Origin of the sequence: Cryobacterium roopkundense (assembly GCF_014200405.1) — a bacterium.
Taxonomy (GTDB): domain Bacteria; phylum Actinomycetota; class Actinomycetes; order Actinomycetales; family Microbacteriaceae; genus Cryobacterium; species Cryobacterium roopkundense.
On sequence record NZ_JACHBQ010000001.1, the window covers coordinates 2,861,066 to 2,917,970 of the forward strand.

Annotated in this window: 54 protein-coding genes (2 of these 54 cut by a window edge); 25 read left to right on the forward strand and 29 right to left on the reverse strand. The window is 65.6% G+C overall.

Annotated elements, in window-relative coordinates:
• Positions 1-573 carry the 5' portion of a rhamnosyltransferase WsaF family glycosyltransferase gene (locus tag BJ997_RS13415; RefSeq protein WP_052542152.1) on the reverse strand. Its footprint begins 549 nt before the window's first position, so the window shows 573 of its 1,122 coding nt (coding positions 1-573); it begins with the start codon at positions 571-573; the stop codon falls past the left edge of the window.
• Positions 574-821: 248 nt separating this feature from the next.
• Here BJ997_RS13415 and BJ997_RS13420 point away from each other — a divergent pair, with 248 nt between their 5' ends.
• Positions 822-1,682: a glycosyltransferase family 2 protein gene (locus BJ997_RS13420; RefSeq protein ID WP_035836283.1), complete on the forward strand. Its 861-nt coding sequence runs from the start codon at positions 822-824 to the stop codon at positions 1,680-1,682.
• Between the two features lie 12 nt (positions 1,683-1,694).
• Here BJ997_RS13420 and rfbA read toward each other — a convergent pair whose 3' ends face one another.
• From rfbA to BJ997_RS13440, 4 genes are read right to left on the reverse strand one after another with little or no spacing between them, the layout of a single operon-like run.
• On the reverse strand, positions 1,695-2,558 hold the full coding sequence (gene rfbA / locus BJ997_RS13425; protein WP_035836282.1) for a glucose-1-phosphate thymidylyltransferase RfbA: 864 nt from the start codon (positions 2,556-2,558) through the stop codon (positions 1,695-1,697).
• Positions 2,559-2,561: 3 nt separating this feature from the next.
• Positions 2,562-3,173: a dTDP-4-dehydrorhamnose 3,5-epimerase family protein gene (locus BJ997_RS13430; protein WP_035836281.1), complete on the reverse strand. Its 612-nt coding sequence runs from the start codon at positions 3,171-3,173 to the stop codon at positions 2,562-2,564.
• A gap of 32 nt (positions 3,174-3,205) precedes the next feature.
• The gene (locus BJ997_RS21555) at positions 3,206-4,834 is read right to left on the reverse strand and encodes a glycosyltransferase family 2 protein (protein ID WP_152602141.1); all 1,629 of its coding nucleotides are present in this window, start codon (positions 4,832-4,834) and stop codon (positions 3,206-3,208) included.
• A complete protein-coding gene (locus BJ997_RS13440; RefSeq protein WP_152602140.1) occupies positions 4,750-5,004 on the reverse strand; it encodes a hypothetical protein in 255 nt (84 codons plus the stop codon). The genes BJ997_RS21555 and BJ997_RS13440 overlap by 85 nt, the downstream gene beginning before the upstream one ends.
• 148 nt (positions 5,005-5,152) lie before the next feature.
• On the opposite strand from BJ997_RS13440, the gene rfbB reads away from it, so the two are divergent.
• The 6 genes from rfbB (at position 5,153) to BJ997_RS13470 (ending at position 10,020) form a co-directional block, all read left to right on the forward strand.
• Positions 5,153-6,142, forward strand: a complete 990-nt coding sequence (rfbB, locus tag BJ997_RS13445) for a dTDP-glucose 4,6-dehydratase (RefSeq protein WP_035836278.1) — start codon at positions 5,153-5,155, stop codon at positions 6,140-6,142.
• 75 nt (positions 6,143-6,217) lie between these two features.
• Complete coding sequence (rfbD, locus tag BJ997_RS13450) at positions 6,218-7,069, forward strand: dTDP-4-dehydrorhamnose reductase (protein WP_035836277.1); 852 nt, start codon at positions 6,218-6,220, stop codon at positions 7,067-7,069.
• Positions 7,066-8,208, forward strand: coding sequence for a glycosyltransferase family 4 protein (locus BJ997_RS13455; protein WP_035836276.1), 1,143 nt, complete (start codon positions 7,066-7,068; stop codon positions 8,206-8,208). The genes rfbD and BJ997_RS13455 overlap by 4 nt, the downstream gene beginning before the upstream one ends.
• Positions 8,209-8,251: 43 nt before the next feature.
• Positions 8,252-8,701 (forward strand): GtrA family protein, encoded by a 450-nt coding sequence (locus BJ997_RS13460; RefSeq protein ID WP_035836275.1) that lies wholly within the window; start codon positions 8,252-8,254, stop codon positions 8,699-8,701.
• A gap of 80 nt (positions 8,702-8,781) precedes the next feature.
• On the forward strand, positions 8,782-9,678 hold the full coding sequence (locus tag BJ997_RS13465; RefSeq protein ID WP_084141162.1) for a glycerophosphodiester phosphodiesterase: 897 nt from the start codon (positions 8,782-8,784) through the stop codon (positions 9,676-9,678).
• 183 nt (positions 9,679-9,861) lie between these two features.
• Entirely contained in the window at positions 9,862-10,020 is a 159-nt protein-coding gene (locus BJ997_RS13470) for a hypothetical protein (RefSeq protein WP_160175859.1), read from the forward strand.
• A gap of 28 nt (positions 10,021-10,048) precedes the next feature.
• Here BJ997_RS13470 and BJ997_RS13475 read toward each other — a convergent pair whose 3' ends face one another.
• From BJ997_RS13475 to BJ997_RS13485, 3 genes are all read right to left on the reverse strand, one after another.
• Complete coding sequence (locus BJ997_RS13475) at positions 10,049-11,413, reverse strand: LCP family protein (protein ID WP_035836274.1); 1,365 nt, start codon at positions 11,411-11,413, stop codon at positions 10,049-10,051.
• Positions 11,410-11,877 carry a 5-(carboxyamino)imidazole ribonucleotide mutase gene (purE, locus tag BJ997_RS13480; protein WP_084141168.1) on the reverse strand — a complete coding sequence of 156 codons (468 nt, stop codon included), beginning with the start codon at positions 11,875-11,877 and terminating at the stop codon, positions 11,410-11,412. The genes BJ997_RS13475 and purE overlap by 4 nt, the downstream gene beginning before the upstream one ends.
• Positions 11,878-11,963: 86 nt before the next feature.
• Positions 11,964-13,100 (reverse strand): 5-(carboxyamino)imidazole ribonucleotide synthase, encoded by a 1,137-nt coding sequence (locus tag BJ997_RS13485; RefSeq protein WP_035836272.1) that lies wholly within the window; start codon positions 13,098-13,100, stop codon positions 11,964-11,966.
• A 128-nt stretch (positions 13,101-13,228) separates the two neighbouring features.
• On the opposite strand from BJ997_RS13485, the gene BJ997_RS13490 reads away from it, so the two are divergent.
• Entirely contained in the window at positions 13,229-13,801 is a 573-nt protein-coding gene (locus BJ997_RS13490; protein WP_084141161.1) for a GtrA family protein, read from the forward strand.
• 69 nt (positions 13,802-13,870) lie between these two features.
• Here BJ997_RS13490 and BJ997_RS13495 read toward each other — a convergent pair whose 3' ends face one another.
• Together BJ997_RS13495 and BJ997_RS13500 are read right to left on the reverse strand one after the other, a co-directional pair.
• Positions 13,871-14,461 (reverse strand): PH domain-containing protein, encoded by a 591-nt coding sequence (locus BJ997_RS13495; RefSeq protein WP_236628921.1) that lies wholly within the window; start codon positions 14,459-14,461, stop codon positions 13,871-13,873.
• A 23-nt stretch (positions 14,462-14,484) separates the two neighbouring features.
• The gene (locus tag BJ997_RS13500; RefSeq protein ID WP_035836271.1) at positions 14,485-15,333 is read right to left on the reverse strand and encodes a biotin--[acetyl-CoA-carboxylase] ligase; all 849 of its coding nucleotides are present in this window, start codon (positions 15,331-15,333) and stop codon (positions 14,485-14,487) included.
• A 204-nt stretch (positions 15,334-15,537) separates the two neighbouring features.
• On the opposite strand from BJ997_RS13500, the gene BJ997_RS13505 reads away from it, so the two are divergent.
• Together BJ997_RS13505 and BJ997_RS13510 are read left to right on the forward strand one after the other, a co-directional pair.
• Positions 15,538-17,142 (forward strand): acyl-CoA carboxylase subunit beta, encoded by a 1,605-nt coding sequence (locus BJ997_RS13505; protein ID WP_035836270.1) that lies wholly within the window; start codon positions 15,538-15,540, stop codon positions 17,140-17,142.
• Positions 17,143-17,148: 6 nt separating this feature from the next.
• A complete protein-coding gene (locus BJ997_RS13510; RefSeq protein WP_052542151.1) occupies positions 17,149-17,427 on the forward strand; it encodes a hypothetical protein in 279 nt (92 codons plus the stop codon).
• Positions 17,428-17,726: 299 nt separating this feature from the next.
• Here BJ997_RS13510 and BJ997_RS13515 read toward each other — a convergent pair whose 3' ends face one another.
• From BJ997_RS13515 to BJ997_RS13530, 4 genes are read right to left on the reverse strand one after another with little or no spacing between them, the layout of a single operon-like run.
• Entirely contained in the window at positions 17,727-18,764 is a 1,038-nt protein-coding gene (locus BJ997_RS13515) for a hypothetical protein (protein ID WP_183323527.1), read from the reverse strand.
• Positions 18,761-20,155 carry a sensor histidine kinase gene (locus BJ997_RS13520; protein ID WP_052542150.1) on the reverse strand — a complete coding sequence of 465 codons (1,395 nt, stop codon included), beginning with the start codon at positions 20,153-20,155 and terminating at the stop codon, positions 18,761-18,763. The genes BJ997_RS13515 and BJ997_RS13520 overlap by 4 nt, the downstream gene beginning before the upstream one ends.
• Positions 20,148-20,879, reverse strand: coding sequence for a response regulator transcription factor (locus BJ997_RS13525; protein WP_084141160.1), 732 nt, complete (start codon positions 20,877-20,879; stop codon positions 20,148-20,150). The genes BJ997_RS13520 and BJ997_RS13525 overlap by 8 nt, the downstream gene beginning before the upstream one ends.
• A gap of 9 nt (positions 20,880-20,888) precedes the next feature.
• Positions 20,889-22,217, reverse strand: a complete 1,329-nt coding sequence (locus BJ997_RS13530; RefSeq protein WP_152602139.1) for a class I SAM-dependent RNA methyltransferase — start codon at positions 22,215-22,217, stop codon at positions 20,889-20,891.
• Between the two features lie 63 nt (positions 22,218-22,280).
• Between BJ997_RS13530 and BJ997_RS13535 the strand changes: the two genes are divergently transcribed.
• Together BJ997_RS13535 and BJ997_RS13540 are read left to right on the forward strand one after the other, a co-directional pair.
• The gene (locus BJ997_RS13535) at positions 22,281-22,949 is read left to right on the forward strand and encodes a Maf family protein (RefSeq protein ID WP_035836269.1); all 669 of its coding nucleotides are present in this window, start codon (positions 22,281-22,283) and stop codon (positions 22,947-22,949) included.
• 120 nt (positions 22,950-23,069) lie between these two features.
• On the forward strand, positions 23,070-24,857 hold the full coding sequence (locus BJ997_RS13540) for an acetyl/propionyl/methylcrotonyl-CoA carboxylase subunit alpha (RefSeq protein WP_035836268.1): 1,788 nt from the start codon (positions 23,070-23,072) through the stop codon (positions 24,855-24,857).
• 191 nt (positions 24,858-25,048) lie between these two features.
• Here the strand turns inward: BJ997_RS13540 and BJ997_RS13545 are convergent, their stop codons facing one another.
• Positions 25,049-26,485 carry an NAD(P)H-quinone dehydrogenase gene (locus tag BJ997_RS13545; protein ID WP_035836267.1) on the reverse strand — a complete coding sequence of 479 codons (1,437 nt, stop codon included), beginning with the start codon at positions 26,483-26,485 and terminating at the stop codon, positions 25,049-25,051.
• A gap of 163 nt (positions 26,486-26,648) precedes the next feature.
• On the opposite strand from BJ997_RS13545, the gene BJ997_RS13550 reads away from it, so the two are divergent.
• Positions 26,649-27,482: a purine-nucleoside phosphorylase gene (locus BJ997_RS13550; RefSeq protein ID WP_035836266.1), complete on the forward strand. Its 834-nt coding sequence runs from the start codon at positions 26,649-26,651 to the stop codon at positions 27,480-27,482.
• A gap of 560 nt (positions 27,483-28,042) precedes the next feature.
• Positions 28,043-29,719: a phospho-sugar mutase gene (locus BJ997_RS13555; RefSeq protein WP_035836290.1), complete on the forward strand. Its 1,677-nt coding sequence runs from the start codon at positions 28,043-28,045 to the stop codon at positions 29,717-29,719.
• A gap of 152 nt (positions 29,720-29,871) precedes the next feature.
• Here the strand turns inward: BJ997_RS13555 and BJ997_RS13560 are convergent, their stop codons facing one another.
• The 3 genes from BJ997_RS13560 to BJ997_RS13570 are packed head-to-tail and all read right to left on the reverse strand — an operon-like array spanning position 29,872 to position 31,715.
• A complete protein-coding gene (locus BJ997_RS13560; RefSeq protein WP_035836265.1) occupies positions 29,872-30,147 on the reverse strand; it encodes a PTS sugar transporter subunit IIB in 276 nt (91 codons plus the stop codon).
• The gene (locus BJ997_RS13565) at positions 30,144-30,590 is read right to left on the reverse strand and encodes a PTS sugar transporter subunit IIA (RefSeq protein WP_035836264.1); all 447 of its coding nucleotides are present in this window, start codon (positions 30,588-30,590) and stop codon (positions 30,144-30,146) included. Before BJ997_RS13565 ends, BJ997_RS13560 begins: the two co-directional genes overlap by 4 nt.
• A 30-nt stretch (positions 30,591-30,620) precedes the next feature.
• Complete coding sequence (locus BJ997_RS13570; protein ID WP_183323807.1) at positions 30,621-31,715, reverse strand: adenosine deaminase; 1,095 nt, start codon at positions 31,713-31,715, stop codon at positions 30,621-30,623.
• A gap of 440 nt (positions 31,716-32,155) precedes the next feature.
• Here BJ997_RS13570 and BJ997_RS13575 point away from each other — a divergent pair, with 440 nt between their 5' ends.
• A complete protein-coding gene (locus tag BJ997_RS13575; protein WP_152602204.1) occupies positions 32,156-32,911 on the forward strand; it encodes a hypothetical protein in 756 nt (251 codons plus the stop codon).
• Positions 32,912-33,239: 328 nt separating this feature from the next.
• Here BJ997_RS13575 and BJ997_RS13580 read toward each other — a convergent pair whose 3' ends face one another.
• From BJ997_RS13580 to BJ997_RS13610, 7 genes are all read right to left on the reverse strand, one after another.
• Positions 33,240-34,544, reverse strand: a complete 1,305-nt coding sequence (locus tag BJ997_RS13580) for a thymidine phosphorylase (protein WP_035836927.1) — start codon at positions 34,542-34,544, stop codon at positions 33,240-33,242.
• Between the two features lie 2 nt (positions 34,545-34,546).
• Positions 34,547-34,963, reverse strand: a complete 417-nt coding sequence (locus tag BJ997_RS13585) for a cytidine deaminase (protein WP_035836928.1) — start codon at positions 34,961-34,963, stop codon at positions 34,547-34,549.
• Entirely contained in the window at positions 34,960-36,258 is a 1,299-nt protein-coding gene (locus tag BJ997_RS13590; protein ID WP_035836929.1) for an ABC transporter permease, read from the reverse strand. The genes BJ997_RS13585 and BJ997_RS13590 overlap by 4 nt, the downstream gene beginning before the upstream one ends.
• Positions 36,255-37,526 carry an ABC transporter permease gene (locus tag BJ997_RS13595; protein ID WP_035836930.1) on the reverse strand — a complete coding sequence of 424 codons (1,272 nt, stop codon included), beginning with the start codon at positions 37,524-37,526 and terminating at the stop codon, positions 36,255-36,257. The genes BJ997_RS13590 and BJ997_RS13595 overlap by 4 nt, the downstream gene beginning before the upstream one ends.
• Positions 37,523-39,064 (reverse strand): ABC transporter ATP-binding protein, encoded by a 1,542-nt coding sequence (locus BJ997_RS13600; protein WP_035836931.1) that lies wholly within the window; start codon positions 39,062-39,064, stop codon positions 37,523-37,525. Before BJ997_RS13600 ends, BJ997_RS13595 begins: the two co-directional genes overlap by 4 nt.
• Before the next feature lie 133 nt (positions 39,065-39,197).
• On the reverse strand, positions 39,198-40,298 hold the full coding sequence (locus tag BJ997_RS13605) for a BMP family lipoprotein (RefSeq protein ID WP_035836932.1): 1,101 nt from the start codon (positions 40,296-40,298) through the stop codon (positions 39,198-39,200).
• A 168-nt stretch (positions 40,299-40,466) separates the two neighbouring features.
• Positions 40,467-41,588: a mannose-1-phosphate guanylyltransferase gene (locus tag BJ997_RS13610; protein ID WP_035836933.1), complete on the reverse strand. Its 1,122-nt coding sequence runs from the start codon at positions 41,586-41,588 to the stop codon at positions 40,467-40,469.
• Between the two features lie 89 nt (positions 41,589-41,677).
• Between BJ997_RS13610 and BJ997_RS13615 the strand changes: the two genes are divergently transcribed.
• From BJ997_RS13615 to BJ997_RS13655, 9 genes are all read left to right on the forward strand, one after another.
• Positions 41,678-42,832 carry a glycosyltransferase family 4 protein gene (locus BJ997_RS13615; RefSeq protein WP_035836934.1) on the forward strand — a complete coding sequence of 385 codons (1,155 nt, stop codon included), beginning with the start codon at positions 41,678-41,680 and terminating at the stop codon, positions 42,830-42,832.
• 115 nt (positions 42,833-42,947) lie between these two features.
• Positions 42,948-43,367, forward strand: a complete 420-nt coding sequence (gene sdhC / locus BJ997_RS13620; RefSeq protein WP_084141241.1) for a succinate dehydrogenase, cytochrome b556 subunit — start codon at positions 42,948-42,950, stop codon at positions 43,365-43,367.
• Between the two features lie 5 nt (positions 43,368-43,372).
• Positions 43,373-43,831, forward strand: a complete 459-nt coding sequence (locus BJ997_RS13625; protein ID WP_084141242.1) for a succinate dehydrogenase hydrophobic membrane anchor subunit — start codon at positions 43,373-43,375, stop codon at positions 43,829-43,831.
• A gap of 17 nt (positions 43,832-43,848) precedes the next feature.
• Positions 43,849-45,666, forward strand: a complete 1,818-nt coding sequence (sdhA, locus tag BJ997_RS13630; RefSeq protein WP_035836936.1) for a succinate dehydrogenase flavoprotein subunit — start codon at positions 43,849-43,851, stop codon at positions 45,664-45,666.
• Entirely contained in the window at positions 45,666-46,424 is a 759-nt protein-coding gene (locus BJ997_RS13635; RefSeq protein WP_035836937.1) for a succinate dehydrogenase iron-sulfur subunit, read from the forward strand. Before sdhA ends, BJ997_RS13635 begins: the two co-directional genes overlap by 1 nt.
• Before the next feature lie 269 nt (positions 46,425-46,693).
• Complete coding sequence (locus BJ997_RS13640) at positions 46,694-47,755, forward strand: YihY/virulence factor BrkB family protein (protein ID WP_052542293.1); 1,062 nt, start codon at positions 46,694-46,696, stop codon at positions 47,753-47,755.
• A gap of 9 nt (positions 47,756-47,764) precedes the next feature.
• The gene (locus BJ997_RS13645; RefSeq protein WP_035836938.1) at positions 47,765-48,604 is read left to right on the forward strand and encodes an exodeoxyribonuclease III; all 840 of its coding nucleotides are present in this window, start codon (positions 47,765-47,767) and stop codon (positions 48,602-48,604) included.
• 23 nt (positions 48,605-48,627) lie between these two features.
• Positions 48,628-49,632: a tryptophan--tRNA ligase gene (gene trpS, locus BJ997_RS13650; RefSeq protein ID WP_084141243.1), complete on the forward strand. Its 1,005-nt coding sequence runs from the start codon at positions 48,628-48,630 to the stop codon at positions 49,630-49,632.
• 176 nt (positions 49,633-49,808) lie between these two features.
• On the forward strand, positions 49,809-50,543 hold the full coding sequence (locus BJ997_RS13655) for an HAD family hydrolase (RefSeq protein WP_035836940.1): 735 nt from the start codon (positions 49,809-49,811) through the stop codon (positions 50,541-50,543).
• Positions 50,544-50,643: 100 nt separating this feature from the next.
• On the opposite strand, the gene BJ997_RS13660 is transcribed toward BJ997_RS13655, so the two are convergent.
• The 4 genes from BJ997_RS13660 to BJ997_RS13675 form a co-directional block, all read right to left on the reverse strand.
• Positions 50,644-51,543: an endonuclease domain-containing protein gene (locus BJ997_RS13660; RefSeq protein ID WP_183323528.1), complete on the reverse strand. Its 900-nt coding sequence runs from the start codon at positions 51,541-51,543 to the stop codon at positions 50,644-50,646.
• Between the two features lie 355 nt (positions 51,544-51,898).
• Positions 51,899-53,413 carry a glycerol kinase GlpK gene (glpK, locus tag BJ997_RS13665; RefSeq protein ID WP_035836941.1) on the reverse strand — a complete coding sequence of 505 codons (1,515 nt, stop codon included), beginning with the start codon at positions 53,411-53,413 and terminating at the stop codon, positions 51,899-51,901.
• Positions 53,414-53,473: 60 nt separating this feature from the next.
• A complete protein-coding gene (locus BJ997_RS13670) occupies positions 53,474-54,235 on the reverse strand; it encodes an MIP/aquaporin family protein (RefSeq protein WP_084141244.1) in 762 nt (253 codons plus the stop codon).
• A gap of 181 nt (positions 54,236-54,416) precedes the next feature.
• Positions 54,417-56,138 carry a glycerol-3-phosphate dehydrogenase/oxidase gene (locus tag BJ997_RS13675; RefSeq protein WP_035836942.1) on the reverse strand — a complete coding sequence of 574 codons (1,722 nt, stop codon included), beginning with the start codon at positions 56,136-56,138 and terminating at the stop codon, positions 54,417-54,419.
• A 97-nt stretch (positions 56,139-56,235) separates the two neighbouring features.
• On the opposite strand from BJ997_RS13675, the gene BJ997_RS13680 reads away from it, so the two are divergent.
• Positions 56,236-56,905: the 5' portion of a sugar-binding transcriptional regulator gene (locus BJ997_RS13680; RefSeq protein WP_420827184.1), read on the forward strand. Its footprint extends 320 nt past the window's final position; 670 of the gene's 990 nt are visible here — the first part of the coding sequence; its start codon is at positions 56,236-56,238; its stop codon lies off the right edge, out of view.

The following is a 56,905-nucleotide window of genomic DNA, read 5'->3' on the forward strand; positions in this document are numbered from 1 at the left end:
ATCAAAGTGGTCGGTTTGCATGCCGTAGTCGGCGTGCAGCTTGTGAGACAGCCACCCGCCCGCTGTCATACCGTGGAAACCGAAGCGATATGTGTTTTCCGCCAGCATCGCTTCTGATCCTGCGGGATAGAAGCTCGGCTCGAAGTCCTGCACAAAATAGAATCGCCGGGCAGTTGACTTGTCCAGGAACACCGGATAAGCAGTCTCCCACCCCGTCGCGAAGATGGCTTGAGCAGAAGGGTCAACTCCCTTTGCACTGTCGTACATCGACATTTCAGCTTTAATATCGGGATATGCCGCAGATTTCCGCAGCATGGCACGCATGTCGCGGCTATTTACCACCACTGGAGTGTTCGTGTAGAAGTAAATAAGGCATCGATGCCCTGCCTTCTCAGCGAAGTCAATGAAGCGGAAAAGGTTTTGGTGGCCACCGCTGGTCGGGCTTGGCGGAGACATGATCCAAGCGATCGTCACCGGTCCGGAGTCGACGGAAATAGGTGTGGAGAGCTGCACCGGCGGGTCAGACCAGTCGGCCGCGAGAGCATCCTCGGTCTTGACAGGGAGCGTGATCATGTGCCCGGTTATACCTGCCTGGAGCCGCTTTTGAGTGCGAAACAGGAATGATCGTGGCCCTTCAATTCGAAGAATCCGAAGGCCGGTAAGCACTAATCTGACAAACTTCATTTATTTCCCAACAATCCGTCCGAGGCCGGCTCTGGCGGCGAAAGCTCAATCTTACCAAGCCGATCACAATCACGAACGCACGCCAGGTCGGCGGCGTAGTCCAGCCTCCAGCACGGCCCGACTATGCTGAACCTATAATGCCCAAATCAAGGCTGGACTCGACGGCAGTTGTCACCGTCACATACAACTCGGGCGCGTACCTGCGTCATTTTCTGCAGTCCGTTCGTGCCAGCGAACCCGAATCTGTGCACATTGTTGTCGCGGACAATGGCTCTACGGACGTTGACGAGGCGCGTCGGTACTGTGGCGAATTCCAGGCGACGTTTTTCGAACTCGGCAAGAATCTCGGTTACGGCGGGGCAATCAACGCGGCCGTCAATACCCTTCCCGAGAGCATCACCTCAGTACTGATCAGCAATCCTGACATTGAGCTCCGGCTTGGCTCGCTCTCCAGCATGGTGGATACCCTCAGTGCACGACCAGACGCGGGTTCGGTCGGGCCGTGCGTATTGAATTCCGACGGTTCCATTTACCCGTCAGCTCGGCGTCTTCCGTCATTGCGGACAGGAATTGGTCACGCCCTGTTTGCACATGTGTGGAAGAATAACCCTTGGACTACGCGATATCTCAGCGATGCGGTACAGCCGGAGACCACGCGCTCCGCAGGATGGCTGTCGGGGTCCTGCCTTCTCGTCCGCCGCAGCGCGTTCGATGCCCTGGGCGGCTTCGACAAGGCCTTCTTCATGTACTTCGAGGATGTGGATCTCGGCTATCGTTTGGGAAAATCCGGCTGGCTGAACCTCTACCTCCCCGCGGCCGTCGTGACCCACACAGGGGCACATTCGACAAGCACGGATTCAAGCAGAATGCTCCAGGTACATCACCAGAGCGCCTACCTCTACCTTGCGCGGAAATATCGCGGTTGGTATCTGGCCCCGGTTCGTGCAGGGCTGCGAGCAGCCCTGCACGTGCGGGCATGGTGGATGACCCGGCGCTAGCGAGACGCAGACTTACTGCGCCAGTAGCCCCTTGAGGTAACGGCCGTATCCGCTCTTCTCCAGCGGGCCGGCCAGTTTCTGAAGCTGTGCGTCATCGATCCACCCAGCTCGCCACGCGATCTCCTCGATGCAACCGATCTTGAAGCCCTGGCGATCTTCAATGACGCGGACATACTCGGAAGCCTGCATCATGGACTCGAAAGTCCCGGTGTCAAGCCATGCGACGCCTCGGTCGAGTACCTGAACCTGCAGTTGCCCAGCGTCGAGGTACCTCTCGTTGACGGTGCTGATTTCCAACTCGCCTCGTGCACTGGGCTCGATCGTCTTGGCGATCTCCACGACTGAGTTGTCGTAGAAATACAGCCCGGGAATGGCGTAGTTGCTCTTGGGCACCGCCGGCTTTTCTTCGATGGAAATCGCCCTCATCGCGTCGTCGAACTCGACAACGCCATAGGAAGTCGGGTTCGAGACGTGGTACGCAAAGATCAGCCCGCCGTCAATCTCGTCATGAGTGCGCAAAGACGTTCCGAGCCCCACGCCGTGGAAGATGTTGTCGCCCAATACGAGCGCGACGCTGTCGTCGCCAATAAACTCTTCGCCGATGATGAAGGCCTGAGCCAGGCCGTCTGGCGATGGCTGTATAGCGTACTCGAGTCGAATGCCCAGATCGGAACCGTCGCCCAGCAAGGATCTGAACTGGTCCTCATATTCCGGCGTCGTGATGATGAGAATCTCATTGATTCCGGCCATCATCAACGTGGAGAGAGGGTAGTAGATCATGGGCTTGTCATAGATCGGCATCAGCTGCTTGGAGATGCCGCGCGTGATGGGCCACAGGCGAGTTCCTGATCCGCCGGCCAGAATAATTCCGCGCATGATTTAAGCCTCAGTCCTGTTCAGGGAATCGTAGAACGCTCTGCAGTCGGCCCAGGTCGGGAGCAGTCCACCCGCTGCGGCCTCCCCCAGGCTAGGGGCGTCCGTGTCCTTCGACGAGAGTAGGGGCTCGCCGGCCTCGGGGGGGAACAACAGCCCGATCTCGGGGGAAAGCGGATCTATTCCGTGTTCCCGTGACGCGTTGTAGACATCGCTGACGAGATAGCTCACCGTGGCGTCATCGGTCAGCGCCACAAACGCATGACCGAGTCCTTCGGCCAGGTAGACGGCGCGCCGATCCACTGAATCGAGGAGCACCGAATCCCATTGCCCAAAGGTGGGCGACCCAACACGGATATCCACGATGAAGTCCAGCACTGCGCCGTGCATGGCCGTCACATACTTGGCCTGCCCCATCGGGATGTCCGCAAAGTGGATACCGCGAACGACGCCACGCTTCGAGACCGAGGTGTTCGCCTGGCGAAGGTTCAGTGGATGCCCGACGGCCTTGCTCAGGGCGTCAAAACGATACCACTCGAGGAAAACACCTCGATCATCACCAAATTGTCTAGGCGTGATTTCGTATGAGTCGGGAATGGAGAGTTCGCGAATTTGCACAGTAGAGAGCCTACCAAGTCACTCCCGGCCGACTAGCGCGGTGGTCGGCTCAATGCATACGGCCAATACCGGGTGTCGTTCATCCGAAAGCTCCAGCGCCCCCAAGCCACGTTTACCTCGAAGGTGTGGACCGAAGCGTCTCGAGTCTTCGACTCGAAGTGATACAGCTCAGCGTGTGGTGTCCAATAGATGTCGTGGCCAATCCAGGTCGTCTTCATACACAGATCGACGTCGTTGAAGTTTCCCGGCAAAAGGTTCGAAAGTCCGCCTACTTCGAAGTAAACGTCACGTGGCATCATCGCGCAGGCCGCGGTGACCCCGACGACCTCGCGCTCGACAAGATATCCGTCAAGAGGCCCACGATCGCCCCGCGGGACGTCTAGACCGATGTGGGACGCATCACCCTCGTGGTAGGCATGACCGGCATGTTGGATGGTTTCGTCGGCGTAGTACAACATGCCGCCAACCATGCCTGCTCCCGGAAGTTGCGCAAGGGAAAGAAGTGACTCGAGCCAGTCGGGGCTGATGACGTCAACATCGTCGTTCAGGAGGAGTACGAATTCCCCGTGCGAGTGCAGCACCCCCAGATTGACCTTGTCGGAAAAGTTGAAGGGTTTAGCCCACTCGACAAAACGAATTTGGTCACCGGCGAGGCGCTCAAGTTCGGTCACGACTTTCGGGTCGGCGACAGAATCGATGACAAGAACGAGTTCGAAGCTGCGATACGTGGATCGCTCCATCACGGATTTCACTGCATCGATCACAAAGCACCGGCGCTCTCCATCGACGACGGAATACATTCCCCGGGTCGGGATAACGATGGAGATCAACGGCTCGCCGACTACCAGCCGTCGCGTGTCGTGTACCCCGCGGGGGTCGACAGACTTGACGATCCCTCCGCCGGTCGCCTCCAGATGTTCGGTCAGGGCCGCTCGCGTTGAGGCCAGCGCTTCATCGTTCAGTAACGTGACCCCGCCAGGAACACGGTCGCGCAGAAACAGTTGTTCACCAATCAACTCGACCGCCTGTGACTTACGGGTTGAGCGCAGAGCCAGATCGTAGAGCAGCGCACCTGCCCGTGATGGGTTCAGCCCACCCGCCCGAAGAAACAGCTCCCGACGATAGAAGACGAGGTCACCAAAGTAGAACTGGCACCGCAGGCGCTCCGGCGAGAAGATCGGCTTATTCAGAGCCTCCATGTCGCTCCCGAGACCGGCAACTGCCTCGTTGGTGTAGATCAGTTCTGCCAGCGGGTGTTCCTCTACGAACGTGGCAAACACCTCGAGGGCCCCCGTCGTCGCGACTCCGGTCGGACGTAGGACGCTTATGAAGTCGCTCGTTGACGCTTCGACGGCAGCGTTCACGGCCTCCGCAAGTGATTCGTCTTCCTTGAGCAGTCGTACACTCGCGTTGCCTGCAACGAGATTCTGTGGAGCTTTCGAGGAAATAATGACGAAATCGACACTGCTCGACTCGCTCGCACCGACCGACCGAATGAATCGCTCGGTTTGGTCGCGAGCCTCGTCCGCGAGCAGGACGAACGTGACCGAGGGAGGTCTCGCCCCGGACGCGAGTATCACGCCTTCTTTCGATTCTTGATCTTGCGCAGGACCTTCCGAGCGAAGAGCATCGGGCTGACCGTGGCCAGCCCGGCCTTCCACGTTCGCGAGGCAAGGAGGGCTCGCAATTCCGCTTCCAGGGAATTTATCCGGTTGGGATAGATGACATTGAGGTTGGCCACCTCTGCCTGGAGACCGATCACGCGATCCACGAGGGCCAACTGCCGAGCGTCGCGGGCGAGGTCCGATTCTTCAGGTGTAGGTATAGTCATTTTTCCGTCTCTAAAGCCGCCGATGAAATTCGACTTGAGTCTAACAATTCGTGACGAAGAGTTTGCGAATGCCCTCACTGAGAAGAGCACCAATCGGCTTCCGGTAGAATCGCGACGCCTCTTAAGCGAACGGAACGGTTACCTCTATATGAAGATCCTCGTCACCGGCGGCGCCGGTTTTATCGGCTCGAACTTTGTTCGCCGCACCATTGAAGACAAGTACCCGGGCCTCGAAGGCGCCGAGGTCGTTGTTCTCGACGCCCTCACGTACTCCGGAAACCTCGAGAATCTGGCACCCATCGCCGATTCTTCGCGCTACACGTTCGTGCACGGCGACATCCGCGACGGCAAGCTGCTCGACACCCTGTTTCCCGACATCGATGCGGTTGTGCACTTCGCCGCCGAGTCGCACGTGGACCGCTCGGTGCGCGACGCCTCGATCTTCGTCGAGACCAACGTGCTCGGTACACAGCAGCTGCTCGACGCCGCCCTGCGCAACAACCTCAAGCGCTTCGTGCACGTCTCCACCGACGAGGTCTACGGCTCCATCGCCGAGGGTTCCTGGAACGAGGAGCGCGCGCTCGAGCCCAACTCCCCCTACTCGGCGTCGAAGGCCGGCAGCGACCTGCTCGCCCGCAGCTACCACCGCACCCACGGCCTCAACGTGTCGATCACGCGCTGCTCGAACAACTACGGCCCGTACCACTTTCCCGAGAAGGTCATCCCGCTGTTCGTCAGCAACCTGATCGACGACCTGCACGTTCCCCTCTACGGCGAGGGCAACAACATCCGCGACTGGCTGCACGTCGACGACCACACCCGCGCCATCGCCATGGTGCTCGTGAACGGCCGCGCCGGCGAGATCTACAACATCGGCGGCGGCACCGAGCTCACCAACAAAGAACTCACCCAGATGCTGCTCGACTCGACAGGCAAGGACTGGACCTACGTGGACCGCGTCGCCGACCGTCTCGGCCACGACCTGCGCTACTCGGTAGACATCTCCAAGATCCAGGCCGAGCTCGGCTACGCCCCCGAGGTTCCGTTCGAGCAGGGCCTCGCCGACGTCGTGCAGTGGTACCGCGACAACCGCAGCTGGTGGGAGCCGCTCAAGGCTCGCGCCGCCCTCGACAACTAGCATCACCGCTGCCACGGTGCCGGCTTTCGCGGTACCGTCGCAGGTGTCGGTTTCGAACACCTTTTAGGGAAGTGTATGAAGTATTTGATCACCGGAGCGTCTGGCATGCTCGGCCGCGACCTGCAGTCGGCCCTGGCCGGCCACACCGTGACCGCCATGGGGCGCGAGAACCTCGACGTGACCGACATGGATGCCGTGACGGCAGCCGTGGAAGGCCAGGACGTGGTGATCAACGCCGCCGCGTACACGAAGGTCGACGACGCAGAGACGAACGAGGATGCGGCGTACGCCGTGAATGCCGTGGGCGCCAAGAATCTGGCGATCGCGGCATCCGTCGCCGGTGCGAGGCTCGTGCAGGTGTCGACGGACTACGTGTTCAACGGCAGCGCCACGACCCCCTACGCCGAGAACACGCCGCTCGACCCGATCAGCGCCTACGGCCGCACGAAGGCCGCCGGCGAAGAATTCGTGCTCGCCAAGAACGCCCCGGCCACCTACATCGTGCGCACGGCCTGGCTCTACGGCCAGCACGGCCCGAACTTTGCCAAGACCATGCTGCGCCTCGCGGGCACGAACGACACCGTGACGGTGGTGAACGACCAGTTCGGCCAGCCCACCTGGACCAGTGACCTCGCCGCCCAGATCGTGTATCTGCTCGACGCGGATGCCCCGGCCGGCATCTATCACGGCACCAACTCCGGCGAAACGACCTGGTTCGACTTCGCGCGAGCGATCTTCGAAACGGCCGGCCTGGACCCCGAGCGCGTGCTCCCCACCGACAGCTCGGCCTTCGTGCGCCCGGCTCCGCGGCCCGCCTACTCGGTGCTCGGCCACGACGCCTGGGTCGCCGCCCGCCTCGAGCCCATGCGCCCCTGGCGTGAGGCTCTCGCCGACGCGGCCGCGGCAGGAGTCTTCGGAGCAGAATGATCACCCTTCGTGTTGTCGTAGATCAGATGGTCGCGCCGGTTCCCGGCGGCATCGGCCGTTACACCGAAGAGCTCACGCGCGCCCTCATCGCGACAGCACCGGCCGGCTGCGAAGTGGAGGGCATCGTTTCCTCGTCTCCCGCCGAACAGTACGAGAAGATCGAGGCGGCTCTGCCCGGCCTCGCCTCGCTGTCGAAGACCGCACTCGCCCGCCGTGAGGTGGCAGCCGCCTGGAGCCTCGGCGTCACGGCCTCATCCGGCACGGGCATGATCCATGCACCGTCGCTGCTCGCCCCCATGCGCCGGCATGATCGCCTCGCGGACGGAACGCAGATCGCTGTGACGATTCACGACGTGCTGGCGTGGACGCATCCAGAGTCGCTCACCACGGCGACCGTGGGCTGGACCAAGGCCATGGTGAAGCGCGCCCGCAAGCACGCCGACGCGGTAGTCGTGCCGAGCCACGCGGTCGCCGCGCAGCTCGCCGACATCGTGGACTTCGGCGATCGCGTGCGCGTGATCGGCGGCGCCGTGGGCCGCGGGCTCGTGCTCCCCTCCGATTCGCTGGTGTCCGGCCGCGTGGCCGCCCTGGGGCTCCCCCAGGACTACATCGCCACCACGGGCTCCCTCGACCCGCGCAAGGGCGTCACCTCGCTCATCACGGCCCTCGGGCTGCCGGGCGCCCCCGACCTGCCACTCATCGTGATCGGCCCCGATTCGTGGGGAGAGCTTGACATCGCCGCAGTGGCCGACGAGGCCGGGCTCGCGCCCGGCCGCGTGCGCGCCATGTCGGGGCTCAGCGACGAAGATCTCGCCATCGTGATCGCGCGCGCCGCGCTCTTCGTGTACCCGAGCCGTGAAGAGGGCTTCGCACTGCCCATCATCGAGGCCTTCCATCTCGGCACCCCCGTAGTGCACTCCGACGCCCCAGCCCTGGTCGAGGCCGCCGGCGACGCCGGGCTCGTGGTGCCGTTAGCGGATGCCGTGGGCTACTCCGAGCGCCTCGCCGCCGCCATGACCAAGGTGCTCACCGACACCGAGCTGGAGCAGCGCCTGCGCATCTTCGGGAGCGACCGCGCCAAGGCCTTCAGCTGGCGGGACTCGGCCGAGCGCGTCTGGCAGCTGCACGCCGACCTGTAACCCCCATTCATTTTCTCCCCACAAGTTAAACTTCAAAGGTCACATGCTCAAAAAACTCGCCGCGCTTGCCCGCGACCAGCGAATCCGCTTTCTGGCCGTTGGCGGAACGAATACTCTCGTTGGCTATGTGCTCTTCTCGGCATTCACTCTGTGGGTTTTCCACGACATCTACCTCGGCTACCTGCTCAGTCTCGCGGTCTCGTACGTGGTGGGCATCACCCTGGCGTTCGTGCTCTACCGCCGATTCGTGTTTCCGGTGCACGGCCACCTCCTGCGGGATTTCGCCCGGTTCGTGAGCGTGTACCTCGTGGCGATCGGCATCAACGCCGCCGCGCTGCCGCTGCTGGTTGAGGTTGCGCGGGTGCCGCCGCTCCTCGCCCAGCTGCTCATACTCGTGGCCACGACCCTGCTGAGCTTCTTCGGCCACAAGAAGTTCTCCTTCCACCGCACCCCCGGTGAGCACTCTCCCCCGACAGGTCCCCTCCACCCCTGATCCACCTGCGAGACACCTGGATATCACCTTCGCGTTAGAGCCTGAAAGCGCATTCAACGCTTTCAACGCTAGGAGATCCCATGAGCACGTCCCCCACCGTTCCCGTCGGAACGTCACGCCGCCGCCACACGGGCGCCGCCGCATCCGTCGCCATAGCACTCGCCGCCGGGCTGTCCCTCGGCGCGGTGCCGAGCGCATTCGCGAGCGAATCCCACGACGACGTTCTCAATGCCGCGCATCGCGGATCGAGCGACGCACACCCCGAGAACACTCTCACCGCGTTCCGGGCCGGCGCCGAACAGGGCGCCGACCTCATCGAGATCGACGTTCAGCGTTCGGCCGACGGGGAACTCGTGGTCATTCACGACACCACCCTGGCCCGCACCACCAACGTTGAGGAGCTTTTCCCCGACCGCGCCCCGTGGAATGTGGGCGACTTCACCGCCGCTGAAATGCAGACCCTCGACGCCGGATCGTGGAAGGGCTCGCAGTTCGCCGGGGAGAAGCTGCCGACCTTCACCGAGGCGATCGACGTCATCCGCCACAGCGGAGCCGGCATGCTGCTCGAGATCAAGGCCCCGGAGCTCTACACGGGCATCGAAGCGGATGTCTCGGCCGATTTGAGGGAGTCCCGCGGCTATGTGCAGTCTTCCGTCGCCCGGGACAAGCTCATGGTGCAGTCGTTCAACTTCGATTCCATGAAGACGTTCACTCAGCTCGAGCCGACCGTGCCCGTCGGCCTTCTCGGCACACCGGCGATCTCCCAACTGCCGGACCTGGCCACCTGGGCCGACCAGATCAACCCCCACCACCTGTCGATCGATGCGGCCTACGTTACCGAAGTGCAGCGTCTCGGCATGGACATCCTCGTGTGGACGGTCAACACCGAGGCCGACATGACGCGGGCCATCGACCTGGGTGTCGACGGCGTCATCACCAACCGTCCTGACGTGCTCGACGCCCTGCTCGACGACTGACGCTTTCGCTCAAACGGATGCCTCGGCGGCTACTGCGTCGGGGCATCCGTTGCGCACGAGGCGAGAGCGGCGTCGAGGTCCCGACAGGTGCTCTCCACCCCTGATTCACCCGCGCGACATCGGCCGATCACCAACGTGAGAGAGCCTGACTTTGTTCAGCTCTTCCCACGCGAAGGAGATCCCATGAGCACGTCTGTTCCGTCCACTCAAACCGAAACGCTCATCCGACGGTGCCGAGGGGTCGCGGTAACTCTCGCCATCATTCTGGCCGTCGCACTCTCAGCGCTCGTCGCACCGCACGCTTTCGCCAGCGAATCGAATCCCGTCACCCTGCAGCTCTGAAGCCCCCGCAGGGTGGTGGCGTCGCCGGCTACTGCGCCGGGGCATCCGTTGCCGGCGGGGCCAGGGCGGCGTCGATGAGGGCCGTGATGTTGGCGTAGTCGGGGTTCTCGGGGTCGACGCCGTTGTCGGGCGTGAGTGCGACGCCCTCGATGGGCAGCGTTTTGGTCTTCGACGCGAGGTTCACGAAGTAGCCGAGCATGCCCTGCGGCACGTCGGTCTTCACGACCTCCCGGCCCGCCTTAGCCACACCCTGGAACTGGGTGAGTACGTTCGCCGGGCTCGCCTGCGCGAGGAGTGCCTCCTGCAGCTGGCGCTGGCGGTTGATGCGGTCGTAGTCGCTTGTGCCGTGCCGGGAGCGGGCGAACCACAGGGCGTGGTAGCCGTCCATGTGCTGCATGCCCGGTTCGAACCAGAACGCCACGCTCGTGAACGACTCGTCCTTGTGCACCGGAACGCGGCTCTGCACGTCGATGTCAACGCCGCCGAGAGCGTCGACGAGGTCGGAGAAGCCCTGCATGTCGATCAGCACGAAGTACTGAATCTCCAGGCCGGTGATGCCCTGCGCCGCCTCTTTGGTGGCCTCGATGCCCGGGGAGCTGCCCTGGGCGACTGCGTCGGGGTACAGGAAGGGGCGCTTGATCTCGCCCTCGGTGTAAATGGAGTTGAGGATGCAGGCATCCGTGTCACAGCCGTCGATGGCGCCGTAACCGTCGGGATACAGGGCGCCGAGGGCGGAGCCGGCCGAGAACGGCACGTCTTCGAGGTTTCGCGGCAGGCTGATCATGGTGGCCTGACCGGTGGTGGCATCGACGCTCACCACGGAGATACTGTCGGGGCGCAGGCCATCGCGGTCGGCACCGGCGTCTCCGCCGAGCAGCAGCACGTTGTAGCGGCCGTCGACCGGGGGCTCTGTGGGCCCGGCCACGAAGACGTCGGAGAGAAATCCGCTCGCGGTCGTGGCGACGTAGGCGCCGTAGCCGGCGGTGCCGCAGACCAGCACCATGACGGCCGTCGTGAGCACGGCGATGATCGGGCGCGCGCGCGGCCCGGCGCGCACCAGCCGCACGAGGCGCAGGGTGTCGAGGGTGAGCATGAGCCACACCACGGCGTAGAACGCGAGCGCGAGCGCCGCGGCCCAGAGGCCGAGGTTGCTCGTGAAGATGCTGAGGAAAACCTCAGGCCACAGTTTGTACACGACGAGCGTCACGATGGCGAGCGCCACGAAAGCGAGCGTGGCGCCAAGTCCGAAACGGCCGAGTCGACGGTTACCGGCGAGCACCTGAACCGAGCCGGGCAGAGCCACGTTGAGCACGACGAGCCACCAGGCCCGTTTGGTCATCGTCTGCGTGGACCCGGTGTCCGGGTACCGAATCGGGTTGGTGATTTGGCTCATAGGCGGGCCTGCAAGTCGCGGTTCTTCTGCTCCGCCTGCACCCCGAGCTCGGCGGAGTACGCCTCGAGCTTCAGGCGCAGCGAGTCATCGGAGGTGGCGAGGATCTTCACCGCGATGAGGCCGGCATTGCGCGCGCCTCCGATGGAGACCGTGGCCACTGGCACGCCGGCCGGCATCTGCACTATGGACAACAGCGAATCCATGCCATCGAGGAGGCCGAGCGGCACCGGCACGCCCACAACAGGCAGAGTGGTGACCGACGCGAGCATGCCGGGCAGGTGAGCGGCCCCGCCCGCTCCGGCGATGATCACCTTGAGGCCGCGCTCCTGGGCGCTCGCCCCGTAAGAGATCATCTTGTGCGGCGTGCGGTGCGCGGAGACAACCTGCACCTCACAGGGCACACCGAAGTCGCGCAGCACCTGAACTGCGGCGCTCATCACGGTGAAATCCGAGTCGGAACCCATGACCACGCCCACGAGCGGAGTAGCGGAAGAGGTGGGCGCAGCGGTTTCTGACACAGTTTTGTCTAGCACGCAGATGATCTTATGGCTCACTCCTGCAAAAACGCCGCAGTGGCGCGCGCCTGGTACGCCACTTCGTCAAGATCGTCCCCGCCCACGGTCACATGTCCCACCTTACGGCCGGGCCTCGACGCCTTGCCGTAGCTGTGTACCTTGGCCAGCGGATGCTCCGCCAGGGCCTGCCCGTAACGGTCGCCGAGAACACCCTCGGCCGGCCCCCCGAACACATTGACCATGACCGACCACGCGTCGCGTGCCCCGGTGCCGCCGAGCGGCAGATCGAGAACGGCGCGCAGATGCTGCTCAAACTGGCTCGTGGTGGACCCGTCGATCGACCAGTGACCGCTGTTGTGCGGACGCATGGCGAGCTCGTTGATGAGCAAACGGTCATCCGTTGTTTCGAACAACTCCACGGCGAGCACACCCGTCACGCCGATGCCCTCCGCCACGGCCACCGCGATGTCGGCGGCCACGTCGGCGAGACGGCCGGCGGAGCTCGGTGCGGGCGCGATGACCTCGGCGCACACTCCCCCGCGCTGCACCGTCTCGACGACAGGCCACAGCGCGATCTCACCGGACGGCCGCCGCGCCACAACCTGGGCGAGTTCGCGCCGAAACTCCACAAGTTCCTCCACCAGGAGGGCGCCGCCGTTGGCGTCTTCGGCGAGCGCCGCAAACCAGTCGTCGGCCTCGTGCTCGTGGGACACCACCCGCACCCCCTTGCCGTCGTAGCCGCCGCGAGCCGTCTTCACAACGGCACGACCGCCGTGCTCGGCGAGGAAGGCGCCGAGTTGTTCGGAGTTCTCCACGCGGGCCCAGTCGGGAACGGGCAGACCGAGCTCGGTGAGGCGCTCGCGCATGAGCAGCTTGTCCTGCGCGTAGAGGAGGGCGTCGGGGCCCGGGTGCACCTGCACGCCACGCCGCACGAGTTCGCGCAGGATCTCCTGCGGAACGTGCTCATGGTCGAAGGTGACCACATCGACGGTCTCGGCGAAAGCGAGAACAGTGTCGAGGTCGCGATAATCGCCCACGGCGACGGCGGCGAGCGCGGCCGACATGCCGGGCTGCTCCGCGAGCACCCGCAGGTCGATCCCCAGCGCCACGGCGGCGGGAATCATCATCCTGGCCAGCTGGCCTCCACCGATCACACCAACGGTCATACCCATTTGTTCACCATTCTCTGTACAGATGTTCAGACGAACACGCCAATTCTCAGGTTGTCGATTCACGCTGGTCATAGACTGCGAACTTCGCGAACACTCCGATCCAATTTTACCGATCGACGGATGGATGAATGACGACAATCTCGATCAACCGTAACCGCCTGCTGGCCCTCGCAAGTCAGGTCGGCAAGTTCGGCGCGGTCGGACTCGTGGGATTCGTCGTGGATGTGGCCGTGTTCACGCTGCTGCGCACCACAGTATTCACCCCCGAGAACATGCACGCGGGCCCGATCTACGCGAAGATCATCTCCACGACGCTCGCCATTGCGGCGAACTGGGTGGGTAACCGGTTTTGGACCTTCGGCGAGCACCGGCAGAGCCGCGCGCTGCGCGAAGGGCTGGAGTTTCTGGCCGTGAGTCTCGTGGGCATGGGGATCGGGCTGGCCTGCCTGTGGGTGAGTCACTACGTGCTCGGCTACACCAGCGTGCTGGCCGACAACATCTCGTCGAATGTGATCGGGCTTGCGCTCGGTTCGGTGTTCAGGTTCGTGCTGTATCGCTACTGGGTGTTTTCTCCCTCGCGCCGCGGCGCCGCAGCCACGGTTGAGGCGGACCTGGAGGCGGACGCAGCCACGGCGATGGAACTCGAGGCGATTGAGCTGCACGCCCTGCGCCTGAAGGCCAAGGCCGAAGCCCGGCAGTAGGCCCGGCCGCGTGGCAAGATCGGGCGCGGAGTCTCGATCGCTCCTCCGTCGCGCCTCGACCCAAGGGGGCTAGGAGCTGCGACCCCAGGCGGGGGTGCCTGGAGCGAATGACGACGTCTCTTCGCGGGTCAGTCCGATGAAGCTGCGCGACTCGTGCATCAGATCGTTGAGCACCTGCTGCACCAGGTCCGCGTTGGGCACGTCCTTCAACAACAGCGGATGCTCCAGCCCCGTGTCGATGCGCACAGTACCCGAGCGCCACATCTGCTGCAGCCAGGTCTGTCGCACCGTCACGTCGTAGCCACGGCTGTGCACGAGCTCCTGCCGCACACGCACGAAAAACCCGTGCCGAAAGATGATGCGCCGGGTGGTGATCGTATACCGGCGGGTGAGCCACATGGCCAGCGGAAGCAGCCATCCCACAACCGAGAGAAGCACGGCTCCCACAACCAGGGCGGTGTTCTGCCACGGCTCCGCGAGGTTGCCGGAGTAGAAACCCGTGACCCCGCACACCGCGAACAGCAGGATGGTGGGCCAGAACAGCACACGAGCGTGCGACCTCAGCCGGGCTACGACACGCTCCGGCGGCTGCGCGGCCGGCGACAGCGGGCCCGTGGTCGCGTTGCGTGCCTTCTTCTTGCTCATGGCCTTCTTGCTCATAGCGGTTTTCTACTCACACTCCATTAATACCTCAGGTGTGTGACATCTCCGGCTGCGACAGCCTGAAGCTCGCCATCGATGTCGTTCTTCAGCAGCAGACGGCCGTCGGCGTCGATGCTGAGCGCCGTGCCCACGAGGTCGGTGCCGCCGGGCAGCTCCACCCGTACGGCGGAGCCGAGAGTTCCACACAGCTCCGTCACGGTCTGGAGCAGCCCGCTCGCGTGCGGGTCGCCGCTGGCTGCGAGAAACTCCCCATAGAGTTCGCCGAGCCGCGTGAGGTAGAGCGACAGCACGGCGTCCGGGTTCGGTGGAGTGCCTGTCACGAGCAGCAGCGACGTGGACGTGAGCGTGGGCAGATCGTGTTCGGACAGCGACAGATTGAGCCCCGCTCCGATCACGATGCCGCGTGCATCGGGCAGCAGCTCGCTCAGGATGCCGGACACCTTGTAGCCGTCGATCAGCACATCGTTGGGCCATTTGAGCGTGACCTCGTGGCTCGGCGGCCGATCCTCAGGGGCCGCGTCAGCATTCTCCGGAACCCGCGCCGCGTCGACGACCTCACGCACGGCGAGGGTCATGGCCGCCCCTGCCAGCAGAGGAAACCAGCCGAGCCGGTGCGACGGCAGCGCGCCGCCCCCCGGCAGCGCCGGACGCAGCAGCGCGGAGATGGCGAGGGACTTGCCGGTGGGCGTCAGCCACACCCGACCGAGCCTGCCCCGGCCCTGGGTCTGGTTGTCGGTGACGACCACGGAGAGGTCGGGCCAGCCCGAGGCATCCGCTGTGGCCGATTCTTTGAGAACGTCGTTGGTCGACCCGGCCTCGGCCAGGTACTGGAACCGTGACACGACCCGTTGGCTGACCGGAAACTCCATGGTGACACCCTTCTCATCGGCATAACTCCTGCAATTCTCCCGAATTTGCCCCCAAAACACCTATTTTGGGACATTTGCGACCAGATTGCAGGAGTTACGCACGCGGAGGCGAGGTGACCGGGGGGAATCGACCAGTGAAACCGGGCTTCTTTGTACCTAATCGTCAACGGGTGGGGGTCAGGGCTGGCCGGTAGAGTAAAACGCGTGACTGAGAACACGCCCGTTGCGGGCCCCGACCTGTACACGACAGCTGGAAAGCTCGCCGACCTCAAACTGCGTTATCACGAGGCCGTGACCGCGAGTGGGGCAGCCGCCGTGGAGAAACAGCATGCCAAGGGCAAGATGACCGCCCGCGAGCGCATCGACCAGCTGCTCGACTTCGGCTCGTTCGTGGAGCTCGACGAATTCGTGCGCCACCGCACCGTTGCCTTCGGCATGGAGAAGAAGCGGCCGTACGGCGACGCCGTGGTCACCGGAACCGGCACCATCCACGGCCGCCAGGTTGCCGTGTACTCCCAAGACTTCACGATCTTCGGCGGCTCGCTCGGCGAGGTGGCCGGCGAGAAGATCATCAAGGTGATGGACCTCGCGTTGAAGACCGGCGTGCCGATCATCGGCATTCTCGACTCCGGCGGAGCGCGCATCCAGGAGGGCGTTGTGGCCCTCGGCAAGTACGGCGAGATCTTCCGCCGCAACACCGCCGCCTCCGGCGTGATCCCGCAGATCTCCATCATCTGCGGCCCCGCCGCCGGCGGTGCCGTGTACTCCCCGGCCCTGACCGACTTCGTGATCATGGTCGATAAGACCAGCCAGATGTTCGTCACCGGCCCCGACGTGATCAAGACCGTCACCGGCGAGGACGTGGGCATGGAAGAGCTCGGCGGTGCCCTCACCCACAACAAGGTCTCCGGCGTGGCGCACTACCTCGCGAGCGACGAGGCCGACGCCCTCGACTACGCCCGCACCCTCTTGAGCTACCTTCCCGACAACAACCTCGCCGAACTGCCCGTGTTCGACAGCGAGGTGGAGCTCGAGACAACGGATGCCGACCGCGCGCTCAACTTCATCATCCCCGACTCCCCGAACCAGCCCTATGACGTGAAGACCGTGATTGCGAGCATCGTCGACAACGGCGAATTCCTCGAGACACAGCCGCTCTTCGCGCCGAACATCGTGGTGGGTTTCGCCCGTATCGAGGGCCGGTCCATCGGAATCGTCGCCAACCAGCCGAGCGCCATGGCTGGAACCCTCAACATCGAGGCAGGCGAGAAGGCGAGCCGCTTCGTGCGGTTCTGCGACGCGTTCTCCATCCCCATCCTCACCCTGGTGGACGTGCCCGGCTTCCTGCCCGGCACCGACCAGGAATGGACCGGCATCATCCGTCGCGGCGCGAAGCTGCTCTATGCCTACGCCGAGGCCACCGTGCCCCTCGTGACGGTGATCCTGCGCAAGGCCTACGGCGGAGCCTACATCGTGATGGGTTCCAAGCAGCTCGGCGCCGACATCAACCTGGCCTGGCCCACCGCGGAGATCGCGGTGATGGGCGGCCAGGGCGCCGTGAACATCCTCTACCGCGCCGAGATCAAGCAGGCCGAGGCCAACGGCGAAGACGTGGCGGCGGTGCGCACCCGGCTCGCCAACGAGTACACGTACAACGTGGCGAGCCCGTTCCTGGCCGCCGAACGCGGCGAACTCGACGGCGTGATCGAACCGGCCGCCACCCGCGTGGCCGTAACGAAGGCGCTGCGGGCTCTGCGCACCAAGCGTGCGTCACTGCCGGCCAAAAAACACGGCAACATCCCGCTGTAAGACACCATGACACTGACCATCGACACCGCACTGGTAGAGAAGCACATGACCGAGACACCGAAGCCGTCCGAGTTTGACCCCGCGGAGATCACCTTCGTGACAGAGGGAGTCACGCCCACCGAGGCATCCGCTGTGATCGCGATTCTTCGCGGCCTGCTGCGGGAGGAGTCGGATGGGCGCCGCACGGCGCCGGCCGGTCACCAGAGCGCCTGGCAGGTCAACCAGAGAGCCATCCGGCGGCCGATCACGGCCGGCCAGGGCGGCTGGCGCAGCTTCTCGGGCTGACGGCTGTGGTGCTGTCCCCCTAAATGCCGACTGCACATTGTGCACAAAGGGAACACACTTGTAAGTGCTCGGTGTCGCTCTAAAAAAAGTTACACCACCAGTTTTTCGCCGACTAGGGTATTGAGGCGAAAAGGTGGGGGCGAGTGACAGTGGCATTCGGGTTGCCGCTTGAGCTCGAAATGTTGAAAGGGGACCGGCTTCGGCTGGTCCCTTTTCGCATGGATACCCGGGTTCGCGGATCGGCTCGCGCGGTCTCGATCGCTCGTGCCTCGCGCCTCGACCGGCGGGATCGGGGCGTGTCAGTGCTGTTTCGTCTGGGCGAGAGCTCGGGGAATCTCCAGCCACAGGTCGACCTCGTCGCCGGTGTCGTCCTCGCTGAGCGATCCAGTGCCCGGCTGAGGGCTGCGCAGCCCGACAACGGTCACGGCGGTGTCCGACCCATCCGCAGCGGTGCGCACAATGATCTTGTCGGCCGTCGTGCGCGAGATCGCCTCGGCGAGAGTGTTGAGCACCCGCTCCAATTCCGCGCCCCCGAGGTCGTCCATGGCACCCTCATCGAGCAGGGTGACAATGGCCCCCCGCCGCCGCGCTGTCATCACCTCGTCGCGCACCGCGTCGTTGAGCAGGCGGCGGCCGCGGATCTCGTCGCGGATCGCGGCCTCGAGGTACCGGCACTCCTGCCGCTGCGACTCGTCGAGCACCCCGCCGCGACGCACGATGCGCTGCAGCATGGCGAGGGCGAGCCGGTTGGTGTGCGTGAGTCGCACCTGACGCTCGAAGAGGTGCGCCTCCTGCGCGGCCTGCCAGCGGGCGGCCTCGCGCTCCGCCCGGGCGAACTGCTGGGCGTCGCGAGCGGCCTTGGCCAGGGCACGCGAGAGCAGCGCCGCGGCCGCGACCCACACCGCACTGCCGATGACTCCCATCGAACCCAAAGCTCCCGCACCGGCCCAGACCACCGTGTGGGCGATCAGGAATCCGGTGCCGATCCAGGCGAGCAACGGACGCTTGCGCGTGGCCGTGATGGTGAGGAGCGTGCCGACGGCCGCCACGTACCAGGTGGCGTAGCCGTTCGACGAGGACGCGCCGTCGAGCTGGCTCCCGACGATCAGCGGCAGGGCGCCCGCCACGGCCACGTTGAAGAAAGCCAGGCCGAGCGGCATCCGAATCGGGCTCGTCGGCCACAGACTGGCCACGCTCGCCGCGGCGTACACCGCCATGGCCACGATGATCGGGGCCGGGGACGCGGGCAGGTTAAGCGAATAGACGCCGAGGAGAATGTGGTACGCCGAGAACATCGCGGCGAGCCCGAGGATCATCGGGCGAAAGTGATTCATCATGCGTTCGCACCACCCGGCGACATCAAGTCGGTCTGGTTGCCCGGTGCGTCGAGCTCGATCGACGGCACGCCCTCGATCTCCTCGACCTCGAGGGGAGGCTGGTCGTCGGGCCGGGGCCACCGCAGCGTGATGATGGTGCCCATTCCGAGGCTCGTGCGCACGCACACGAAACCGCCGACGCTCGTGACGCGCTCCTGGATGGACACCCTCAGACCGAGGCGTTCAGTGGGGATGAGGGTGGAATCGAAGCCGACCCCTGAGTCGGCGATTTCGATGCGGCAGCCGTCGTCGGGGGTCGCGCTGAGGGTCAGCGCTCGCGCCACTGGGGCATCCGCTATGCCCGCGTGCTGCACGCTGTTCACCATCGCTTGCAGGGCGGCGGCAAAGAGCGCCTCACTCACCTGTTCCGGCACCGTGACCGACGGCTCGGAGGTATCAACGAAGGTGAAGGGGGCCGCGGAAGCGGCGGCCTCGTGTTTGAGTCGGGTGCCGAGGCGCTGGAACGGGATACGCGCTTCCTCGTCGGGCCGGGCTGCGCTCGCGTCGAGCAGCCGGGCGACGGCGTTCGCCGCCATGGTGGCGGCGAGTTCGGCGCCCTTCTCCGTGCGGGCCCCGGCTGCGGAGAGCAGCGTGGCGAGAACGCTGTCGTGCACGATGGAGTCAACTTCGACCCGCTCCACCTCGGTGGCATGCTGGCGCACCGCCAGACAATACTGGACGAGGGCGTTGCTCTGTGCCGTGTCGACGTTGCTCGTGGCGGTGCGCAGCATGGTGATGATGATCAGCACGACCTGGCCGAGCAGCACGGCGTAGAGCACGTCGAGGGAGGCCAGCAGGAGGTCGGCCTGCCCGCCAGAGGGTTGCATGCGCACGATGCCGTAGGTGACAGGGGCGACAACCGTGTAAATGGCCGCCCAGCGCACGCTGAAACCGATCGCGGCGCACGACGTGGCCACTGTGCACAGGTACCACAGCCACGGCTTGTCACTCACATCCACGGCGGCGTGCAGCACGACAAACGGCCAGGCCGCCATCGCGAGCAGGTACACCACGGCCACGCCTGACGTGGCTGTGCGCACGCCGCGCTTGAAGACCGTGGCAAGCACCACGCAGGCAATAGCCACACCCAGCCCACCCGCCATCAGCGAGGTGCCGATCGACGCGTGGTCCTGAAACTGATGCAGCACGGCCGGCAGGCTCTGCAGGGCGAAAATCACCGAAATACCGGCCACCGAACGCGAAAGCACGGTTTCGATCTGTGCCCGGCTGATCGGGTTGCGCGGCCGGGACCCCGCGACCATCAGGTCGTCACTGCGGTTCACGGCTGCCGACGCAGCGGTGCCGCGGCCGGCGAAACGAGGGCGGAAGGTACCCGCCTCCGGTTTAGACACGGCCGTCCCCGGCCTCCGAGTCGAGCCCGGGCAGAATACCGTCTTCGACGGCACGGCGCAGCAGGTCTACCTTCGTGGGCGCCGGACGGCCCACCTCCACGTACTTCACGCGAATGCGATCGAGGTACTCGCGAGCGGTGGAGTGCGCGATGCCGAGCTGCATGGCCACCATTTTGAGCGGCAGTCCCGAAGCGTAGAGGTGCAGCACGTCGCGCTCGCGGCGACCGAGCTGAGCCTTCGCGAAGTCACGGTCGGCGTCGATCGCCGTGGCCCACTCGAGGTTGTTGAGCACATCGCCGCGGGCGACCGACGCGACGGCGGCCATCACGGTGGTGGTCGGCGACGATTTGGGAATGACCCCGGCCGCACCGGCAGCGAGCGCCTCACGCACGGAGGCGACCCTGTCGGCGATGCTGTGCACGAGCACCGCGGAGCCCGTGCTCTGCGCGAGCTTCACGTTGTCGGTGACAAGAGACCCGTCACCGAGCGAGAGGTCGAGAACGATCACGTCGCAGACCTGCCCGGCGAGCCCCTGCACGAGATCGCGCACCGTCGCGGCGGTGAAGACCACCGTGTAGCCGGAGTTCTCGCAGGCCGCCTTCAGCCCCAGCCGCACCGACTCGTGGTCGTCGACGATCGCGACAAGAATCGGGGTGTCAACGGATGCCGGTGTCTCGGCTAGTGTCTGCGTCACGATTTCACTGCTTTCGTTGGTGTCTGTCATTAACGATAGCTATTTGGCCAGCACAGCGACGGCTTCGACATGGTGGGTATTCGGGAAAAGGTCGAATGCTCGAAGATCCTTCAGCGCATAGCCGTAGCCGGCGAACAGCGCCACGTCGCGGGCCAGGGCCACCGGGTCGCACGCCACGTAGACGATCTGCTGCGGAGCGAGTGTGCCGAGCTGGTCGACGACCACCTTGCCGGCGCCGGAGCGCGGTGGGTCGAGTACTACCGTGGCGGCCTCCAGACGCGCGCGCTGGGCGGCATCCGCTTCACGGATCACGCGCTGCAGGTAGCGGTCCACCCTGTCGGTTTCGGCCGTGGCGCCCACCCACTCCTTGAGGTTTGTGGCGGCGAAGTTGACGGCCTCCGGGTCACTTTCCACCGACGTGATGCGAACGGAGCTGCCGAATCGGTCGCCCACGGCCGCGGCGAGCAGGCCGACGCCGCCGTAGAGGTCGAGGTTGGTGGCGCGGGGGTCGAAGAGTTCGGGGTCGATGGCGTCCTGCACGGCGCGGAACAGGGTCTCGGCCGCGCGGGAGTGCACCTGCCAGAAGCCGGAGACGTCGAGCTCGAACTCGCGGTCGCCGACGCGTTCGCGGATCACGCTGCGCGGGCTCGGCTTGGCCTTGCCGAACTTGTCTTTCTCCGAGACGAGCACGCGCACGGGCCCCTCGGAGGGCGCAACGAGGTTCACTGTGGCCGCGTTGTGGAACAGTGTGTCGAGCGGGGCGATCTCTTCGATGGCGCGCTCGACCAGCGGCAGGTCGTTCACCGGGATGACACGGTGCGAACGGGCGGCGTAGGGCCCCACGGTGCCGTCGTCGGCCACGTGCAGGCTGATGCGGGTTCGCCAGCCGGTGCCGTCCATGGCGTCGCCTGGGCTCGCGTGTTCGCCGACCGGAACGGCCTCGACCGTGACGGGGCTCTCGATGCCGGCCATGCGCTGCAGTGCATCGGCGAGCACGCGGCGCTTGAGCTCGCGCTGGAAACCGAGCTCGATGTGGCCGAATTCGGCGCCGCCCGCGCGGTGTTCGGGGGCACGGTCGAGGGCAGCGGATGCCCACACGTGCGGCTGGCGCTCGGGCGCCGCGTCGATCACGTCGACGGTCTCGGCGCGCCAGAAGCTCTTGTGGTTCGCCTCGGTGAGGCGAGCGCGCACGCGTTCGCCGGGGAGCGTGTCGCTGACGAACACGACGCGGCCCTCGTGGCGGGCCACGAAGATGCCGCCGTGGGCGACATTGGTGATGTCGAGTTCGATTTCGGTGCCGACCGCGGTGTCGGATGCGGTCGACGCGGATGCCTGCGCCGAAGTGTTCTCTGTATTACTGATGCCCATCCCTCGATAATCCCACACTGGCCCCCGAACACGTCCCTCCGGAGCCAAACATAGGATTGATCCATGCGTCTTATTCTGGCTTCCACCTCTCCCGCCCGCCTCGCCCTGCTGCGCGCGGCCGGAGTCGAGCCCGAGCTGGTCTCCCCCGAGGTCGACGAAGACGCCGTCACCGCCGCCGCGAATCTTGCCGCCGGGGCGCCGCTGGCACCGGCCGCGGTGGTGGAACTTCTCGCCCGCTCCAAGGCGGAGGCCGTGGCGGCGTTGAGCCTGGCACACGCGGCCGACGCCGGGGCATCCGCTGTCTCGCTCATTTTGGGCGGCGACTCGGTATTCGTGCTCGACGGCGTGATCTACGGCAAGCCGCACACCGTGGCGACGGCGCACGAGCGCTGGCAGCTGCAGCGCGGTCGCACAGGCACGCTCTACTCGGGGCATTGGCTGATCGAGGTTGTGGACGGCGTGCCAGGGCGGGCCGTTGGCGCGGTCGCGCAGGCCGAGGTGAGTTTCGCCGACGACATAACGGATGCCGAACTCGACGCCTACATCGGAACGGGCGAGCCGCTCTACGTGGCCGGCGCGTTCACGATCGACAGCCTCGGCGCGCCGTTCATCACGCGGATCGAGGGTGACCCGTCGACGGTCGTGGGCTTGTCGCTTCCGACGCTGCGTCGGCTCGTGGCGGGGCTCGGGCACCACTGGCCAGACCTGTGGAATCGCCGGGGCGCGATCTGATTCTCTCGGCGTCGCGAGGGCAGATTCCCCAGCAATTGTAGGCATCCGCACTGTTTTGGCACGTCTTTTTGTGGGAGAGAACCAAAAGGGTTTCTGCACTGACCCATAAGCTTGGGACTTGTGTCACTCATAACGAAGGTCCTCATTGCCAACCGGGGCGAGATCGCTGTCCGGGTGATTCGTGCTGCCAAAGACAGCGGAATTCTCTCCGTGGCCGTCTATGCCGACCAGGATCGCGATGCCCTGCACGCGCGCCTCGCCGACGAGGCCTACGGGCTCGACGGCACGACTGGTGCGGACACGTACCTGGTGATCGAGAAGATCCTGTCGGTGGCGCGTCGCTCCGGCGCAGACGCCGTGCACCCCGGCTACGGCTTCCTGGCCGAGAACGCTGACTTCGCTCGCGCCGTGATCGGTGCGGGTCTCACCTGGATCGGCCCGTCGCCCGAGGCGATCGACCGGCTCGGCGACAAGGTCTCCGCCAGGCACGTGGCCGAAAAGGTGGGCGCCCCGATGGCCCCCGGCACCCTGAACCCCGTCGTCGACGCCGCCGAAGTACTCGCCTTCGTCGACCTGCACGGCCTGCCCGTAGCCATCAAGGCCGCCTTCGGCGGCGGTGGACGCGGCCTCAAGGTGGTGCGCGAACGCGCCGCCGTGGCTGAACTCTTCGACTCCGCAACCCGTGAGGCGATCACAGCGTTCGGACGCGGCGAGTGCTTCGTGGAGAAGTTCCTCGACAACCCCCGGCACGTGGAAACCCAGTGCCTCGCCGACATGCACGGCAACGTCGTGGTGGTCTCGACCCGCGACTGCTCACTGCAGCGCCGACACCAGAAGCTCGTGGAAGAGGCCCCCGCGCCGTTCCTCACCGAGGCGCAGACCACCGAGATGTACCGCGCGTCGAAGGCCATCCTGAGCGAGGTCGGCTACGTCGGCGCCGGAACCTGCGAGTTCCTAATCGGTCAGGACGGCACCGTCTCGTTCCTCGAGGTCAACACGCGCCTGCAGGTGGAGCACACTGTCTCCGAGGAAGTCACCGGCATCGACCTGGTGCGCGAGCAGTTCCGGATCGCGGCCGGCGGCGTGCTCGACTACGACGACCCGATCGCCGTGGGCCACTCATTCGAATTCCGTATCAACGGCGAAGACGCCGGTCGCGGCTTCTTCCCCTCGCCCGGCCCCGTGCACGTGTTCAAGCCCTCCGGCGGACCCGGCGTGCGCGTGGACAGCGGAGTGCAGTCCGGCGATGTGATCAGCGGATCGTTCGACTCCCTGCTCGCCAAGCTCATCGTGACCGGCGCCACCCGCGAGGAGGCGCTTGAGCGCTCACGCCGCGCCCTCGACGAATTCGAGGTGACCGGCCTGCCCACTGTGCTGCCGTTCCACCGCCAGGTGGTGCGCGAGTCCGCGTTCGCCCCGGCGAACGGCGCGCCGTTCTCGGTGTACACCCAGTGGATCGAAACCGAGTTCGTGAACACCATCGAGCCCTGGACCGGCACGCTTGAAGACGCCGTGCCCGTGCAGAAGCGCCACAACGTGGTCGTGGAGGTGGAGGGCCGCCGCATCGAGGTGAGCCTCCCAACGCGTTTGCTGCCCGGATCGGCGGGCGAGGCATCCGTTGGCCCCGCCCCGCGGCGTCGCGGCGGATCGTCGGTGTCGGTGGACATGGGTGACGCCGTCAAGGCGCCCATGCAGGCCACCATCGTGAAGCTGCTCGTGGCCGACGGCGACGTGGTCGTCAAGGGCGACCTGCTGCTCGTGCTCGAAGCCATGAAGATGGAGCAGCCGCTCACCGCTCACCGCGACGGTGTGATCGGCAGCCTCGCCGCCGTGGTGGGAACCACCGTATCGTCGGGCGCGCTGCTGCTCACCGTCTCGGACGCGCTGCTCGAGACCGACGCCGCGTAGCGCGCAGTGGCCGCGCCCGAGCGACTCCGGGGTTCCGGGTTCGGGTTCCCGGGGGCTAATTCAGGAAATACGGGCCGTCGAGGCCGGCCAGGCCAGGAAACACCCGGTGCCCGACGTCATCCGCCGTCGATCTCCTGAAAGCGCCACACGGGCAACGGATGTCGCGGGGCGGGAACGGGGCAGGAACAGCCCTACAGCACCACGTGCATGGCGCGGGCGGCGTCCGTGATGGAGTGCGTGAGCGAAGGGTAGACCGGGAACGCGCGCGCCACCTCGTCGACCGTGAGGCGGTGCTCCACGGCGAGGGCGAGCGGGAAGATCAGCTCACTGGCCTTCGGGGCCACGATCACCCCGCCGATCACCGTGCCGCTGCCGGTGCGGGCGATGAGCTTTACGAAGCCGTCCTTGATGCCCATCATCTTGGCGCGCGGGTTCGAGGAGAGCGGCAGCTTGTACACGTCGCCCTGAGCGAGGCCGTCTTCGATCTGCTTCTGGGTCCAACCCACAGTGGCGATTTCGGGCTGGGTGAAGATGTTCGCGGCAACATTGCGAATCTCGATCGGATTCACGGTGTCGCCCATGGCGTGGAACACGGCCGTGCGCCCCATCATCGACGCCACGGATGCCAGCGGCAACTCGGTCGTGCAGTCGCCGGCCGCGTAAATGTTGGGGATGGACGTGCGCGCGACGCGGTTCACCTGGATGTGCCCGGAGTCGGTCAGCTGCACGCCGGCCGCCTCGAGCCCGATGTCCTTGGTGTTCGGCACAGACCCGACGGCGATCAGGCAGTGGCTGCCTTTCACCTCGCGGCCGTCTTCGAGAGTTGCGAGTACGCCGTTTTCGGTTCGCACGACGGATGCCGCGCGCGACTTGGACATGACGACCATGCCGTTGCGCTTGAACACGTTCTCAATCACATTCGCGGCGTCGGCGTCCTCGCCGGGGAGCACCTGATCCCGGCTCGAAATCAACGTGACCTTGGCGCCGAGTGCACGGTAGGCGCTCGCAAATTCAGCCCCGGTGACGCCGGACCCCACCACGATGAGATGCTCGGGAACGGCTTTGAGGTTGTACAGCTGCGTCCAGGTGAGGATGTGCTCACCGTCGGGCATGGCCGACGAGAGAATGCGGGGGCTCGCCCCCACTGAAACGACGATGGTGTCGGCGTCGATGCGGTCGAAATCCGTCGCCGAGGCGTCGCCGGACGTTGCGACAATCACGCCGGTGGTGCCATCGAGGCGGCCGTGCCCCTGCACGAACTTGACGCCGGCGCGAATGAGCGTGGCCTTCATGTCTTCGGACTGCTGGCGCGCGAGGGCGAGCAATCGCTTGTTCACGGCGGCCAGGTTGATGGCCACCTCTGGCCGTAGCGGCTTGCCGGTCTCGCCGCGCACAAAGAACTGCACGCCCAAGTCGGTAGCCTCGCCGATCGAGTTCGATGCCTCGGCCGTGGCGATGAGGGATTTCGACGGCACGACATCCGTGATAACGGCAGATCCACCCACGCCGACGCTTTCGACCAGAGTCACCTCGGCACCCTGCTGGGCACCCGCGAGAGCCGCTTCGTATCCGCCAGGCCCTCCGCCGAGTACAACGATGCTCTGCTTGCGTTCGAACTCATAGGCCATGTCCCCCATTCTCTCAAGTCCCGTGCCCCCCGCCAAACCGTTCTGCGGCCACCCCTCTCCCGAATTCGACGGAGATTCCGCGTGAAAGCGGGCCCCGATGCGCCGAACCGTCGGGTTTGCCCCGGAATCTCCGTCGAATTCGTGAGTGAATTAGAGTGGGGGAATGCTCAAGACCGACACAAACCTGTTAGACGCGCCAGAAACCGACCCGTTCGAGGTCGCACGCACCGCCGCGCAGCAGATTGCCGACATCACCGGAGTGGCCCGCCACGACATCGCGCTCACCCTCGGAAGCGGCTGGGGCAAGGCCGCCGACCTGATCGGCGAGACCACTCACACCATCCCGGCTCAGCAGATCGAGGGCTTCAGCGCGCCGGCCCTCGCCGGGCACGTCGGCACCCTCCGCTCGGTCTTGCTGCCGAGCGGCAAGCGCGCGCTGATCATCGGCGCTCGCACCCACTACTACGAAGGCCATGGTGTGCGCCGCGTCGTGCACAGTGTGCGCACCGCCGCAGCCACCGGCGCGACGACCATGATCCTCACCAACGGTGCCGGCGGCATCCGCGAGACCTGGACCCCCGGCACGCCGGTACTGATCAGCGACCACATCAACCTCACCGCGGATTCGCCGCTCGAGGGTGCGACGTTCATCGACCTGACCGACCTGTATTCGACGTGCCTTCGCGACCTCGCGCGGTCGATCGTCCCGACGCTCGACGAGGGCGTGTACTGCCAGTTCCGCGGGCCGCACTACGAGACCCCCGCCGAGGTGCAGATGGCCAAGGCGATCGGTGGTCACATCGTGGGCATGTCGACCGCCCTCGAGGCCATCGCCGCCCGCCAGGCCGGCATGGAAATTCTTGGGCTCTCCCTCATCACCAACCTCGCCGCCGGAATCCAGAAGACCCCGCTGAGCCATGGCGAAGTCATCGAGGCCGGCCAGCACGCCGAGCCCGTGATCAGCGCGCTCCTCGCCCGAATCGTGGCCGCGCTGTGAGCCTGAACGACGCCGAGACGGGCGACGTGACGCCCGCCCGCGTGAGCGGCCGCCACTCGGCGCGCGCCGACGACGCCGAAGCGGATGCCGCGGCCCCCGCCGCGCAGGCCTCCCCCGCCGCCGAGCCGGTCGCGTCCGAGCCCACAGCGGATGCCGCGGACACTCCCGCCGCCGCCCCTCGGCCGAACCCTTGGCTGCCGCTCGGCACCCCCACAGCAGCACCCGACGCCGGCCTCACCCGCGACGCCGCGGCCGCCGCGCAGCTCGACACCGACACCGCCGTGCTCACCGTGCAGCCCGAAGACGAGGGAACGCCCACCCTGGTGATCAGCACGGTGACCGTGCCGGCGAACGACGCGCATCCGCTCGATCGGTCCAGCGAGGCGCTGACCAACGCCCGCGTCGTCGACGCGCCGACCACGGCGATGGACACCCTTGGCGAGACTGCGGCTCCGGCCGCGGCGACCCCGTTCGCTGACGCCGCCTCCGCGGCTGCCACCGCCCTTCTCGCCGCCGCCACGAGCGCGGTCAACTCCGACACCGTCGACCCCACCGTCGCCTTGCTTGAGACGGCGCGCGCCTGGCTGCGTCAGGATCCAGACGCGGAGACCCAGGCCCAGCTGCGCGGCCTCATCAACGGCGCCTCCGACGGCAACGCGCAAGCGCTTGCATCCCTGCACGACCGTTTCGACACCCGCCTCGAATTCGGCACGGCCGGCCTACGCGGCGAAATCTCCGCCGGCTCCAACCGGATGAACCGCGTGCTCGTGTCGCAGGCCGCGGCCGGTCTGGCCGCCTACCTGCTTGAGCACGCCGCATCCGGTACTGCGCCCTCCGTCGTGATCGGCTACGACGGGCGCAAGAACTCCCAGGTCTTCGCCACCGACACGGCGGCCATCATGTCGGGCGCCGGCGTTCGGACGGTGCTCCTGCCGCGCCTGCTGCCAACCCCCGTGCTCGCGTTCGCCGTGCGCCACCTCGACGCGAGCGCCGGCGTCATGGTGACGGCCTCGCACAATCCGCCCAACGACAACGGCTACAAGGTGTACCTCGGCGGGGAGAATGAGGGCGCGCAGATCGTGTCGCCCGACGACAAGTTCATCGCCGCTGCCATTCTCGCAGTGGCCGCCGACAAGCTCGTTCCCGAGCTGCCGCGGGCAGCCTACGAGACGGCCGAGGAAGACGTGGTGCGCGCCTACGTCGACGCCACCGCAAGCCTCGCGCACCCGCCGCGCGCCCAGGTGAACACCGTCTACACGGCCTTGCACGGCGTGGGGTGGGACACCACCCGCCGCGTGCTTGAGCAGGCCGGCTTCGACCTGCCTACCCTTGTGGACGCGCAGATCGCCCCCGACGCCGCGTTCCCCACCGTCTCGTTCCCGAACCCCGAGGAACCCGGCGCGATGGACCTGTCGTACGAAATCGCGCGCGAGGTGTCGGCCGAGCTGATCATCGCTAACGATCCCGACGCTGACCGCCTCGCCGTGGCTATCCCGGACGCCGCTGAGGAGAGCGGCTACCGCCGTCTCAGCGGCAACGAGGTCGGCATGATCCTCGGCTGGCGCGCGGCCACCCAGGCCGCCCGCGCCGCCGGCGACGAGCCCCTCACCGGAACGCTCGCGTGCTCGATCGTGTCCTCGCCGGCACTGCGCGCTGTAGCGGATGCCTACGGTCTCGACTTCGCAGACACCCTCACCGGATTCAAGTGGGTGTCGCGGGCACCCGGCCTGATCTTCGGCTACGAAGAAGCCCTGGGCTACCTCGTGAACCCGGGCACGGTGCGCGACAAGGACGGCATCTCCGCCGCCGTGGCGCTGCTCTCCCTCGTGAGCGACCTGAAGGCGGAGGGGCTCACCCTGGGCGACTACCTCGACCAGTTCAGCGAGAAGTTCGGCCACTTCGCGTCGGGTCAGATCTCGATTCGTGTGAGCGACCTGTCCACGATCGCCCTTGTGATGACGCGACTGCGCCAGACGCCGCCGGAACTGATCGGACGCATCCGCGTGGACCAGATCGACGACTTTCGCTGGGGACTGGGTGGCCTGCCCCCGAGCGACGTGCTGCGCATCCGTCTCACCGACGGGTCACGCGTCATGGTGCGCCCGAGCGGCACCGAGCCCAAGCTCAAGGTGTACATCGACACGCACAGTTCTGCGGGCACGATCGAGGAACGCAAGGTGGCCGCGACGGCCGCTCTCGCCGAACTCGATGAGGGAATGCGCGCGCTGATCGCGTAGCGCCAACCGCCGGTCGAGGCGCGAGGCACGAGGCACGAGCGATCGAGACCTCGCGAGACTTTTTTCACAGTGCAAGCCGCGTCCGCGGGCCGGCCCGCCGGGTCTCGATCGCTCCTCCGTCGCGCCTCGACCAGCCGATGGGGGGGGGAGGGCTACGAGCCGAGGGCCCCTTCTAGTTTGGCCGTGAGTTCGTCCACGTCGAAGTAGTTCAGGATCACGATCACGTCAGCGTTGGTCTTTCCGATCGCGCCCACCAGCTCCGAGGACGTGAGGATGACTTGGGCGTCGGCGGCCTCGGCGCGCACGCCAGCGACATCCGTCGCCACGACCTGCGCGTCGATGTCGAGTCGTTCGAGGGCACGCTCGGCGTTCACCTTGAGAATGGCCGAGGTGCCCACTCCCACGCCGCACATCACAACGATCTTCATGAGCTCTGGCCGAACAGCGCACGCACGAATTCGGCATCCGTTGCCCCGGCCAGAGCCGGAATGACGGTGGCTTCGTTGAACACGTTGGCGAGGGCGGCCACGGACCGTAGGTGCTCGTCCCTGTCCGACACGGCGAGGCCCACGATGACGCTGACCGGGTCGTTGTTCGGGTGGCCGAAGTTCACCGGCTCGGCGAGCGTCACGACACTCAGGCCGTCGGCGAGCACATCGGGCCCGGGCCGGGCGTGCGCGAGGGCGAGCCCCGGCGCGATCACGATGTAGGCTCCGAACTCGTCGATGACGCTGACCATGCGTTCCGTGTACTCCACCGTCGTTGCCCCTGATCGCTCAAGGGCCGTCCCCGCCGCCCTGACCGCGGCTCGCCAATCACCCACCCGAGCACCGATCGTGATGGCGTCGAGGGGGAGTGGCGGCAGTGACATGGGGTCTTTCATGAGGCGCGGTAGCTGGAATCAGGCGTCGGCGAAGCCAGCGATGATGGCGTTCGTGAGCTCTTCGCGGTCTTCGAGCGGCAGGAAAGCGGCGGACGCGGCGTTGAGCTGGAACACCTCGAGGTCGTCGAGGTCGTAACCGAACGCGTCACTCAGCAGCGCGAGCTCCTGGCTCAGGGTCGTGTCGCTCATCAGGCGGTTGTCGGTGTTCACCGTCACCTTGAAGCCGAGCTGGTACAGCAAATCGAAGGGGTGATCGAGCAGGTCCTCACCCCACGCCGCGATGGCGCCGGTCTGCAGGTTCGACGACGGGCTGACCTCGAGGGTCACCTCGCGGTCGCGCACCCACTGGGCAACCGGGCCGAGGGTCACGAAGGTGTTGTCGTCGTCCTGACGCTCAATCGTCACGTCTTCGGCGAGGCGCACACCGTGGCCGAGGCGCAGTGCGCGCCCGTCGAACAGTGCGCTGCGGATGCTGTCCAGCCCGTCGGCCTCGCCGGCGTGCACAGTCGTGGGCATGAACTCTCGGGCGAGGAGATCGAAGGCCGCCTGGTGGTTACTCGCGGGAAAACCCGCTTCGGCTCCGGCGATGTCGAATCCGACGACGCCGTCGAAGCGGTACTTCACGGCCAGCTCGGCGATCTCGAGGCTGCGGTCGGCGTGACGCATCGCGGTGATGAGCTGGCCGGTACGGATGGTCTTGCCCTGCGACTCGACGTGCTCGATGCCGGCCTCAAGGCCGTCCTGCACGGCTTCGACGGCCTCGTCGAGGGTGAGGCCGCGCGCGAGGTGCTGCTCGGGAGCCCAGCGCACCTCTCCGTAGATCACGCCGTCGGCGGCGAGGTCTTCCACGTACTCCTTCGCCACGCGAAAGAGACCGTCGCGGGTCTGCATCACGGCGCACGTCACGTCGAAGGTCTTCAGATACTCCACGAGGGAGCCGGCGCTCGACTGGTCGACGAACCACTCACGCAGCACGTCAGCATCCGTTGAGGGCAGGTCGAGCCCGATGGCTTCAGCCAACTCGATGATGGTCTGTGGGCGCAGTCCACCGTCGAGGTGGTCGTGCAGCGAGATCTTGGGCAGGGCGTTGATGCTCACGCCGCCGCCGGACATCAGGAATTCCTCTGGAGTCGTATTCACGCCTTAATCCTAACCGGCGGTCGGCCCGAACCCTCCATGTTCTCTGAACACGCGCTGCACGTCTGTTCGAATCCCCCGGGCTGCCCCTCGCGCCCTGAGCATAACTCCTGCAAATCAGGGCGGCCTGGCTGAACTGCCGCGAGATTCCGGGGCTGAATTGTGGTTGGCCCAGAATTTGCAGGAGTTATGCCTCGGGGACGGTCGGGGGCTACGCCACATACGGCCTGTGGATAACGTTCCGGTGGCGACAAACGGTGCCACGCTCGGGCTATGCATAAGAGGGCTCAACTCCCACCCGGCCTCGACCAAGGGCCTTTCACCGTGGCTCAGGCCCTGGCGGCCGGCCTCTTAGACAAGCGCACGCGATCGAGTGACCTCGAGCATCCGTTTTGGGGCGTCTGCGTCGCGGAAGCGTGGATAACGCACTGGATCGCTGCAGGGCCTTTCAACAGCGGATGCCCGCGGGCGCCTTCTTCAGCCACACGACGGCCGCCATCCTCTTCGGCATGCCCCTGCCCTCGAGCCTCGAAACCGACCAGCGGATTCACGTTTCGGTCCTGGCCCCCGATCATGCGCTGAGGGCGCGGGGTGTCGTGGGCCACACAGCGGAGATTCGTCCGGGTCTGCGGGAGCTTTCGGGGCTACCCGTGCTCGAGCCAATCACGACGTGGTGCCAACTTGCGTCACTGCTGGAACGGGATGACCTCGTGGCGGCGGGAGACCACCTGCTGCGGGACGAACTCGCGCTTGCTACTGCCGCCGACATCGCCGCCGCGGTCGCACTCCACAGTGGGAAGCGTGGATCTCGTCTACTCCGGGAGGCCGGTGCGCTGATTCGACCCCGGGTGGAGTCTCGGCGCGAGACGCGCCTGCGTCTGTTTCTGCTGGAGTGCGGGTTCCCCGAACCCGAAACCAACATGTACATCCCGTTGCCCCGGGGGAAAGCCCGGGCCCGCGGGGATCTGGTCTACTTTCGCTACAGGGTGCTCGTGGAATACGACGGGGAACAGCACCGCACCGACGACGCGCAATTCAACCGGGACGCTGAGCGCCTGCATGATCTTCGCGCGGCCGACTGGCTCGTCATCACTGTGCGCAAGGGATCATCGAAGGAATGGGTGCGCGCAGCCGTCTCGGAGGCCCTGCTGTCGCGAGGCTGGCGCCCGTAGCTGCACCCGGGAGGCCCGGTCTGAAGGACGGGTGGCCCCGCGGCCGCAAATCCCCGGTCCCGGGCCCGGGCCCGGGACAACTTGCCTGCGCGTGGTCATGCCGCCATGGGGCAGAAGATGGCAAGTCACCGCGCGACAGGACGGAATCCGTCCCATGCCAGCCCCACAGGCCACGCGACTTGCCAAGAACCACCCCTTGAATTGTGGCCAAGGGGCGGAAGATGTCGTGTCGCGAAATCCATGGGGCGGAAGTTGGCAAGTCACCACGCGAGATCACGCAATGCGCCCCATGAGGCGTGGCCAGGGGGTCACGAACGCAGGGGCGGGGTCAGCGGGTGATGCGCTCCGCGATGAGGGGGCCGCCGTCGAGCACGGGCTCGCCAGGGTCGCCGATGCGCCACGCCCCGGACACCGCCTCGAGGGCGCGCGCGAAGCGCTCTGGCTCGTCGGCGCTGAGCGTGAAGAGCGGCTGGCCGGCGCGCACCACGTCGCCGGGTTTGGCGTGCAGGTCGATTCCCACGGCGTGCTGCACGGGGTCCTGTTTGCGGGCGCGGCCGGCGCCGAGGCGCCAGGCACCAATCCCGAAGGGCAGCGCCTGCTGCTCCACGAGCACGCCGTCGCGGTCGGCGAGTACCACGTGGGTCTCGCGCGCCACCGGCAGCGCGGCATCCGGGTCGCCGCCCTGGGCGCGAATCACGTCGCGCCATTTGTCCATGGCCCTGCCGTCTTTCAGGGCAGCGCCCACGTCGACGCCGGTGATTCCGGCGAGCGACAGCATCTGCTCGGCGAGGGCGACAGTCAGCTCCACGACGTCGGACGGGCCGCCGCCGGCGAGCACCTCCACCGATTCGCGAACCTCGTTGGCGTTGCCGATCGCGAACCCGAGCGGCACATTCATGTTCGTGAGCAAAGCGGATGTCGCCACTCCGGCGTCTTCGCCGAGCTCGACCATGGTGCGCGCGAGTTCGCGGGAACGCTCAATGTCCTTGAGGAACGCGCCGGAGCCGAACTTCACGTCGAGCACCAGGGCCTTCGTGCCCTCCGCGATCTTCTTACTCATGATCGAGGACGCGATCAGCGGGATCGCCTCGACCGTTCCGGTGATGTCGCGCAGGGCGTAGAGCTTGCCGTCGGCGGGGGCGAGTCCGCTGCCGGCCGCGCACACGACGCCGCCGTGGTCGCGCAGCTGGGCGAACATCTCCTCGTTGCTCAGGTTGGCGCGCCAGCCCGGGATGGACTCGAGTTTGTCGAGGGTGCCACCGGTGTGGCCGAGGCCGCGGCCGGAGAGCTGCGGCACCGCGGCGCCGAAAACCGCCACGAGGGGCATCAGCGGCAGGGTGATCTTGTCGCCGACTCCCCCCGTGGAGTGCTTGTCGGTGGTCGGCTTGCCGAGGCTCTCGAAGCTCATCCGCTCACCGCTGTTGAGCATCGCCATGGTGAGCGCGCGGATCTCGCCCCGGCTCATGCCGTTGAGGAAGATCGCCATGGTCATGGCGGCCATCTGCTCGTCGCCCACATAGCCGCGCGTATAGGCATCGATGAGCCAGCCGATTTGGGCTGTGCTCAGCTCGCCCTTGTCGCGCTTGGCGTGGATGAGGTCGACGGCGTCGAAGGCTTCGAGGGTGGTGCTCATTGTTACTCTCCTGGCTGTACGGAATTGCGATAGTCGGCGAGCTGGCGGGGCCCGAAAGCATCCGGCAGCACCTCATCGATCGTGCGGGTGCCCGAGACGGTCTCGAGCAGCATGCCCTCGGCGGAATGTTCGTTGAGCAGCTGGCGGCAGCGCCCGCACGGCATCAGCGTGTTGCCGTTGCCGTCGACGCAGGTGAAGGCCACCAGGCGCCCCCCGCCGGTCATGTGCAGGCTGGACACCAGGGCGCACTCGGCGCACAGCGTGAGGCCGTAGGAGGCGTTCTCCACGTTGCATCCGCTGATCACGCGCCCGTCGTCGACCAGGGCAGCGGCGCCCACCGGAAACTTCGAGTAGGGCACATACGCGTGGCCCATGGCCTCGACGGCCGCCGCGCGCAGGGCCGCCCAGTCCACGGTCATGACTTGATGTACGGCTTGCCGGAGGCGGCCGGGCCCCGCGACTTGCCTACCAGGCCGGCCACGGCGAAGATCGTCACGAGGTACGGCAGCATGAGCATGAACTCGCTGGGCACCGGCGAACCGATGATGCTCAGCACGCTCTGCAGGTTGCTCGCGAAGCCGAACAGCAGTGCGGCGAGTGTGGCTCGAATCGGGTCCCAGCGGCCGAAGATCACGGCTGCGAGGGCGATGAACCCGGCACCGGCTGTCATCTCCTTGCCGAAGGCACCCACCGAGCCGAGCGTGAAGTACGCGCCGCCGAGGCCCACGATCGCGCCGGCGAGCGACACGTTCAGAAAACGCGTGCGGGCCACGTTGATACCCACGGTGTCTGCGGCCTGCGGATGCTCACCCACGGCCCGCAGACGCAGGCCCCACTTGGTGTGGAAAATGGCGAAATACACCACGAATACGGCGATGTACATGAGGTAGACGATGAGCGTCTGGCGGAAGAGCACCGGACCGATGATCGGGATCTCGCTCAGAAACGGGATGTTGATGCGCTCGAATTTGGGCGGCTGGTTGAGCAGCGCTGCGTTGGGCGCGAGCAGCTGCGAGTAGAGGAAGCCAGTGAACCCGATCACGAGCACGTTGAGCACGACACCGACGATGACCTGGTCGACGAAGTACTTGATGGCGAACGCGGCGAGCACGAAGGACACGAGCATGCCCGCCACCATGGCAGCGAGCAGACCGAGGATCGGCTGCTGGGTGACCGAAGCAACAAGGGCGGAGGTGAAGGCCCCCGCGAGCAGCTGCCCTTCGATGGCGATATTCACCACGCCGACGCGCTCGGAGATAACGCCGCCGAGGGCGCCGAAGATCAGCGGAACGGCGAGGCTGATCGACCCGAACAGCAGGCCGGGGATGGGGATGGTGGCTCCGGCGGATGCCCACACCAGAAAACCGAGCAGCGCGAGGAAGGCGAAGAGGCTGACCAACCAGATCGAGACCTTGCGGTGCTGGTACACCAGCCAGGTTGCCAACAGGGTGATGGCCAGAATCAGCACCGTGATGACCACACCGGTGGCCCGCGCCGGAAGTTCAACATCGGGCAACTGGATGAGGTCCGAGGCGGTAGAGAGCCTCATGGTGCTCACTCCGTCGCGGCCAATCACCACGAGCAGGATGAAGCTCAGCAGGGTGAAGACGCCGAGGGCGATCGGAGCCTTCCAGCTACGGATCAGTCCGGTGGCGGGACCGGTGGGCGGCTCGTGAGGCTGGGTGGGGTTATTGACGGGTGCGATGGAGCTCATTTGGCCGCCACCTCCTGGGATACGTTCAGGCGAAGTCTGCGCGACGGGGCGCCCGGCGTCGGAAGGCGGAAGATGGCACGCACGAGCGGCGGGGCCGCGATGAACAGCACGATGAGGGCCTGCACGACCACGATGATGTCGACGGGCACCCCCTCGGCTGCCTGCATGGAAAAGCTGCCTGCCTTGAAGGCGCCGAACAGGATTCCGGCGGCGAACACCCCCCAGGGCCTGGAGCGTCCGAGCAGGGCCACCGTGATGGCGTCGAAGCCGATGCTCGAATCGACAGTGGCACCGAAGCCGCTCGTTGTGGTGCCGAGCACCTGGTTGATGCCGGCGAGACCCACGAGACCGCCAGAGATGAGCATGGCGTACACGTAGACGCGCTGCACCCCGATTCCGGCGACGCGCGCCGCGTTCGGGTTCTCGCCCACGGCGCGAAACTGGAACCCGAGGTTGGAGCGAGACAGCAGCCACCAGACGAAGATGGTCGCCGCGATCACGAGCACGAACCCGAGGTGCAGGTTGTAGTTCGGGCCGAGCAGGTCGGGGAGGATGGCCGTGTCCTTGGTCGCGGGGCTCTTGGGGTTGTTGGAGCCGGGAGTCTTCAGAAAGCCGTCGCGCAGCCAGTAGCTCACGAGGTAGAAGGCCACGTAGTTGAGCATGATCGTGGTGATCACCTCGTGCGCACCGGTGCGAGCCTTCAGCAGGCCCACGATTCCGCCCCAAATGGCGCCGCCGAGGATACCGGCGACGAGCGCCGCAACCAGGTGAATGCCATAGGGCAGGTCGACAGCGAACGCGACCCAGCCGCCGAGAGCGGCCGCGATGAGCATCTGGCCGCGGCCGCCGATGTTGAACATGCCCACCCGGAAGCCGAGCGCCACACCGAGGCCGGCCGCGATCAGCGGCGTCGCGAAGGTGAGGGTTTCGGTGAGTGGCTTGATACCGTCAGCGAAGGTGTCCCGTCGGAAGTTGTAGATCGAGCCTTGGAAGAGAGCGGAATAGGCCCCGGACACGGCCTGCCAGATGGCGGAGAGCATGTCGGCGGGGCGCGAGAAGAAGTAGCCCGCAGACTCCTGCACATCGGCGTTCGTGAACGCGATCATGATGGCACCCACGAACAGGGCCATGACGACGGCCAACACGGAGATGATGGCGCTGCCGGTGGTGATCTCACGGAAGACTGCGTGCCAGCGCCCGGGTTCCTCTGGTGCGGGCTTGGAGGCGGCTGTCTTGGGGGTGGTCACGGGGACCTGACTGTCGCTCATGCGGCAGCTCCTTCGGTACTGTTTGGAGCGGTGCTGGTGGGTGCGGGTTCGCCGGCCATCATCAGGCCCAGAACGGAACGGGGGGTATCCCCGGGCACGATGCCTACGATGCGCCCTCGGTACATCACCATGATGCGGTCCGCCAGGGCCGCGACCTCGTCGAGTTCGGTGGAGATCACGATCACCGGCGTGCCGGCGTCGCGGGTGGCGACGATGCGCTCGTGCACGAATTCGATCGAGCCCACGTCGAGCCCGCGGGTGGGTTGCGCTGCCACGAACAGCCGCAGGTCACGGCTGAGCTCGCGGGCGAGCACGACCTTCTGCTGGTTACCGCCGGAGAGGCGGCCCACCGGTGTGTCGATGCCCTGCGAGCGAACATCGAACTCTTTCACCTTCTCCTCGGCGAAGGTCTTCAGGTAGTCGAGCTGCAGGTTGAAACGCTTGACGAACGGTTCTTTGTCGGACCGGTCGAGCATGAGGTTCTCGGCAATGCTGAAAGCGCCCACGAGGCCGTCTTCGTTGCGGTCTTCAGGCACGAAACCCACCCCGGCGTTGAGCACCTTGCGCACTGAGTGCCCGCGCAGCGACTTTCCGTCGAGGGTGATCTCACCAACCACTCGCGGCTGCAGGCCCAGCAGGGCTTCGGTGAGCTCGGTCTGGCCGTTGCCCTGCACGCCGGCGATCGCCAGGATCTCGCCGGAGGCAACGGAGAAGCTCACATTGTCCACCACGATCTGGCCACGCGGGTCGATCACGGTGAGGTCGGTCACGACGAGGGCTGGGGTGCCGGGCATCGCCGGGGCCTTGTCCACGGTGAGGTCGACCGCGCGGCCCACCATGAGAGTGGCCAGCTCTTCGTTGCTCGCCGTGGGGCTTGCTTCTCCGACGACCTTTCCCAGGCGGATGACCGTGATGCGGTCGGCGACCTCGCGCACCTCGCGCAGTTTGTGCGTGATGAAGACGATGGAGGTTCCGGCTGCCTTGAGCTGGCGCATGATCACCATAAGCTCGTCGGTTTCCTGCGGGGTGAGCACCGCTGTCGGCTCGTCGAACACGAGGACCTTCGCGTCGCGAGAGAGCGCCTTGATGATTTCTACGCGCTGCTGCACCCCCACCGGGAGGTCTTCCACGAGCGCGTCAGGGTCGATGTCGAAGCCAAAACGCTCGGAGATCTCGCGCACGCGCTTGCGTGCCGCTGTGAGGTCGAGCCGTCCGCCGGACTTGGTTTCCTCGTTTCCGAGCATCACGTTCTCGGCCACCGTGAATACCGGGATGAGCATGAAGTGCTGGTGCACCATTCCGATTCCGGCATTCATCGCGTCGCCGGGCCCGGCGAAGTGCACGGCCACATCGTCGAGCAGAATTTCACCCTCCTCGGCCCGGTACAGGCCGTAGAGAACATTCATGAGCGTGGACTTGCCGGCGCCATTCTCGCCCAGGAGCGCGTGGATCTCGCCGGGTTCGATCACGAGGTTGATGGTGTCGTTGGCAATCAACGCACCGAAGCGTTTGGTGATACCGCGAAGTTCGAGCTTCATGTTTCCCAATTCTATTGAGCGGTTATGGAGAACCAGTCAGGTGGAGCGAACAAAAGCAGGGAGGCCAGCGCAAGCTGGCCTCCCCGGTTTCGCATCGATGCGGTGCTGCGTTACTGCGGGTGTTGCGAAAAAGCTACTTCGGGGTGGAGTCCGACGTCACAACGATGTCGCCGCTGATGATGGAGGCCTTGAGCGCGTCGATCTCGGTCATCAGGGCCGGGTCGACCTTGGATTCGAAGTCGTGCAGCGGAGCGAGGAGCACTCCCTCGTTCTCGAGCGTGCCCACGTAGGCCTCGGCGGAGAAGTCTCCGCCGGCGGCGTCCACGATGATCTGCTTGGTGGCATCCGTCATCTGCTTCATCACCGAGGTGAGGTACAGGGCATCGAACTCGGGCGTGGTCTCGAACAGGTCGCTGTCGACACCGATGATGGCGACGTCCTTGCCGGAGTCAGTGATGGCCTGTGCGGTGCCCTGGAAGAGCGGTCCGGCGACCGGAAGGATGATGTCGGCGCCTTGGTCGATCAGGCCCTGACTCAGGGTCTTACCCGCGGCGATGTCGTCGAAGCTGCCGGCGAAGCTGCCGGTCTGTGCTGCCTTGTCCCAGCCGAGCACCGTGACGGTCGTGCCCTTGTCTTCGTTGTACTTGGCAACGCCATCGGCGAAGCCGTCCATGAAGATGGTGACGGAGGGGAACTGCAGTCCGCCGTAGGTGCCGACGACGCCGGTCTTTGTGGTGCCGGCAGCGAGGTACCCAGCGAGGTAGGCGGCCTGGGCGGTGTCGTAGAGCACCGGCTTCACGTTGTCGAGGGCCAACGGGCTGAAGTCGTCGTTGCTGAGGGCGGAGTCGATGATGGCGAACTCGACCTCGGGGTTCGCCTGGGCGGCGTCGCGCGTGGCGTTGGCCAGGGCGAAGCCGACGGTGAGGATGAAGTTGCAGCCCTGGTCGACCATGCTGCTCACGTTGCCGGCGTACTGGTCTTCGGTGGTGGACTCGGCCTGCTTGAACTCGACGCCGAGTTCGTCGGCGGCGGCGCTGATGCCGTCATAGCTCGACTGGTTGAACGACTTGTCGTCGAACCCGCCGAAGTCGGAGACGATGCAGGGCAGGAAGTCGGAGGCCGCGGCGTCGCCGGACGTGGAATCGGTAGGGGCAGGCGCACACGCGGCGAGAAGGGCAACTACGCCGAACATGGCAAGACCGCCAAGCGCGGCCTTACGGGTCTTGATTGTCAAAAGGACCTCCAGGGTGCTGCCCTGCGAGGTTCGCCCGGGCTGTGGAAATCAACGTTACAGAATGTTGCGCCGCTCAGATGAGCAAAGTGGCGCGCGGAGCGAAAGGTTATCAACCCGCTACATTCCGGAAACAATTTTGCTCATATGAGCACGATTTGGGGGAAAAAGTTACAGCACGTCGCTTGAGCCGGAGAGCTTGAGCGCGTCGACGACGGCCTTCACCTTTTGCGCGTTCGCGCTCGTGGTCACGAGGAGCGCGTCGGGAGTGTCGATCACCACGATGTCTTCCACGCCGATGAGCGCGATCATGCGCCCGGTGTGGCTCACCACGATCCCGCTCGACGAGTCGGCGAGCACCCGCGCACCCTCACCGAGGATGGCGAGGTTGGCCTTGCGACCGCCCGAATGCAGCTTGGCAATGGATGCGAAGTCGCCCACGTCGTCCCACTCGAACTGTCCGGGAATCACCACGAGCTTGCCTGCCGCGGCGGCTGGCTCGGCCACCGAGTAGTCGATCGCGATCTTCTTGAGCGCGGGCCAGACCTTGTCGACCACGGCGCCGCGGCGGGGGGTGTCCCAGGCCTCGGCGAGCTCGAGCAGGCCGGCGAGCAGCGCCGGCTCGCTCGCCCCGATCTCCTCGAGCAGGCGGTCGGCGCGCGCGATGAACATGCCCGCGTTCCAGAGGTAGGTCCCCTCCGCGAGGTAGCGCTCGGCGACCTCGGGGTCGGGCTTCTCCACGAACGAATCGACCGACAGGGCGCTCTCGGCGCCGGGGATGTCCAGGGGGCCGTCGCTCTTGATGTACCCGAAGCCGATGGACGCCTCGGTGGGACGGATGCCGATGGTCACGATGTAGCCGGCATCCGCCGCGACGACGGCCTCGTGCACCGCCGAGCGGAACAGCGACTCGCCCGTGATCACGTGGTCGGCGGGGAAGGAGCCGATGATCACCCCGGGATGGCGGCGCTCGAGGATAGCGGCGGCCAGGCCGATGGCCGCGGTGGAGTCGCGCGGCTCGCTTTCGAGCACCACGTTGGGGTCGCGCAGTTCCGGCAGCTGCTTCTCCACGGCGGCGCGGTGCGCGCGCCCGGTGACCACCATGATGCGCTGGTCACCGTTGAGCGGCGCGAGGCGATCCCAGGTGTCCCGCAGCAGCGTCTGGCCGGAGCCGGTGAGGTCGTGCAGAAACTTGGGCGCATCCGCTCTGGACAAGGGCCAGAGCCTGGAGCCGATCCCGCCGGCCGGGATCACACTGTAGAAGCGGTCGAGGGCGTCGGGGAGCTGAGGCATGCGCCCAGACTATCGCCAGCCCGCACGCGCACCCCACGGGTTCACCCGTCATTCACCGGGGGGCCACGCCGCACGCTTACTCTCGCCTCATGCGGGTCGCACTCATCAGCGAAAGTTTTCTTCCCACCATCAGCGGAGTCACCACGAGCGTGTGCAAGGTGCTTGAGCACCTCGCCGAGAACGGTCACGACGCAATCGTGATCGCCCCCTCCGGCGCCCCACGCGAATACGCCGGCTTTCCCGTGCACACGGTGCCGGCCATCGCCTACCGGCAGTTCCCGGTTGGCCTGCCCAGCCCGCACGTGCAAAGGATCCTCGCGGACTTCCGCCCGGACGTGGTTCACGCGGCGAGCCCGTTCCTGCTCGGCGCGCAAGGCATCGCGGCCGCCAATCGCCTCGGCGTGCCGTCGGTCGCCATCTTTCAAACGGATGTCGCCGGTTACGCCGCGCGCAACCACCTCGGCCAGGCCACGGCGCTGGCCTGGCGATACGTGAAATGGGTGCACGAGGGGGCCACTCGCACCCTCGTGCCCTCGTCCGCCTCGATGAACGACCTGATGAGCCGGCGAGTGCCGAACCTCGCCCTGTGGACCAGGGGAGTCGACCTCGTTGGCTTTCACCCGAATCGCCGGAATTCCTCCGCCGTTCGCGCGCTTCGCGAAAAACTTGCCCCCAATAATGAGGTCGTCGTGGGCTATGTCGGACGCATGGCCCCGGAGAAACAGGTAGAGCGGTTTCGAGCATTGCGCGGGACTGCCGGCATAAGCCTGGCCCTGGTGGGCGACGGTCCGTCCGAGCCGCAGATCGCGCGGGCTCTGGCCGGCATGCCGGTGACCTGGCTCGGCAGACTGGCCGGTGACGAACTCGCCGCCGCCTATGCCAGCTTCGACATATTCGTTCACGCCGGCACCGAGGAAACCTTCGGCCAAACCCTGCAGGAAGCGCACGCATCCGGTCTACCAGTGGTCGCACCGGCCGCGGGCGGACCGATCGACCTCGTGGTGCACGGCACAAACGGCTTCCTGTTCACGCCGGATTCCGAACCTGACCTGAGGCGCTGTGTCGAGACCCTGGTACGCGATTCCGGCCTGCGGCATCGCATGGGAGAGGCCGGCCGACGCGCCGTGCTCGGACGTTCGTGGCACAGCGTCTGCGCAAGCCTTCTCGAGCACTACGAAGAGGTCATCGATGAGCGCGCGGCGGTCTACGCGACGACCGCCATTCCTTTGTCTTTACAACGATAGCTCGCCCTGTCCGGCATCTGCCGAGGCGCGCACGTGGCTAGAATGGTGGATGGGCTCATTGAGCCGGAACGGTCTCGTTTGAGGCGTAAAACTATTCAGCCAGGGAGGGTTGTTCATGCCTAATCAGTCGGCAGGAACCCTGACAGCTCAGCAGAAGACGACATCGCGTCGCCCCGCCGGCACTTTGTACCGGGGCAACGAAGGAATGTGGTCGTGGGTTTTGCACCGGATTACCGGTGTTGCGATCTTCTTCTTCTTGCTGGTTCACATTCTCGACACGGCATTGGTCCGCGTGAGTCCGGAAGCCTACAACGCGGTGATCGCGCAGTACCAGACGCCCATCATGGGGCTCGGTGAAGTCGCGCTCGTAGGAGCCATCGTGTTCCACGCGTTCAACGGGCTCCGGATCATCCTGATCGACTTCTGGAACGCCAAGTACCAGAAGGTCATGTTCTACGTGGTGATCGGACTGTGGGTCATCACCATGCTCGCTTTCGTTCCGCGCCACCTCATCAACGTGTTCAGCGAACACTAGGGGGAATGACCATGACAACGACAATCGACGCTCCTCGCAGCCCCTACTCGCGCACCACGAAGAAGCGTGGCGTGAACTGGGAAAAATGGGGCTGGATCTACATGCGCGTCTCCGGCGTGCTGCTGGTCGTGCTGATCTTCGGGCACCTCTTCGTGAATCTGATGATCGGTGAAGGGGTCAACGCCTTGAACTTCGCCTTCGTCGCCGGCAAACTCGCCAATCCGTTCTGGCAGTGGTGGGACGTCTCCATGCTCTGGCTCGCACTGATTCACGGCGGCAACGGTATGCGCACCCTCGTCAACGACTACGCCAGCACCCGCACCAGTCGCGGAATCCTGAAATCCGCCATTCTGGCCGCCGTCGTGATCCTGATCGTGCTCGGCACGCTCGTGGTTTTCACGTTCGACGCGTGCCCGGCCGGCTCCCCTGCCGACCTCCTGCCTTCATTCTGCTCGGCCCTTTAGGAGCTGCACACTTACTAATGACAAACCCCGCATCCTCCACAGCACCCACGGAGTCAACCGTCAAAGACGGTGTGCACTACCACCAGTTCGACATCGTGATCGTGGGAGCGGGTGGGGCCGGCATGCGTGCCGCCATCGAAGCCGGCCCGCACGCCAGCACGGCTGTCATCTCCAAGCTCTACCCCACGCGCTCGCACACCGGAGCGGCGCAGGGCGGCATGGCCGCAGCCCTGGCCAACGTGGAGGAAGACAACTGGGAGTGGCACACCTTCGACACGATCAAGGGTGGCGACTACCTGGTTGACCAGGATGCCGCCGAGATCCTCGCGAAGGAAGCCATCGACGCGGTCATCGACCTCGAGAACATGGGCCTGCCCTTCAACCGCACGCCGGAAGGCAAGATCGACCAGCGTCGCTTCGGCGGCCACACCCGCGACCACGGCAAGAGTCCCGTTCGCCGAGCGTGCTACGCGGCCGACCGCACCGGCCACATGATCCTGCAGACGCTCTATCAAAACTGTGTCAAGCGCGGCATCAACTTCTTCAACGAGTACTACGTGCTCGATCTCGTGATGACGAACGTCGACGGAGTCGACCAGCCGTCGGCCGTCGTCGCACTCGATCTCTCGAGCGGTGAGCTGCACGTCTTCCAGGGCAAGGCCTTCATCTTCGCCACCGGTGGTTTCGGCAAGATCTACAAGACCACGTCGAACGCCCATACCCTCACGGGCGACGGCGTGGGCATCGTCTGGCGCAAGGGACTCCCCCTCGAAGACATGGAGTTCTTCCAGTTCCACCCGACCGGCCTCGCCGGCCTGGGCATCCTGCTCACCGAGGGCGCACGCGGCGAGGGAGCAATCCTCCGCAACGCCTCAGGTGAACGCTTCATGGAGCGTTACGCCCCCACCATCAAGGACCTCGCCCCGCGCGACATCATCTCGCGCTGCATGCTCAAGGAGGTCGCGGAGGGTCGCGGCGCCGGTCCCGAAAAGGACTACCTCTACCTGGACTGCACCCACCTCGGCAAGGAGGTGCTGGAGACCAAGCTCCCCGACATCACCGAGTTCGCCCGCACCTACCTCGGCGTCGACCCCGTCACCGAGCCGGTTCCCGTGATGCCCACAGCTCACTACGCGATGGGTGGCATCCCCACCAACGTGAAGGGTGAGGTCTGGCGCAACAACGAGGAGGTCGTTCCCGGCCTGTACGCCGCCGGCGAATGCGCCTGCGTGTCCGTGCACGGGTCCAACCGTCTCGGCACCAACTCCCTGCTGGACATCAACGTCTTCGGCAAGCGGTCCGGAAACAACGCCGTGGAGTACGTGAAGACAGCGTCGTTCGTTCCTCTGCCCGATGACCCGGCCAAGGAGGTGCGCGAACTGCTCGAAGGCATCCGCTCCTCCACCGGCACCGAGCGCATCGCCGTTCTGCGCAAGATCTTGCAGGAGGAGATGGACAAGAAGGCCCAGGTCTTCCGCACCGACGAGTCCCTCGCCGAGGTCACCGAGACCATTCACCTGCTGCGCCAGCGCTACAAGAACATCGGCGTGCAGGACAAGGGTCGTCGTTTCAACACCGACCTGCTCGAAGCCGTGGAGCTGGGCTTCCTGCTCGACCTCGCCGAGGTCGTCGTGTACTCGGCCCGCAACCGCCAGGAAAGCCGTGGCGGCCACCAGCGCGAAGACTTCCCAACTCGCGACGACGAGAAGTACCTCAAGCACACCATGGCGTACCTCACCGGTGACCCGATGTCAGCGGATGCCGCCGACCACATTGCACTCGACTGGAAACCGGTCGTCATCACCCGCTACCAGCCGATGGAGAGGAAGTACTAATGAGCACCTCAACGATTGACAAGCCGGCTGTACCCGAGACGATTCCGTCGTTCACCGTCACCTTCAACATCCGTCGGTTCAACCCCGAGGTCGACGAAGAGCCGCACTGGCAGGACTTCGACGTGGAGATGTACCCCACCGACCGCGTTCTCGACGCCCTGCACAAAATCAAGTGGGAGCAGGACGGCTCGTTGAGCTTCCGCCGCTCCTGCGCGCACGGCATCTGCGGTTCGGATGCCATGCGCATCAACGGCCGCAACCGCCTCGCGTGCAAAACCCTGATCAAGGACCTCGACATCACCAAGCCGGTGTACGTCGAGGCGATCAAGGGGCTGCCCCTCGAGAAGGACCTCATCGTGGACATGGAGCCGTTCTTCGACTCCTTCAAGGAAGTTCAGCCATTCCTCGTGGCGCAGAACGCCCCGAAAGACGGCAAGGAGCGCATCCAGACCGTCGCGCAGCGCGCTCGCTTCGACGACACGACGAAATGTATCCTCTGCGCCGCCTGCACGTCCAGCTGCCCGGTGTTCTGGACAGACGGCCAGTACTTCGGCCCGGCCGCCATCGTGAACGCGCACCGTTTCATCTTCGACTCGCGTGACGACAACGCCGCCGTGCGCCTGGATATCCTCAACGACCAGGAGGGCGTGTGGCGCTGCCGCACGACCTTCAACTGCACCGAGGCTTGCCCGCGTGGCATCCAGGTGACGCAGGCGATCTCCGAGGTCAAGCAGGCCATCATGCGGGGCAAGGCCTAACCGCATCCGCTGAACGAAACCGGTTGTCCCGCTAGGCGGGGCAGCCGGTTTCTGCGTTGTGCGGCCAGAAAAGCCGATGGCGCCGGTTCGGGTGCGGCGCCATCGGCTGTTCGAATCGATCGAACACGCTCGCGTTCGCCGATACGGCATGCTTGCAGACCTGTTACGGGCGCCGCAAGACTGGACAGCACGCTCGCCCCATAGTGGGGGCACGGCGCCAGACGGCCCGGTCACCGCGTCTTTCGTCGCCCCGTGTATAGGCTGGTCGGGTGAAGTCGCTCATCGGAATCGTGACAGCCCTCCGCCCCGTGCGTGTGTTCACGCACTTCACCGATCGCAGCGGTCCGATCATGGCCGGTGGCATGTCGTATCAGGCCATCTTCGCGGTGTTCGCGGCCGTGTGGGTGGGCTTCTCGCTCGCCGGCATCTTTCTGGTGAACTCCCCCGAGCTCACCACCCAGCTCTACGCCACCATCAACCAGTCCGTGCCGGGGTTGATCGGTCCGGAGGGGGTGATCGACCCGAAGGAGCTCTCCACCTCGGGCACCCTCGAGTGGGTCGGCGCCATCGCCCTCGCCGGGCTGCTGCTCACGGCCGTCGGCTGGCTCTCCACCACGGCACTGGCCGTGCGCCGCATCTTCGGAATGCCCAAGCAGACCACGTTCTTCCTCATCGTGAAGGTGCGCGAGCTCGGCCTCGGGCTGCTCTTCGGCCTCGCCCTCGTGTTGTCGGCCGTGGTCTCGCTCGCGAGCACGACCGCGCTCGACGCCATCTTCGGCTTCGCCGGTATCAGCCAGGACTCGTTCTGGTACCAGGCCACGGCCCGCGGAATCGGGCTGGCCCTCGTATTGCTGATCGATACCGTGACCCTGGCAGCCCTCTACAGGGTGCTGTCCAGGGTTCGTATTCCGTTCCGACGGCTCGTGACCGGCGCCCTGCTCGGCGGCATCGCGCTCGGCGTGATGAAGATCCTCGGTGGCGCCCTGCTCGGCGGTGCCACCAAGAACCCGCTGCTCGCCACGTTCGCGGTGATAATCGGGCTGCTCATCTGGTTCAACCTCGTGAGCACCGTCATCCTGGTTGCGGCCTCCTGGATCGCCGTCGGAATGCACGACGCCGGCATCCCGCCCATCTCGCTCAGCGCCGACCAGGTCGCGGCGGAGAAGACCCGGGTCGAGGCCGAGGAACAGCGCGCGCAGGCCGAGGCCCAACTCGCATCCGCTCGAGAGGCCTACCTCGCCACCCCCTGGTTTCTGCGCTGGCGGGCCGGCCGCCGGGTGCGGGCCGCCGCGAAGGCCGTCAAGAACCTGGCAGCGGTGGCCCCTCGGTAGAATTGGCTCATGCCTTCTGCCAAGCCCCTCCGTATTGCCAGCGTCAACACCAACGGAGTGCGCGCCGCGTACCGCAAGGGGATGGGCGACTGGCTCGCCACCCGCGACGTGGATATCCTCGCGATCCAGGAAGTGCGCGCCTCCCTCGACGACCTGGAGGGGCTGCTCGGGCCGGACTGGAACATCCTGCACGACGCCGCAACGGCCAAGGGACGCGCCGGCGTGGCCCTCGCGAGCCGCAAGGCGGCCAGCATCCACAGGGTCGAGCTCGGCGCGGAAGAATTCGACAGCGCCGGCCGGTGGCTCGAAGCCGACTACGAGGTGAACGGTCGGCTGGTCACCGTCGTGAGCACCTACGTGCACTCGGGCGAGACCGACACCCCGAAGCAGGTCGAGAAGTACAAGTTCCTCGATGCCATGCTCAAGCGGATGCCCGAACTCACCACCCATAGCCCCCTCGCGGTCGTGCTCGGCGACCTCAACGTGGGCCATCGCACCCTCGACATCAAGAACTGGCGCGGCAACAAGAAGCACGCCGGCTTCCTGCCAGAGGAGCGCGAGTACTTCGACCGTATCCTCGGCGCGGAGGGTACGGCTGATTACAACGCGGGCGGCGGCCTCGGCTGGATCGATGTGGGCCGCAAGTGGGCTGGCGAGGTCGAGGGACCGTACACCTGGTGGTCACAGCGCGGGCAGGCGTTCGACAACGACACGGGTTGGCGTCTGGACTACCAGCTAGCTTCCCCCGAGCTCGCGGCATCCGTTACCGACTACGCGGTCGACCGGGCCGCAGCCTATGACCAGCGCTGGTCCGACCACTCCCCAGTGGTCGTCGACTACGCCATCTGACCCTTTCTTTCTGGAGACTTTCAATGACTAAACCACGTTTGTATTCGGGCATGCAGCCCTCGGCCGAATCACTGCAGATCGGCAACTACATCGGCGCCCTGCTCAACTGGAAGGAGCTTCAAAAGAGCCACGACGCGTTCTTCTCGATCGTCGACCTGCACGCCATCACGGTGGCGCAAGACCCGGCGCTGCTGGCCCTCAACACCCGCCGCACGGCCGCACAGTACATCGCCGCCGGCATCGATCCCTCCGCCTCGACGCTGTACGTGCAGTCGCATGTGGCAGCGCACGCCCAGCTCGCGTGGGTGCTCAACACCATCACCGGGTTCGGTGAGGCGAGCCGCATGACGCAGTTCAAGGACAAGTCGACCCGGTTCGGCGCCGACGCCACGACCCTGGGCCTGTTCGCGTACCCCACGCTGATGGCCGCCGATATTCTGCTGTACCAGACGTCGATAGTGCCAGTGGGCGAGGACCAGCGACAACATGTGGAGCTCACCCGCGACCTCGCCGCTCGGTTCAACTCGCGCTTCGGCGATACCTTCACGGTGCCAGAGGTGGCGATCGTGAAAGAGACCGCGAAGATCTACGACCTGCAGAACCCCACCTCCAAGATGTCAAAGTCTGCCGAGTCGCACGCCGGCGTGATCTGGGTGTTGGATGAGGCATCCGTTACGAAAAAAAAGATCATGCGGGCCGTCACCGATGCCGATGGCGGTGTTGTCTTCGACCGCGAGAACAAGCCCGGCGTGGCCAACCTGCTCACGATCTACTCCGTGCTCGCGAATCGCACCGTGCAGTCCCTCGAAGACGAGTACGCGGGCCGCGGCTACGGCGACCTGAAGAAGGGGCTCGTGGAGGTCGTGACCGGAACGTTTGATCCGATTCGAGCGCGCGTCACCGAGCTGCTCGACGACCCTGCCGAGCTGGACCGGCTGCTCGCCGTGAACGCCGCGCACGCCGCCGAGGTGGCCAATGCCACCCTCGCCACCGTCTTCGAGCGCGTCGGCCTTCTTCTCCCCCGCTGATGACCGCCCTCCCCGCCCCTCTGCCCCTCTGCCCCTCTGCCCCTGCTTATGCGGCATAACTCCTGCAGATTGTCGCGGGTCGATTCGGCTGGCCCGGAATCACGGGCAACTGTCCCGGCGCGTGCGGAACCTGCAGGAGTTATGCCCAGGGACCGCGTGAGGGCTGGGGTCGCGCCGTGACAGAACTGGTGCTGTTCGACCTCGACGACACACTGTTCGCACACCGCGAGGCTGTGGAAGACGGCATACTGCGCCACCTTGGGGTCGTGCGGGGGCCGTTCGTCGGGGCCGATCCGATGGCGGCACAGAGTCTGTGGCGAGACCTCGAAGAGGAGCACTACCACTCGTACCTCGCTGGCAGGCTCGACTTTCACGGGCAGCGCCGTGAACGCGCCCGGGACTTTTGCGCCGCCTACAACCTGGTGCTCGATGACGCTTCGGCATCGGCCTGGTTCGAAAGTTACTTCGTGCACTACCGCGACAGCTGGCGCCTGCACGGCGATGCACTGGCCTGCCTCGACGCGCTGACTAACGCGGGCGTGCGCGTGGGTCTAATCACCAACGGGGACCTCGAATTTCAGAGCGAGAAGATCCGGCGGGTAGGCCTGGCTGACCGCGTCGAGCACGTGATCACTTCGGGCGAGCTGGGCGTGGCCAAGCCCGACGCCCGCATCTTCCACCACGCCTGCTCAGTCTTCGGCGTAGAACCCTCGGCAGCAGCGTATGTCGGAGACCGGCTGCGCACCGACGCGATCGGGGCCGCCGCGTCCGGACTCGCGGGCATCTGGATCGACCGGCGCGCGGTATCCGTTACCCCCGACGACGCCGCCGACATGTCCCGTCTCGGCATTCTCCGAATCGCAACCCTGGCCGGCCTGCCCTCCGCCGCCCGCAGCGGTACCCCTGCATAACTCCTGCAATCTGTGCCTGGTAGATTCGACGACCCCTGAATCACGGGCAGATGTCTCGCCTTGTCGAGAATTTGCAGGAGTTATGCCGAAGGCGTGCAGACTAGGCGTGAGCAAATGCTCGGGGGCTTCCGTGGCGGCAAATATCGACGAGATTGCGGATCGCTCGAAGTACGCCCTCCGGGTCGAACATTATGTCCTGGTAGAGCACGCGGAGCGTCAGGTAATTACGAGCAGCCAGTAAACGGTCTCTCGTGCGATCGCGCATCTGTTGCTCCCAGCTCTTGTGGTGGCTCTTACTGTCGGCCTCGACGACCACACACCCCTCCACGAGCAAATCCACTCGACCCACTCCGTCAATAGAAACCTGAATGTCACAGCGAAACCCGGCGAAGCGGAACAGGTCTCGCAGCACTGACTCTTGGCCGGCATCCACTCGCGCATCGATTTTGGACCGCAGGGCGCGATATTTCTCAGGGACGTGAGCGAAGATCTCATCGAGGTCGCCCGCTCGAATCTTCTGTTCATGCAGGGCCGTGTCCAGCGCCGCCAAAGCGAATCGCGGTTCCTGACACTGAATAATCTGGGCGAGGGCGTCGCGGGCGCCGACGCAGTACTCCGTGCCGTCAGCTCTGTCGATGAGCGGCCACCAGTGCAGCTGGACACCGTCCCGTGAGGCGACCGCGAGCGGAACTTTTCTGCTCTGTGGGCTGCGGAGCCGTGACCCCTCGCGCGGAATATGCACGTGCGTGAACTGTGAGTCGAAGGCGAAGAAACCGATCTCGCGGGCTGCCGAGACGCAGCCTTCCCGCCCGCCAATGCGCACGGCCTCGATAGTGTGGCGGTCAGTTTCTGGAAGAGCGTAGTGATCACGGCGCACTCTGATGAGTGCGTTGCTGCTCACCGCCGCCGTAATCTGCAGTGGTCGCATTCCGCTGTCCAGCAGGTCCTTTCGGCTGACAATGCGGCACTCTCGAGCGAAGGCCTTCAGGAATGGATTCATGGCGTCGAGCATCGTCGATCTTCAGGTCCGTGGACTCGTCCTGAACAAATCTGTGGAGAAGCCGACAACTTACAACCCTGTGCATAACTCTCTCGCGAGGTCATAACTCCTGCAATAGTCCAGCCACCCTAGAATCACGCCCGGAACCATGCGGGACCCCGAAACCGTCCAGCAATTTGCAGGAGTTATGCCGAAACGGGGCCCACAACATCCGCTTAGAGGGTCACAGGCCCCCGAACGACATAACTCCTGCAAATTGCCCGGCCCGTGTTCCAGAACCGCGGAAACACGGGCCTCGGATAATCCGAGGCGGCAAATTGCAGGAGTTATGTTCAGGGACGAAGGCTAGGTGGGGCTAGCGCACGTCTTCGTCGACCCAGTCGAGGGTTTTGGTGACGGCCTTCTTCCAGTTGCGGAGCAGACGCTCGGACTCCTCTTTGTCCATGGAGGGCTCCCAGCGGGCATCTTCCTGCCAGTTGGCGCGCAGGTCGTCGAGGCCGCTCCAGAAGCCGACCGCGAGGCCGGCCGCGTAGGCCGCTCCGAGGGCGGTGGTCTCCGCAACGACAGGACGCACGACGGGAACGCCGATCAGGTCGGCCTGGAACTGCATGAGCAGGTCGTTGGCCGTGGCACCGCCGTCGACCTTGAGCTCGGTCAGCGGCACACCGGAGTCGGCGTTGACAGCGTCGAGAACCTCACGGGTCTGGTATGCGATCGCCTCGAGCGCGGCGCGGGCGATGTGGCCCTTGTTCACGTACCGGGTGAGACCTACCAGGGCACCACGGGCATCCGAGCGCCAGTACGGCGCGAAGAGTCCAGAGAACGCCGGCACAAAGTATGCCCCGCCGTTGTCGTCGACGGTCTTGGCGAGGTCTTCGATCTCGGCGGCGTCCTTGATCATGCCGAGGTTGTCCCGCATCCACTGCACGAGCGAACCCGTGACGGCGATCGAGCCCTCAAGGGCGTAGTGCGTGGGACCGTCGCCGAGCTTGTAGCCCACTGTCGTGAGCAGCCCGTTCTTGGAGTGCACGATCTCGGTGCCGGTGTTGAAGATCAGGAAGTTACCGGTGCCGTAGGTGTTCTTCGCCTCACCCTGATCGAACGCCGCCTGGCCGAACGTGGCGGCCTGCTGGTCGCCGAGGATACCGGCGATTGGCACCTCGCGCAGCAGGCTGTGCCCGCTGGCGATGCCGTAGACCTCCGAAGAGGACTTGATCTCGGGGAGCATCGACTTGGGCACATCGAACGCGGCGAGAATCTCGTCGTCCCACTCGAGTGTGTCGAGGCCCATGAACATCGTGCGGCTGGCGTTGGTCACGTCGGTGGCGTGAACCCCGCCCTCGATGCCGCCGGTGAGGTTCCAGAGCACCCAGGAGTCGGTCGTGCCGAAGAGCAGGTCGCCGGCGTCGGCCTTGCCCCGTGCGCCCTCGACGTTTTCGAGGATCCAGACGATCTTCGTGCCGGAGAAATACGTGGCCAGCGGCAGGCCGACCTTGGCCTTGAAACGCTCGACACCGCCATCCGCTGCCAACCGGTCGACGATCGGCTGCGTGCGGGTGTCCTGCCAGACGATGGCGTTGTACACCGGCACGCCGGTGTTCTTGTCCCAGACAACCGCGGTCTCGCGCTGGTTGGTGATGCCGACGGCCTCAATGTCGTGCCGCGTGATGTTCGCCTTGGACAGGGCCTGCCCGATGGCCTCACGGGTGTTGTCCCAGATCTCCTTGGGGTCGTGCTCGACCCAGCCGGCCTTTGGGAAGATCTGCTCGTGCTCGAGCTGACCGGTGGAGATGATCGACCCCGACTTGTCGAAGATGATGGCACGCGAACTCGTGGTGCCCTGGTCGATGGCGAGAACGTACTTGGTCATTCTTAACTCCTTTGTTGAGACTGCAGGTGTTGAGAGAAAACTCGTGAAGCGGATGCTGCGCTAGGCAGCCAGGATCGGCAGCAAGACGATCGACGCCCAGCCAGCCAGCACGCCGCCGATGATCGGGCCGAGAACCGGAACCCAGGAGTAGCTCCAGTCGGAGGAGCCCTTGCCCTTGATGGGCAGGAAGAAGTGCGCGATACGCGGACCGAGGTCACGAGCCGGGTTGATGGCGTAACCGGTGGGTCCACCGAGCGAGGTACCGATCACGATAACGAGCAGGGCCACCGGCAGTGCGCCGAGTGCCGCGAGGCCGGGGGTGTCGCCCTGCCGGCTGAATCCGATCACGATGAGCACCAGCACGAAGGTGCCGATGATCTCGGTGACGAGGTTCCATCCGCAGGAACGAATGGCCGGGCCGGTGGAGAAAACGCCGAGCTTGTTGGCCGGGTCGGGCTCCTGGTCGAAGTGCTGCTTGTAGGCCAGCCACACGACGACGGCACCGAGGACGGCACCGAGCATTTCACCGGCGATATAGGTGAGGATCGAGATGATGTTCACCGGAACACCTGACCCGAATTCCTCGGCCCCCGAGGCGACGAGCCCGAGCGTGACCGCCGGGTTCAGGTGCGCTCCAGAGTTGTAGGCGGCGATGACACCGCAGTAGACCGCGAGGCCCCAGCCGATGGTGACCATGAGGAAACCACCGCCGAACCCCTTGTTCTTTGCCAACGCGACGTTGGCGACAACGCCACAGCCGAGCAGCACGAGGATGGCAGTTCCCACTACCTCCGAGAGAAATACAATTCCGAGATTGTCCACATTGACCTTCCTGATGGGAGAAAAAATACCGCAAAAACGGGCCTCAGCAGCGAATCCGCTTTACTGGTAAAACCGTATCGGGGTCCGGCCCTCTTTGGGCACGAATTTGACTGCACATTCGTGCAAGTTGCACTACAACCGAAAACGGATACCGCGGGCCAAGTCGACCCGCGGCATCCGGTCAGGCTGAGGCCGCGACGGACCGGGTCGCGAACTCGATGCCGTGCAGGTCGTGCAGAAGGTGCTCGGCCAGCTCGACTTCCTGGGCGCGGCGCTCGGCGCTCCAGCCGAGGACCGGGGCCACGATGTCAGCGAGCTCGTCGACCAGGTCGGCGGTGGCCGCACCGACGAAAGCGATGCTCGTGCGGCGCAGCAGCACGTCGATCAGGCGCACGACAGATTCCGTCGTGGCGAGGTACTCGATCTCGCGGCGGGAGTAGCCGGTGTTGTTCACCAGCGGGGCGTCGGGTTCGAGGCTGAGGAAGTCAATCACGTCGGCTGCGCGCGTGCCATAGCGGGCCAGGAGCTGCGCGGCGCGGGTCGTGCCCACCTCGTCGCCGTGGGCGGTCACCCACACCTGGTGCGCGGCATCCGTTGCGGGGAAGCCACGCCCGCCACCGATGGCGAGGCCCTCGGTCGAGACCGTGCGCTCAGCGCCGAGGATCGTGAGGATCTGCCCGCTGAGGTTCTCGGCGAGGGCGCGGAACGTGGTCCACTTGCCGCCGACGAGGCTCAGCAGGGTGCCGGGCCTGTTGCCGAGCGGTCGGGACTCGATGCGGTAGTCGCGGGAGACGAAACCGGGCTGCTCGTCGTCGTGGCGGGGCAGCGGGCGCACGCCGGCGAAGCGGAAGACGATGTCGGAACGGTCGACTGTGATGGTTGGGAAAACGTGCGAGACCAGATCGAAGAAGTAGTCGATCTCAGGCTCGGTGCAGCGCGCGGGCTGGCTCATGTCGTGCTCGAGGTCGGTCGTGCCGATCAAGACGCGTCCCTTCAGCGGGTAAATCAGCACGATTCGGCCGTCGCTGTGCTCGAAGAAGATCTCGCGGCCGCCGGTCGCCGCGAGCAGCTCCGGGTTGTCCACGACGATGTGCGAGCCCTTGGTGCCGCCCATGAATGTGCTGGCCTGGCCGAGGGCGCCGTTGGTGAGGTCGGTCCAGGGCCCGCTCGTGTTGACGACGACCTCCGAGGCGAAGCTGAACTCCTCGCCGGTGATCACGTTGCGCAGGCGCACGCCGTTCTCGTCGCTGCCGACCGCTTCGATGTAGTTGGCGGCGCGGGCGTGCGGGCCGGCGTCGAGGCCGTCGCGCAGCACGTCGAGGGCGAGACGCTCCGGGTCGTGCATCGCGGCGTCGTAGTAGGTGGCCGTGTACTTGAGGCCGGGGTTGAGCTTCGGCATCACGCTGAGGGCCTTCTTGCGGCCCACAAACTCGTGGCGAGGCACCGAACCGCCGTCGCGGGAGAAGGAGTCGTAGAGCATCATGCCAATTTTGATCAGGAGCGCGCCACGCTCCACGTGCTTGGCACCCTGCTTGTGGGTGAGGAAACGCAGCGGTGCGCTCATCACACCGGAGAAGGTGGAGAAGATCGGGATGGTGGTCTGCAGCGGCTTCACGTAGTGCGGGGCGATCTTGATGAGGCTGTTGCGCTCCTCGACCGATTCCTTCACAAGCCGGAATTCGCCGTTCTCGAGGTAACGGACGCCGCCGTGGATCATGTGCGAGCTGGCCGCAGAGGCCCCCGACACGAAGTCGCCGCGGTCCACGATGACCACGTCCACTCCCTGGAGTGCGAGGTCGCGGAACGTGGCGATTCCGTTGATGCCGGCACCGATCACGAGCACCTGGGCACGGGGATTTAATACGAGGGCTGCCTGAGCCTGCACTGCAGTGGACTGCGCCATTGGGTCACCTCTGTCGTTAGGGGCTTGCAACTGGCAAGCCGGTTCAATAGATTCATCTTGACAGCCCGACACATTTTCTCAAGCGGAATGAACATACGTGCACCAGCCAGACGTGAACCTGATCGACGATCCCACCCAGTCCGATCGCACCCGTGACGCCCTGCGCGCGGCGCACCTCTATTACATGCAGGACCTCACAATGGATGCGATCGCTCGCGAGCTCCACACCTCGCGCTCCTCGGTGTCTCGCCTGCTCAGTCATGCCAGGGCGAGCGGGCTCGTCGACATCCAGATCCACTCTCCACTCGACGCCCCGAGCCGACTGGAACGTGAAATCCTCGAGAGGTTCCAGGTGACCGCGCACGTTGTTCCGATACCGGATCGGGCCAGCGACGTGGACCGACTCGAACGCGTTGCTCTCTCGGTTGCACGAATTCTCGGGCAGTTCTTCGACTCGAACATGACGATGGGCATCGCCTGGGGCTCCACGATGAACGCGATCAGCCGCCACGTCACCGTGAAGCAGACCCACAACTCCCAGATCGTGCAGCTCAACGGCGCCGGCAACATGAGCACGACGGGTCTCGGCTACGCGAGCGAGATCCTCGGCCGGTTCGGCAACGCCTTCGGCGCGCACGTGCAGCAGTTCCCTGTGCCGGCCTTCTTCGACGACCCCGCCACGAAGCAGGCGTTCTGGCGCGAGCGCAGCGTCAGCCGACTGCTCGAGATGCAGGGCCGAATGGACGTGGCGCTGTTCGGCCTCGGCT

Coding starts and splice junctions, on each gene's coding strand:
- BJ997_RS13420 (WP_035836283.1), top strand. CDS start 822: ATGCCCAAATCAAGGCTGGACTCGACGGCAGTTGTCACCGTCACATAC.
- rfbA (WP_035836282.1), bottom strand. CDS start 2,558: ATGCGCGGAATTATTCTGGCCGGCGGATCAGGAACTCGCCTGTGGCCC.
- BJ997_RS13440 (WP_152602140.1), bottom strand. CDS start 5,004: ATGACTATACCTACACCTGAAGAATCGGACCTCGCCCGCGACGCTCGG.
- rfbB (WP_035836278.1), top strand. CDS start 5,153: ATGAAGATCCTCGTCACCGGCGGCGCCGGTTTTATCGGCTCGAACTTT.
- rfbD (WP_035836277.1), top strand. CDS start 6,218: ATGAAGTATTTGATCACCGGAGCGTCTGGCATGCTCGGCCGCGACCTG.
- BJ997_RS13455 (WP_035836276.1), top strand. CDS start 7,066: ATGATCACCCTTCGTGTTGTCGTAGATCAGATGGTCGCGCCGGTTCCC.
- BJ997_RS13460 (WP_035836275.1), top strand. CDS start 8,252: ATGCTCAAAAAACTCGCCGCGCTTGCCCGCGACCAGCGAATCCGCTTT.
- BJ997_RS13465 (WP_084141162.1), top strand. CDS start 8,782: ATGAGCACGTCCCCCACCGTTCCCGTCGGAACGTCACGCCGCCGCCAC.
- BJ997_RS13470 (WP_160175859.1), top strand. CDS start 9,862: ATGAGCACGTCTGTTCCGTCCACTCAAACCGAAACGCTCATCCGACGG.
- BJ997_RS13475 (WP_035836274.1), bottom strand. CDS start 11,413: ATGAGCCAAATCACCAACCCGATTCGGTACCCGGACACCGGGTCCACG.
- purE (WP_084141168.1), bottom strand. CDS start 11,877: ATGGGTTCCGACTCGGATTTCACCGTGATGAGCGCCGCAGTTCAGGTG.
- BJ997_RS13485 (WP_035836272.1), bottom strand. CDS start 13,100: ATGGGTATGACCGTTGGTGTGATCGGTGGAGGCCAGCTGGCCAGGATG.
- BJ997_RS13490 (WP_084141161.1), top strand. CDS start 13,229: ATGACGACAATCTCGATCAACCGTAACCGCCTGCTGGCCCTCGCAAGT.
- BJ997_RS13495 (WP_236628921.1), bottom strand. CDS start 14,461: ATGAGCAAGAAGGCCATGAGCAAGAAGAAGGCACGCAACGCGACCACG.
- BJ997_RS13500 (WP_035836271.1), bottom strand. CDS start 15,333: ATGGAGTTTCCGGTCAGCCAACGGGTCGTGTCACGGTTCCAGTACCTG.
- BJ997_RS13510 (WP_052542151.1), top strand. CDS start 17,149: ATGACACTGACCATCGACACCGCACTGGTAGAGAAGCACATGACCGAG.
- BJ997_RS13515 (WP_183323527.1), bottom strand. CDS start 18,764: ATGATGAATCACTTTCGCCCGATGATCCTCGGGCTCGCCGCGATGTTC.
- BJ997_RS13525 (WP_084141160.1), bottom strand. CDS start 20,879: ATGACAGACACCAACGAAAGCAGTGAAATCGTGACGCAGACACTAGCC.
- BJ997_RS13530 (WP_152602139.1), bottom strand. CDS start 22,217: ATGGGCATCAGTAATACAGAGAACACTTCGGCGCAGGCATCCGCGTCG.
- BJ997_RS13535 (WP_035836269.1), top strand. CDS start 22,281: ATGCGTCTTATTCTGGCTTCCACCTCTCCCGCCCGCCTCGCCCTGCTG.
- BJ997_RS13545 (WP_035836267.1), bottom strand. CDS start 26,485: ATGGCCTATGAGTTCGAACGCAAGCAGAGCATCGTTGTACTCGGCGGA.
- BJ997_RS13550 (WP_035836266.1), top strand. CDS start 26,649: ATGCTCAAGACCGACACAAACCTGTTAGACGCGCCAGAAACCGACCCG.
- BJ997_RS13560 (WP_035836265.1), bottom strand. CDS start 30,147: ATGAAGATCGTTGTGATGTGCGGCGTGGGAGTGGGCACCTCGGCCATT.
- BJ997_RS13565 (WP_035836264.1), bottom strand. CDS start 30,590: ATGTCACTGCCGCCACTCCCCCTCGACGCCATCACGATCGGTGCTCGG.
- BJ997_RS13570 (WP_183323807.1), bottom strand. CDS start 31,715: ATGTCCGGCGGCGGCGTGAGCATCAACGCCCTGCCCAAGATCTCGCTG.
- BJ997_RS13580 (WP_035836927.1), bottom strand. CDS start 34,544: ATGAGCACCACCCTCGAAGCCTTCGACGCCGTCGACCTCATCCACGCC.
- BJ997_RS13585 (WP_035836928.1), bottom strand. CDS start 34,963: ATGACCGTGGACTGGGCGGCCCTGCGCGCGGCGGCCGTCGAGGCCATG.
- BJ997_RS13590 (WP_035836929.1), bottom strand. CDS start 36,258: ATGAGCTCCATCGCACCCGTCAATAACCCCACCCAGCCTCACGAGCCG.
- BJ997_RS13595 (WP_035836930.1), bottom strand. CDS start 37,526: ATGAGCGACAGTCAGGTCCCCGTGACCACCCCCAAGACAGCCGCCTCC.
- BJ997_RS13600 (WP_035836931.1), bottom strand. CDS start 39,064: ATGAAGCTCGAACTTCGCGGTATCACCAAACGCTTCGGTGCGTTGATT.
- BJ997_RS13610 (WP_035836933.1), bottom strand. CDS start 41,588: ATGCCTCAGCTCCCCGACGCCCTCGACCGCTTCTACAGTGTGATCCCG.
- BJ997_RS13615 (WP_035836934.1), top strand. CDS start 41,678: ATGCGGGTCGCACTCATCAGCGAAAGTTTTCTTCCCACCATCAGCGGA.
- sdhC (WP_084141241.1), top strand. CDS start 42,948: ATGCCTAATCAGTCGGCAGGAACCCTGACAGCTCAGCAGAAGACGACA.
- BJ997_RS13625 (WP_084141242.1), top strand. CDS start 43,373: ATGACCATGACAACGACAATCGACGCTCCTCGCAGCCCCTACTCGCGC.
- sdhA (WP_035836936.1), top strand. CDS start 43,849: ATGACAAACCCCGCATCCTCCACAGCACCCACGGAGTCAACCGTCAAA.
- BJ997_RS13635 (WP_035836937.1), top strand. CDS start 45,666: ATGAGCACCTCAACGATTGACAAGCCGGCTGTACCCGAGACGATTCCG.
- BJ997_RS13645 (WP_035836938.1), top strand. CDS start 47,765: ATGCCTTCTGCCAAGCCCCTCCGTATTGCCAGCGTCAACACCAACGGA.
- trpS (WP_084141243.1), top strand. CDS start 48,628: ATGACTAAACCACGTTTGTATTCGGGCATGCAGCCCTCGGCCGAATCA.
- BJ997_RS13660 (WP_183323528.1), bottom strand. CDS start 51,543: ATGAATCCATTCCTGAAGGCCTTCGCTCGAGAGTGCCGCATTGTCAGC.
- glpK (WP_035836941.1), bottom strand. CDS start 53,413: ATGACCAAGTACGTTCTCGCCATCGACCAGGGCACCACGAGTTCGCGT.
- BJ997_RS13675 (WP_035836942.1), bottom strand. CDS start 56,138: ATGGCGCAGTCCACTGCAGTGCAGGCTCAGGCAGCCCTCGTATTAAAT.